The organism is Rhodoferax sp., assembly GCF_028715765.1.
Lineage (GTDB): Bacteria > Pseudomonadota > Gammaproteobacteria > Burkholderiales > Burkholderiaceae_C > Rhodoferax.
The window spans coordinates 1-40,485 of sequence record NZ_JAQURE010000031.1; the positions used below are offsets into that span (position 1 = coordinate 1).

Sequence of the window (40,485 nt, forward strand, 5' to 3'; positions counted from 1 at the left end):
TCTGACTGGCTTCGTGGGTCTATCCCCGCTCGCGCGGGGGAACCTTCCAAGTTGGTGATAGCTGCTACCCGGACGCGGGTCTATCCCCGCTCGCGCGGGGGAACCTCTCACACCTAACTTGTTGAGGCGCAAGAGAAAACAACCAAACTCATTCAAAATTTTAAAGAACGTTTGCGGACTTGCTGCGCCGGGTCAACCACATTCCGTCCATCTCAATCAATTCACGGGGCGGGGTTCCAAGATGGGCCAGGCCGATGCCACCCACCTCATTCAAATCACGCCAGACCATCACCAAGCTGCCTCTTGGTTCTTGGGCATGCCAATCGGAGACAACATCCCACGTGCGTTCACGCACGCCCTTGTTCATCCGCGGTGCGACGAACACATTGGGTGCAACCTCCAACATGACCGAAGCAAGAAAACCGTGGAACCGGTCTGCCACATCACGTGTCACTATCATCACCAGCGCCATCGACCTCCTCCATGCGTAAGACTTGCTTGATTTTGTCGATCATCAACGGGATAACTTGCTGCTTGCGAAACACCTGGGCGGCTTCACGTCGCACTAGGCGGTCTACCGTATCTTCTGCGCCTTTGCTCACCTGCTTGGCGGCGGCAAAAGCGATTTGCAGCGTGACCGCTTCACGAAACAAGTCGGCGATGTCCAGTACAAACGACTGCCCTGAGTCCTCATGAATAAAGCCCAGCGGCGGCAGCGCCGCCAACGACTGCACCGCAATCGCAGCAGCAGCCTGAACCGCCGTGGCAGCATGGTTCAGTGCCTGGTTCGGAATGTCAGCGGCCATCGGGTTGGCCCGGTCGTAGTGGCGGCCATTCCATTCGATGCCGTGCTTGTCGGCCATCAACTTGTACATGACCTTGACACGGGAGCCTTCAATGCCGCGCAATGTATCCAACTCACGGTGCGGCAGTATCTCGCCCAGGCGCAGCGCGTACATATGCCGCGCCACGCTGATGCGCCGACGCGGGTTGCCCCACAACTCGGCTTGTCGTCTGGCTACATCGGAACGATCAGGCATCAAAGGCGGCGCGGTGTAAGAGCGCACGCCATCCACACCCACTGCAGCCATCAGCGTGCCGTGGCGAGCCAGCAGGCGCAAGGCATCGTGCGTTACGCTGCTGCCTGGCCCCAGCAAAATCATGGATACCGACTGATGCGGAATTTGATCCACTTGCGGAGTCAATGAATTGGCCCCCCGCATGAAATGCAAACAACCGTCAATGACGCACAACTCGCCCCGCTCCAGCCAGAGTAGCCCATGGCGGTCTGCGTGCGGGAAGCGGGCGGTTTCTAGCCCGAGGCGGCCCTTCAGCATGTAGACATTTCGTCCATGTCAACCACGCGCAGGGCGCAACATCAGAAAACCAAATCCAAACGCTCGATGTCGCCCAAGCCCGTTGGCAAGAAGTTGTGGAAAGGCTTGTGAGTTGGTCACGCGCAGTTGCCCGGCCAGCACCGCATCAGGCCCACTGACCAGGCGGCTGTGGCGCACATCATCCGCGCTGCCTTTCTGGCTCTTGCGCGTTACCCCCAACTGCTGGTAGCGGGTCATCTTGGCGTCCACCAGTTCTGCACCACCTTGGCGCACCAGCACATCGCGCAGCCACTGCACATACACCTCGCCACGATCCAGCACACTGCCCTGTGCCTTTTCAGCCGCAGCGAGGAAGGCATCGCGCTCGCGGCCAGTTTTGCCTTCGCGGATGATGGGGCGCACGCGCACTTCAAACCCTAGCGTGTGGCCAACAGCCCAGTGCGTGGGAAAGACGCGCACATTCATACCGCCATGCTGGCGAGTCTGGCCAAGCCCCAACGCAGCGGCCACGTCAGGTTCAGCCAGGGCAACGAGTTGCGCCAATCCAGTTGCATCCAAGCGGGTGTAGGCCAACAGGCCTTGCTCGGCATCGAGGTAGCGAAACGGTTGTGGCGCTTGTTCACCAAAAGCCGCATGCAGCAGCGCATGGAGGGCATAACCCAGATCGCCTTCTTTGTCTAACAGGCGGTGGCGTGCTGCCCATGCTGCCAGTCGCTGTGGGTCTGGCTGGGTGTGCATCAAATAGAGGCTCTCTGAACTCATGACATGTTTCCTGTGGTTTGGATGAGGCCTTCTCGCACCGGTCGCCAGCCGCCATGCACACCGCTGGTCCAGTTGCGTTCGTCGCACACATCGACCAAACGGTCACCCTGCAATTGGCCTTCGCCATCCGGCCATTGGGCTCGCAGACCACGTTCGCTGTTGACCCGTGGGACAAGCTGCAGGGCTTGCAAGACCGAATCAGCCTCCACCCAACCAGCCACCAAGCGGCCAACGGGCAGACAGGGTTTGCGACCGATGAACAGAGGGCGCTGTGGACGATCCAGCGCCTGCGCCACTTCGTCCAACGTGGGGGACTCGTCGGCGGGCTCCAGTCGCAAAGCAAGCAGGGCTGTGAGGTCGGTGTAATAGTCGCGGTAACGCAAATGAGGACTGTCATAAGACGCGGCACCACCTCTTCGCTCTTCTATCGTGCCCCACGTTGTCCAGGCCTTGTCATTGGCACCCAACTGCGCGGTTTGAAAGTCCGTTAACCGAGTGCCTTGTGTCTCCAATCGAGCACCCATGCGCAGCCGCGTTTGCAGACGGTTGTGCAAGCCGTCGTCACCCCGATCCCAGCCCAAGGCGTTGGCAATCAAGCCCGTGACCATGGAGAGCGCCGGAAAGTCTCGGATGACCCCAAAGTTGTCAATGGTTTCACCCCCAAACGCGATGAGCGGGGACGATAACCTGATCAGCAAATGGCGCGGCATGTCAGGCCACCTGTGCTGGCGCTGCGCCTTGGGTGATGTAGGCCTGCACCCACGTAGCCAAATCGTTCAGGGACAGGCGCTGCGCATTGGGCACGCTCACCTTGTCCAGTGCGAGGAAGCGCCTGTCCAGCGTGGCACCGTAAGCATCGTCAAGTTTGCCTACTTCGTCCGCCAGCATCTGCACGGCAGTTTCGCGAAGAGCGGTGTGGTCGGTCGGCAAGGCGTTTTGGAAGGCACCCGCCAGGCTACGCGGCTGCCAGTCGCCCACTTCCACCAGCAAGAATTTAGCCCAGTCAAACGGCGCAGTCGATCCGCGCTTGGCACCAGGGCTGACCGTGGCAATCAGGTGCAGCAGGTGCTGCACCACGCGGCCTGCCAGCTCTCGCTTTTCGGCGGGCAATGTGGCCCAATCTTTAGCTGCCTCACCTTCCAGGTTGGCAATCAGTTGCGGCACATCCACCACCACGTAGCCGTAGTACAGGCCGGAGGCCAGTTCGGTGTCGAAGATACCGGCAGAACCCAGTTCACCGGCTTCGCGCAGCAGGTCGTCCACCACGGTGAAGTAATCGTTTTCCACTTGCGCTTCGTGTACGGTAAAGGCGTGTGCCACGTACACAGCTGCATCGCGGCTCGCCAGCACGTCGGACGTGACCATGCGCCCAAACAAGGCGGCTTCCAGCCCGCTGCCGTGTTTCAATGCTTCGATGTTTTTCTTCTCGTCTTTCAGAAACTTGGCAATGGCAGTCTTGAGTGCCTTGGCTTCGGTGTTTTCCTGCGCAAGTTCAGCACAGCGTTTGACAAGGTAATCAATCTCGGCGCTGCCCATCAACACCGCCTGCCCTGTTTCCAAAGCCTCTTTGCCCTTGGACTCTTTTCCACCTTTGTCCAACAAGCCTGCATCGCGCAACCCCTCGCCTGCCGACTGTGCCAGTTCTTCAGACAGGCCCGCCTCGATCAATTTTTTACGAATCAAATCCAGCGTCTGCCGGGAACGCACGGCCATGGGCACACCCAGGCTTGCCAGCGAAAAATGATCCTCGGCCACCCGCCAGTGTCGCTTCAAGCACTGTGACGAAATGCGCGTGCGAATGGCATCGCCATAGGGCAGGCGCTTGGCCAGACCGGCATCGTCGCGATTTAGCAATGCGCCGGGGTAGTTGTGCAGGGTGTGGATTTGGATAAAACGGGGCAGATTCATGAAAACTCCTTGGATGATGGTTTGTTATGACTTGGATTCGGCGCGGGCCAGCGTTGAAAAATAGGGGCCTGCAATTTGGAGACGTATTTCCTCAGCATCGGCTTGGCTACTGCGCAGGCTGCTACTTTCTTTGAGCACCAGTTCGCCCAGTTCACGCCAGTTGGGTGCCACGCCTTTGCTGGCCAACAGGCGCAGCACGCGCGGCAAAAGCTGCGTAAAGGCATCACCCCGTGAGGTGAGTAATTTGGTGACACGCGATTCAGACACGCCAGCGTGCGCCAACTGTCTTCCCAGCTTCTGTTTGCCGTCATGTCCAGCTAACGCCATGCCGTGTGCAATCAAAGCCCAACGCGGCCAGGTGTCCGCGTGCCATTGCTCAGGGGCCAGACCTGCCGCAGTCAAAGCTCTTGCTAACGCGGCCAACTGGTGCGGTTGCAGGGCTTCCGGCTTGAGCCGGGCCAGTGCCGCGCGGTCGCCGGTGCTGGTACGCTGGATGTAGGCGGCCAACGCCCCAAAAGGTTCGCGGTAGGCAGCGGTTTCCTCTGGTGGATCGTTTTGTTCTGACGTGGGGTCAAGCGTTGTCACGGGTTTCCTCCTGGCGTTTGATGGTTTGTTGACGGTAGTAATTGACGAGGTCGGGTATCGGGAATTTGTCACTGCGAAGCCCGCCATGAAAGCGTGACAAGGCCGCAGACTGGGCGCGGTACTTTTGGATGCCACTGCGCGGCCCCGCATTGAAGGCCGCCTTCAGGATGGCTTCAGCCCGCTCAACCACGCCCAGCAACCATTGCAGGCGTTGTTCGGCGGGGTCTGTGGCTTCTATTTCTTCATTGAGGTCGTCAAAAAAGCGTGTGTCTTCGACAAGCTCAAAGGGGGCAGAAAATTTACTGGCCTTGGCCTCATCCCCCACACTGTTGTCACGTGAATTTCCGTTTGCAAACAAAATCACCAATGAAAGCCAAAGGAGTTTGCGTACCTCGCTAATAGCAGCGATGCGCTGCCCAGCTATGCGCCCAAGTTGCGCTTTTTGGTTTGTAATCAGGAGGGAGCGAACTTTGGGTGAGATAGGCAAACGCCGCTCGTGATAGCCTTGCGTGACACTTTTGTTTCCAGTAGGACCGCCACGCGAAACACCGCACAAGACGGCGCTAGACAATTGCCCCGGCGTTGCTCCATTCAATTTCAACGCTGATGTTGGTGAATAAAAGCAGGCACGTTCTCCACTGCCGTACTCGATGCCAAACAAAAGACTTGACGACAATTTGTAGTCAAACCCTCTTGCCCGAATCTTCAAAGCCGCACCGAATGGCTTTGCCAATTCATTAACTGAGGTCCAAATATCACCGGTTACGCCTTGTCGATCCCCGCTACTGATGCGCGACGCTTTCGATGACGATGTACTGGCAAAAATATTCTGTGTCCTCGGTCGTATTGCTAGGCGAACTTGACGACAAATTTCAATATACAAGGGGTCAAGCTGCTGCATCGAAATTTGCGCACCAAGTGATCCGTCCCACGGAATCGTCCATACCAGCGAGATACCGCCCGCATGTTTATAAGAATAGTTTTCCGCAATGCGATCTCGCTCATTGAGCATGACGGCAACGTCGCACTGCCATCTTCTTCCGACATTTCCTGATGGAACAGCGCCAACGGCTGTTCGAGATCCAAAACTTCCGGCCATTCTTGTAATACCGAAGTTGTCACGCCCACCGAATCCCTCTTGCGTTTGTAGACTCACTAAAGAAAACAACCAATCGTCTGCCGACCCTCTGCGCATTCGCTCTTGTTTTAAATCGTGATTCTTTGAAGTTATCAGCATGTCAAGCGAATCTGCCGCGTTGCTAATGTCCCAGTCTTTAACCAGCCCCACAGAAACGGCCGCCTGCAACAACGCAGGCCGATCAGGTGGCGACACCAAACACCACGCAGCCCCATCGGGGTCATCAGGCGTGAGCGCCAGCAATGCATCACGCCACTCCTGAGCAGTTTCAAAACCCGCTGTTCTTTCTGCCTTATGCAGAGCTATGGCGGCCAACTGCACCAGGAAGGCGTGCCAGGGGTGGCGTTGGTGTGGACGCAATGCGGGGTAATCGCGCACTTCATCCGCGGCGAGCGCCACGAACAACTCGGGCAAGCTGGCTTTTACGGTTTCGCCATCACTCGCACGGCGGTAACGAATGATGGGCTCGGTGAGCAATGAAAACTGCAGTTCCGGGGCAATCGTCATACGGTTTCTCCCTGTGTGGGTTGGTTTTGGTCGTCGGTTTTCAGGCGCTCCAGCCCGAAGCGGCTATAGCGATAGCTTGTATCACCAAACATGAATTCAAAGCCGAAGTGGTCTGGGAATATGGCGACACCAGTAGGTCCCGCATCAAGGCTTACGCCTTCAGCTTCATACGCACGCAGGGCTAATTGCTTCACCTCCTGCTGAAATGGGCCGGGCAGGGGTGGATCGAAGGTCACTAACCTATCAGCCGCACCGATGCGAGTTGAGATTTTTTGATCACCGTCGGGGAAAAATGCGTCAGAAAAAGCATCGTCAAATTGCAACATTTGGAGATGACCTATTGCTCTAAGCGCACTTATTTCACCTTCAATCGTTTGACCATGTTTTTGCCACGTAGCCCCCAACTCTTGCTCAATTGCTTTCAGAGCTTCTGTGTGTGTAGCGAGCTCAACCAAGGCACGGTTGTCAGCGGGTATCTCGCGGCTGAATTGGGCCTGAATCAAGCGCTTGGTGACCTCGATCATGCGTAAGTCGGGGTACACACCGCCACCGTCGTGGAATCGGCCCAAGCCATGGCGAGCACGCTTGAACATGGGTGTGAGGTCATTGCCAGCAGGTGTGAGCACCCAAGCACGCGGCTGACGGTAGCCCTCCGACCGCTCTGCCTCAGGTCGGGCATGTCGGTGCAAACGACCCAGGCGCTGGAGCAACACGTCCATGGGGCACAGGTCGGTGATGAGCAAGTCGGCATCAATGTCCAGGCTTTGCTCCAGTGTTTGGGTGCCGATGATGACGCGACCCTGCGAATCTTTCCGCGTTTTGCCCAGTTGCGCTTCCACCGCCTTGTCTAGCAATGGGCGGTCTTGGCGGCTGTAGCGGCTGTGGTGGACGGTGCTGATGCCATTGACTTTGAACAGCCAGTCACCACCTTGGGCCAGAGTCAATTGCTCCAGTGCTTTGAGTGTGGCAACAGCGGCAGGAACGGTGTTGCGCACCACCAGCACGCGTGCGCCTTGTGCTGCAGCCTGGGCTGCGAGCGTGGCAATGCGCACGGGGTCATCCATGGCATCGAGCGTCTCCCAGTACACGGTTTTGTGTTGCGGGTTACCCGCCACGGGTTGCAGGTGCATACCCGATGCATTGCGAAAGCTGACCGCTGGGTAGGGCGCTGCGCAGGCATCGGCTAGCGAGGGCAGTGCCTGCTTCATTGATTGCCCAATGCTGAGGTAGCGTGTACGCGCTGATGAGCCCAAAGTGGCAGAAAGCAGCATGGCTTGGCCGCCTGTTTTGAGGTGTGCCTGAAGCAATTTCTCCAGCAGCACCGTCATGTACGCATCTGACGCATGCACCTCATCCACCACCAGCAGGCTGCGGGCCAGCAAAGCGTGGCGCATGTGGGCATGGCGCACCTTGAGTGCGCCGAGTAAGGCTTGGTCTATCGTCCCCACCGCAATGGTGGCTGCCAGAAAACGCTTGGGCGACTCCGCCACCCAGCGCTGATGCGCTTTCTCATCGGCGGGATGATCGGGCCACTGAACTTTGAAATCTGGCAGGCTGATTTTTTCTTGGTCATCTGCCGCTTCGTAGCCAGGCAAAGCTCTCACCACCACCGGTGCATCTGTAGGCCATAAGCGACTCACCAAGGCCAGCACACGCTGGTAGAGCTGTGTTGCCGCAACGCGGGTGGGTAGTGCAAAGTACAGGCTATCGATCTTGCCCGCTTCAAACAATTGAACAAAGCGCCACAGCGCGGCTTCGGTCTTGCCGCTGCCGGTTTCCGCCTCCAGCACCACGATGTTGCCCAACGACAAATCAGCAGCAGCCAATTGCATGGGGCGTGCTTCCGGCACGTCAAAAGCATCACTGAAAGTGGGTCGCTCGCCGCACAATTCATCACGCCAATTGTTCACGTCCAGACCAATGGCATGCACTGCGTATTGCGCTCCCACAGCAGCAGTGTGAGTTCGATCCTCGCCGGGGACGGTGTAGGGGAAGAAGCCTTCACGGGTGTCAGACCCCAACCAGTCGGCCAACTGAACCAACCCGGCAAAGAGATGCACGAAGGCAGGCTGGTCAGGCAAGGGTTGATGGCACTCCGAGAAGGCCAGCGGATAACTTTGTTTCACCCGCTCGCCCATGCTTGCCAAAGTCGTAGCGGGGTCGTACAGCACCGCTCCGGTTTTATCCAACACGGGCTTCCATATGCTTTCTGTTTGCTTATCAGGACTTTCACCAAGAGGTCGCCCGTGATGGCTGATGCTGGCCTGAAGCAACTCGCTAACGGCGACTTCACCCCAAGCCACGATTTCCGCAATGGGCAAGCCGACTGCATAGTGCTCGGCATTTAGCACACGCCCCGAAATCAGTTCCCAGCCTTCGGGGCCGTGCCCCAACGGCGTAGTGGGCCAGCTACCCGGTGGCCTATCAGGTAACCGCCAGCGTTGTGACTGGAAACCGGCATTGGCTTTACCCACATCGTGCAGAAAGACCAGCACAGCCAGCCGCTGCAAATCTGCCGCATCAAGGGCACGCCCTGCCGTTTTCTCCATAGAACGCCGAATGGCAGTGCATTCAGCAAGGGCCAGGAAACAAGCGGCCACGTCGGTCATGTGATCCAGCAAGGGATGCTCACTGGACACCTGCCCCGCCTTGTCCCGAGAGAGTTTCCCCCATGCGGGAAACCGTTGATGCCCCGTCCCGACCTGTCCACCCGAATGAGCTAATGCGTCTGACACGATGAAATCCCCCTCCTGAATTTTGTTGATTTGTGTGTAGCTTATCCACCCATAGGTCCACCACGTGACCCTCTGCCAACCTCCTCAAAAATATATTTCAGTCAGCCTTCCCACATGGTCCACCACCGCCCGGTGGGGCAGACCATGGTGCTGATAGTTGTTGGAGATACTATTGAATAAGTAGCGTGTTGCGCATGTTTAATCAGGGGCTAAAGGCTGTTTGATAAATCAACCGGGGCCATCAAAAAAGCCTGCGGTGTGACTGGGGTACTGACATCTGGCCAGGGGTGAAGCTGGTCTTCATACGCTTTGATGCGCCGCGCCACCAAGTCAACCAAGGAAAAAATGGGATGACTATCTTGTGCGCCAAAACGCTCGAAGCACTCTTCCACAAAATCGAGAAGTTCGGTGTAGTGCTCTTCGTCTCGTACAGGGGAAGACAAACCCAGCGCAGTATCCACCGCCGCCCATGAGGCCAAAACGCTATCGATCATGATCATTACCAATCTCCTTTGTCGTATTCCTGGGTGTTGAACAGTTGCTCGATCATCAGTGGCGCGAGCTGTGTCGCCAATGCTGCAGCTTCACGCCGTTACGCCTTGCGCGATGCCTTGACAGTCTTCACCGCCTTGACCGCAACGGGCGGCAGGTAGTTGGCCCTGGTCACCTCTGGCGTGCTGGACTGGCTCTCGAGCTGCTGGCGGGCCTGGGCGGCGATGTGGCCACCACTTTGGGCTGCAGTCTTGTTTTCTGCCATGCCAGATGCAACCACGCTTTCAGCGATTTGCCGAGTAGACAGTTCTGCCAGCGCAGCAAAAATCAACTCCTGCTCAGTCATCGGGTCGGTAGGTTTGTTACCCGGTTCCTGCCCAGTCATGCGTTGCGTGATCCACTCTTCACTGTGGCCTTGTTGCTGCCAGGCCTGACGGGCACGATCCAGCAATCGTGCTGGGTCAGCCGTTTCCTGCAAGTATTCAGCGCCCATCTGTGCCAACCAGAGCTTGTGGGCCTCGGCATCAGGATTGTCAAATTCAGGGGTAAGGGTTTTCATGGTTTGAAGTCTTTCACTCGATTGAGCTTACCCACCCACAGGTTCACCAGATGAACCTCTGCCCACCCCCTCAAAAATATTTCTCCCCCATCTTCTTCACCTCGTCGGCGACCACCCGGCGCAGCGACGGCGGCCCCAGCACTTCGCAATGCGTGCCGTGTTTCAGGATGTCCATGATCAGCTCGCGGTGGTCGGTGTAGGGCAGGCGCAGCAGGTAGCTGCCGTCGCTTTCAACCTTGCCGCTTTGCTCGGCGTGCCACTGTTCTTGCGCCACCCAGCGGGCACGCTCGGCGGAAAAACGCAGGCGGGCCAAGCGCACTGCGCCGCCTGAAAAGATGCCGTAGCCGGAGCCAAAGGTGGTGCTGAGTTGGGCGGCGCTGACTTCGCGCGCAGGTTCGTTCAGCGGCTCCAGCCGGGTGATGGCATCCAGCGCAAAGTTGCGCAGGCTTTGGCGCTGGTGACACCAGGCATCCAGATACCAGTTGTCGCGGTAGTGCACCAGGCGCTGGGGCGAGATGTCGCGCTCGGTGGTGTGGCCGTTGCCGCGTGCGGTGTAGGCGATGTGCAGGCGCTTGCGCTGTGCCAGGGCGGTGGCGACTTGCTCAAAGTGGCGCGGCATCACGCTGCGTTGCGCCAGGCGGATGATGCGCACGCGCTGGCGCAGCTCGGTGGCCTCCGGGTTGCCTTCCGGCCCCAGCAGGGCATTCAGGCGCTCCATCAGCGGGGCGATGTGCGTGGTGAGCACACCGCCGGCATCCAGCCCGGCCAGCAGTTGCTGCATGGTCAGCAGAGCGTGGATTTCGGTGGGAGAGAACCACAGGCCCGGCAGTTCGTGTGGGTGGTGGTCGGCCGAGTCAGAGGGTCCGCGCCGGTAGCCGCCCAACTCGCGGCTGTAGATGATGGGGTTGTGCAGGCGTTCGCACAGGTAGTTCAAATCGCGCTTGAGGGTGGAGCGTGACACGCCCAAGGCGGCCAGCAGGTTGGCAAAGCTGACGACCTTATTGGCGTGCAGCAACTCGTTGATTTTGTAGAGCCGTTCTGTGCGGTTCATATCTCCTCCCTTTGGACATGATCAGCATGGTAACCTGCTCAAAAAAATATATGCCAAATCACCCTCTAGTGCTTATAAATAAAGCACAAGCAGCTATTTAAAATATAGCTACTTTTTTCCCCTGCGCGGCTTAGCCGCTTTGGCTGGTCTGACCTGATCCAGGTACAGCAAGGTGTCGACGTAGGCCGTGAAGCGGCTCAAATAGGCGGGCGACAGGGCTTGCATCTGCGCCATGGACTGCAGCACCACATGCTGCGAATTGGCCGGCCCGGCGTTGGTTGGGGCTTGGGTTTGCGCCTGCGCCAGCCGCCTTTTCACGCTGAGTTGCGCCCAAGTGCTCTTGAACTGCCCCATGGCCTTGAGCTCCAGGGGCGCGGTTGCGCCCGCCGTGCTGCTGCCCTGGTCATGTGCAGCCTCGCCCGCTGCTGCGTACCGGGGCGGCGCAGGCACCTGGCTCAAGCTGCGGGTCAGCGCTTGCAGGCTGGCCAGCGTGCTCAACCCGGTCAAGCTGGGGGTGTGCAAGGATGACGGCAAGGGCGCTGTCGGTGCTGCTGACGCTGCGCCCACTTGCGCCAGCCGTGCCTCCAACGCAGCCAGCACCTGCCCCAGTTTGGCTTGCAGCAAGCGCTGCACCTGGCCGTGCTGGGTGTCGGCGCGGCGGCTTAACAGCTCTGCATAGTGCCAAGCCACCGGGTCAAGCTGTGCCGCACCGGCCAGGCGCAGCGCGTGCAACTGGGCGCTGGGCAGCGTGGGGGGTGTAGCCACGCCAGGGCTGTGGTCTGCAATGTGCGGGGGGTAAGCAGCCATTCAAGTCAAGGGGCGCGGGTGCCGCTGTTTTGCGGCACTGGCGCCAGTTCGACGCGGCGGTTTTGGGCGCGTGCGGCGTCACTCACATTGGGCGTGGCCGGCTGCTCGGCGCCAAAGGCGGCGGCAAACACCATGCTGGCGGGCATGCCAGCGTCGATCAAACTGCGGGTAACGGTCAGCGCGCGTTGGGCCGACAGCTCCCAGTTGTCGGCAAAGCGGTGGTTGCTGTTGCGAATGGAGCGGTCGTCGGTGAAGCCGCTCACCATCAGCAGCTCGCGGCGCGAAGCCAGGTAGGTGCGCAGGGGTGGCACCAGGCTGGTCAGCAGCTGCGCGCCTTCGGGTTGGAGCTGGTCAGAGTTCAGCGCAAACAGCACCCGCCCGCTGATGCCAATGCGGCCGTTGTTGAGCGTGATGCGCCCGCTGGCCAGCGGCACGGCCAGCGCTTTTTCCAGGGTGATGCGGCGCTGTTCTTCCACCTGGCGTTTTTTTATCTCGTCTTGCAAATGGGTTTGCAGCTCCAGTTGCACGCCCAGCACGCCCACCAAAATCAGCACAAATGCGCCCAGCAGCCCAGCCATCAGGTCACCAAAAACCGCCCACACCGGGGCGTTTTGCGCCATGTCGTCTACGTTGTGCATCAAGCTGCCTCCAAGGGGGTGGCCGCAGCCAGGGCAGGTGCTGTGGCTGTGGCTGACGTTGGGTTCAGGTGCGCCAGGATGTCTTTTTGTGCCATCAAACTCAGGTCAATGATCTCGCGCGCTTGCGCCACGTAGTAGGCCATTTGCTCGTCGCTGCGGTGTTGCGACTGGCTCAACGCCGCTTCGGTGCGCTGCAGCTGCGCCAGCAGTTTGTCATTGGCGGCGCTGAAGGTTTGGGTGGCAAAGCCAAAAGTTTCGCCTAGGCTGGCCACCTCGATGGCGCTGCAGGCCACTTGCGCTGCGGCATCGCCCAGCTGGGCAGACTGGTGCTGCGCCTGCGCGGCAAACTGCTGGCCGGTTTGACTGAGCGCCTGCGTGGCGCTGGCCACCAGCGTGTCGATCACCTCGCGCTGCTCTTTTGAAGCATGGTTGATGGCCGCCAGCAGGCTGTGCAGCGTGGCCATGATCTGGCTGCGCTCTTCAAGCAAGGTGTTGTCTTGCGCCAGGCTGTGGGACATGTGCTCGCGCAGCTGCGCGATCACCTCTGCCGCTGCGCGCGGTGCAGCGGCAGAGGTATCCATCAGCCGGGTCAGCTCGGCCAGCGTGGCGTGCTGGCTGGCTTGCAGGTGCTCGGTCAGGGTGTGGGCGGTGTCTGTGAGCTGGCTGCTGATGGCCAGCTGCTGTGCTTGCTGCTGGGCGCCGGTGTCTTGCCACTGGCTTTGTAGCTGGGCAGACAAGGCCTGCAGCGACGCGGCCCAGGCTTGCTGTTGCTGCAGCTCAAGGGTTTGGCGCTGCGCTGCGGCCTGTGCAAGCGCTTGGGCGGCCTGCGTCAGCAGCGCTTGGCTGTGTTGGGCAAAGTCTTGCGCCAGCGTGGCGTTGCTGCTTTGCTGCTGGGCCAGTGCCATTTGCCAGGTCTGGCTGATGTGGCTGGTGGCGGTGTTTAACTGCTCGGCCACGCCGCTCAACTGCTGCTCTGTGGCCGCTTGCAACTGCTGGTGGTGCTGGCTGGCTTGTTGCGCCAGCGCTTGCAGGGCAGTGTGCAGCAGTGGCTGCAGGCTGTCGCTGGCCGCCTGGGCGCTTTGGTTCACGGCGTGGCGCAGCGAGTGGTCGACCGACGTGGCCAGCGTGGTGTAGCTGTGCGCCACCTCGGTGTGAAAGCTGTCTTGCTGCGCCAGCAGGCGCTGGTGCAGCTGCTCGTTCATCTGCGTCATGTGGCTCATCAGCTGCTGCAACTGGGTCACCACTTGGGGCAAGGTGTGCGCTTGCTGCTGCAGCGCCTGGTCGGTTTGCTGGCGCTGGTGGGCTTGTGTGAAGGGGTGCAGATCGGTGGCAATTTTGTCGTCCAGCAGCTGCGCGGTGTGTTGGCGTGCACGCCGCACCAGCACCGACATCAGCCCCAGCATGGCTGATGAGGCCACCCCCGCCACCGAGGTGCCAAAAGCCAGCCCCAGCCCCTTGATGGGCGCGGCCAGCGCAGCGCGAATGGTGGGCAAATCGGCCTCGCCTTGCAGCGAAAACGCTGCGCCATTGAGCGTGACAACCATGCCCAAAAACGTGCCCAGCATGCCCAGCATCACCAGCAGGCTCACCAAATACGGCGTCAGCGCCGGGCCCGGCAAGCCCACGCGCTCGCCTTGCACACGCAAGCGCACAGCGTTTTGCACACTGGGTGGCAGGCCAGCCAGCCAGGGCGCCAGCGCCGCCGGGGTGGAGCCGGCCAGACTGACCAGCGCCGCGTGCAGCGACTGGGTGGCTTGCTGGTAGCGGTAAAGCTCTAGCGCGCCCACACCGTAGACGGCGGCAATCAGCAGCGTCATCAGCAAGGCCACCAGGCTGGTGCCGACAAAGCCGCTGGCCACCCAGGCCACGGCAGCAAAACCCAGCGCAAACGCGCCGGTGAAAAAGTGTTTGTTCAACCTAGATTCCTTAGTTGGTCGGGTGCGAAGCGATGTCGCCCAAATGGTGAAGTCGATCAACGCTGAAAAAGTTAATGTTCATAAGCACTTATTGGTACATGTAAGCGGTCAACTGAGGCATCTAGGTTCATGTGTGTCAGTGGTGTCAGTGGTGTCAGTGGTGTCCGTCGGGCCAAGCGTCAAGCAGCCCCAGCGTGGGTTGCAGGCGCAGGTCAAGCTCGGCCAGTAAAAAGGTTTGCAGCTCTTGGCCAAAGGCCAGTTGCCAATCAGAGTGCGCACCCGGCGCGGCTTCAGCAGCAGCCTGCTGCGCCGCCTGAAAGCGCTTTTCCAGCAGGCTGGGCAGCTGCGCCAGCAAGCGGGTTTCGCGCTCGGTCAAGATCGCCTCAAAGGCCTGATCCAGCCGCGCCAAGGGCTTGAGCTCGGCGCAGGCACTTGCCAGCGCCACGCGCACATTCGCGCGCAGTGGCAGCAGCTGGTCTTGCATGGCGCGCTGCTGGGTTTGGTAGAGCTTGAGGTAAGGCGCAAAAGAGGGTTCGTTTTCGCTCGGCGGTGTTGTCTGACCGGGGTCTTGCGCCGCAGCGTCACCTTGAAACTTGACCGGCTCAGGTTTGGCCTGCGGCACGTTTGCCACAGCCAGCGTGATGGCGGCAGTTAACCGGGCTTGCACACGCGCCACTTGCTGCTGCAAGGCTTGACGCGCAGAGGTGCTCTCGGCGCTCTCGTCGGGTCGGTGCGGGCGGTGGTGGGCGTGCGGCAGTGGGCGGCTGTTGTGCAGCGCACGCAGCGTGAAGGCGCTGGCCACGTCCACCCACTGCCCCAGGTGCTCGGCAAAAGCGGCTTGCGGCTGGGGCGCTGGCATGGCCGGCCCAGCTGCCAGCAGCTGCAGCAGGCGGGTGCTGTGAAAGTGGGCGTGCGTGGCGGGCTGCAGAGGTGGCGCAGCAGCAGCAAGAGGGCGCGGGCGGGCTCGCGTCATGGCGAAAGAGGTTCCAAATCGAAAAGGCGGTGAAAGACAGTGGCAAAGGCGAAGGGGAAAGGCGCCCGAAGGCGGGCACGGTGGTGAGGTGGCAAGTCAAGCCAGTAAGGCTTGGTGATGATTTTACCGACCCAGCCTTGAGACGCATGCAGTAGCCGCCTGCACGGGTGAGATTCAAACTGATGTGAATTTATTCCCTCTCCCTTTGGGAGAGGGAGTGAAATGCCCAGCACATCAGCTTGAATCGCATCCGCCTGCGTCAATCCGGTTTACATGCCAAACAGGGCTCTAGCGCCCGTCAATCAAGCGCTAGCAGCTCTGATTTTTAAAGCAACTTCAAGCCGACTGTTGCAGCGCTTCGTCCAGCACTTCAATCCAGTGGCGCACCGGGGTGCTGGTGCCGCTTTGCAGATGGGTGATGCAGCCGATGTTGGCAGACACAATTTCGTCAGGGGCTTGGTCGCCAAAGGTTTTGGCCAAGTTGCCCAGTTTGCGGTCGCGCAATTGGTATGACAGGGTGGGGTTGAGCACGCTGTAGGTGCCGGCCGAGCCGCAGCACAGGTGCGCCTCGCAGCCAGTGGTTTTGACGTGAAAACCCAGCTCGCCCATGTATTTCTCCACGCCGCCGCGCAGCTGCATGCCATGCTGCATGGAGCATGGCGGGTGAAACGCAATGCGGCGGGCGCTGCCTGCTACTTTTGTCTTGAGCTGGGGCACCAGGCTGGGCAGCCATTCGCTCACGTCTTTGGTCAGCTCGCTCACGCGCTGGGCTTTGGCGGCATAGGCCGGGTCGTCGCGCAGGATGTGGCCATAGTCCTTGACCGTGACACCGCAGCCCGAGGCGTTGATGACAATGCCCTCCACCCCGGCCTCAATGTGCGGCCACCAGGCGTCGATGTTGGCACGCATCTCGGCCCTGCCCCCAATCTGGTCATTCAGGTGAAACTTGACCGCGCCGCAGCAGCCCGCTTTGGCGGCGGCCACACACTCAATGCCCGCCGCATCAAACACACGGGCGGTGGCGCTGTTGATGTTGGGGCTCATGGCGGGCTGCACGCAGCCTTGCAGCACCAGCACCTTGCGGGCGTGACTGCGGCTGGGCGTGACCCCAGCGGGTTGTTTGGCAGGCACTTTGTTTTGCAGCGCGTGGGGCAGCAGCGGACGCATCAGTTGGCCCATGGCCATGGCAGGCGCAAACAGGGGCGAGGGCAGGCCCTCTTTCAGCGCCCAGCGCAGGGCGCGCTCACCCAGTGGGCGGGGCACTTGGGCATCGACCAGCTTGCGGCCAATGTCGAGCAGGTGGCCGTATTGCACGCCGCTGGGGCAGGTGCTTTCGCAGTTGCGGCAGGTCAGGCAGCGGTCTAAGTGGGCTTGGGTTTTGCGCGTGGGGGTGGTGCCTTCCAGCACTTGTTTGATCAGGTAAATGCGGCCACGCGGGCCGTCTAGCTCATCGCCCAGCAGCTGATAGGTGGGGCAGGTGGCGGTGCAAAACCCGCAGTGCACGCATTTGCGCAAAATGGCTTCGGCCGCCTGGCCGTCGGGGCTGCTTTGGTACTGGGGAGCGAGTTGGGTTTGCATGGTGTCAGAGCCCCTTGTAGGTGCGGCCAGGGTTGAAGATGCCGGCCGGGTCGAATTCGGCTTTGAGGCGCTGGTGAACTTGCCATGTGGTGGGTTTTAATGCATCAAATCGGGCTGTAGCGCATGTATCACTTGCGCAAGCAGCTCTGAATAACGTAGCGCTTCCAGCCACATTTGCCGCAGCCTGACGCAGCTGGGCGTGGGCAGACTCGGGTGCCCACAGCCAGCGCAAGCCACCATGCCACTCCACCAAGGTGGGCCAAGGCAGGTTCAAGACCGGGGCGGTTTGCGGCACGCTCAGGCGCCACAGGCACAGGTCTTGGCCTGCGGCGGGCTGGAAAAACGGCAAGGTTTGGTCGCAACAAGCGCGCCAGTCGGCCTGGGCTTGGGCGTTGTCCAGGCGTTGGCCGGGCACGTCGGCCAGCATCTGGGTGCAGGCTGACTCCACCGCCGCCAGCGCACCGCGCAGGCGCACAAACAGCAGCTCGGGAGAACCGGGCGCGGTGCTGTCTTGCACCCAGCAACTGGCGTTCAGCGGCAGCGGCTGGGCACCCCAGCGGTGCAACTGGGCCAGTGCTTGGGCTTGGTCGAGTTCAAACACCAGGGTGGCTTCACCGGGGGCAACGGGCAGCACTTTCAGAGAAATTTCGGTCAGCAGCGCCAGCGTGCCCATGCTGCCTGCCATCAGGCGCGAGACGTCGTAGCCAGCCACGTTTTTCATGACCTGGCCGCCAAAAGTGAGCTGCTCGGCACGGCCGTTGATGAATTGCACGCCCAGCACGTAGTCGCGCAAGCTGCCCACGCTGGCCCGCGCCGGGCCGTTCAAACCTGCCGCCACCATGCCCCCACAGGTGCCGCCAGCGCTGCCTTCAGCGGTTTCAAAGTGAGGGGGCTCAAACGCCAGGCACTGGCCTTTTTCGGCCAATGCGGCTTCGAGCTCGGCCACTGGCGTGCCCGCCCGCACCGTGACCACGAGTTCGGTGGGTTCGTAGCTGACGATGCCGCTGTAGGAGCGGGTGTCGAGCAGCTCGCCCTGGGTGGGGTGACCATAAAAGTCTTTGCTGCCCGCGCCGCGAATGCGCAGCGGGGTGCGTTGTGCCGCAGCGTTGCGAATCTGGTCGGTGAAGTGTTGCAAGGGGGTGTTCATTGATCAATGCCGGTGAAATGATGGGCAAGATGGTAGGGCACAAGGCACCCGCCTGGCTTGAATTTTTTGAACAACCCCTGTTCAAAAAACTTATTGGGGGGCGTGTTGTCTGGTCTTCACTTTTGAACTCGCGGGTATCAAAGTGTTGTGGTTGGAGGCGTTCAGGGTGGAACCCGGCAGGGCGACTGGGTCAGGGGCATGCGGTTTTGGGGTGAAAGCACGCGCGGGGCTGACGGCCTTGGTACGCAAATAGCTCTTTCGCGCGCATTTCACCCCAAAGCCCGGTCCCCTGACCCAATCACCCTGCCTCACGTGGTTTGGATTCGACAATTTATAAGAAATAAGCCTGTAGACTCTTTATTACATGTGTAAGCAGCTATTATTTTCATTGTAGATACCACTTGTGTAGCCTTTCACCCAGCTCAGTAACCACGCAGATAAGGCGTGGTGGTTGGGTCAGGTGACCGGGCTTTGGGGACAAAGGCGCGCGAAAAAGGTGCCAGGTGACCTGAACCATCATCCCCGCGCGTGTTTTGCCCCCAAAACCGCATGCACCTGACCCAGCCGCCGCGCCGCGCCAGAGCCACCAAAGCAGCATTGCGCCAGAGTCACCCAAACAGCAGCCGAGCCAGACAAAGTGGCCAGGACACCACCAATACAAGCCTGCTATTCTTTGCGCCTACCTTTGAGTCCACTGCGCCATGAACTACACCTTTGTATCAGCCACCATCTTGCTGATTTTGATCACCGACCCGATTGGCAACATTCCCATTTTTGCCAACGCGCTGCAGCACGTGGCACCCGAGCGACGGGCGCGGGTGATATTGCGAGAGGTGTTGATTGCCTTTTTGCTGCTGCTGACCTTCATGTTCGTCGGCGACGGATTTTTGCGGGTCATGAATTTGAGTGAGCTGTCACTGCAAATTGGCGGCGGCGTGATCTTGTTTTTGATTGCCCTGCGCATGATTTTTCCGCCCGCCAAAGTGGAAACCGATGAACCCCTGAGCGAGCCGCTGATCGTGCCGTTGGCCATTCCGGCCATTGCTGGTCCCTCAGCGCTGGCCACGGTGCTGTTGCTGGTGTCGCAAGCGCCTGAGAAACGGCTGGAATGGGTGGCGGCGCTGTGCGTGACCATGACCGTGAGCGCCGTGGTGCTGGTGCTGGCCGAGCGCATTCAGCGCGTGGCCGGTGACCGCTTTGTGGTGGCGCTGGAACGGCTGATGGGGTTGGTGCTGGTGGCGGTGTCGATTGAAATGCTGCTGCGTGGCATCAAAATCTTCATCAAACAAGTGGCCGCAGCTTGAGGATGCATGTCCACCCAGCGCACTGACCACTCCCGCCTGGCCACCCCACAGCCCATCCTGCGCTGGCTGGTGTTGGGCACGGCCGTGCTGTTGCTGCACCTGGCACTGCTGCAAAGCTTGCCCATGCAGCTGTCGTTGGCTCACCAGGACACCGCGCAAAGCACCTCGACTGCTTGGCACTTTGCCGCACGTGCTGTGCCCACCCTTGCGCCGCCACCGCCCGCTGCCCCAAGGCCAAAATCAATACCTCGACCCACTGCACTGGCGGCCCAACCCAAGCCGCCCGTCGCCGCGCCGCAAGCAGCCATCAACGCAGCGCCGAATACGGCACAAGACGCCACGCCCAACGTGACGGCGATGCTGCCGCAAAATGCAGCTTCAGCCGCGCCATCGTCCACCGAAGCGCTCCGCGTGTTGCACCTGCCAAAGACTGATCCAGTCCCCCCAGAGTCCGCCCCTACTTCGCTTACGACGCTTGCATCCCCTCAGTCACCCCCTTCGGCCACCGCGCCAGATGAGCCCAGTGCGCCAGCCACGTCAGCCCTGCCCATTGCAGAGGCCAAGCCCGAACCGCCCACCCCGCCTGAAGCTCCCGCCAACCCAGCGGCCAACGCACTGCCCGCGCTGATGGCGGTGCAGGGCGTGCCCCAGTCGGTCAAGCTGCTCTACCAGGTCAAGGCCAACAAATTTCCGTACAGCCTCAGTGGCGAACTGGTGTGGCGATTGACAGACAACACCTACCAAGCCAGCTTGAGCTTTGGCGCATTTGGCCAAACCCGCACCCAAACCAGCCGCGGCCAGGTGAACGCCATGGGGTTGGCGCCCGAGCGGTTTTCAGACAAATTCCGCAGCGAGGTGGCGGCGCACTTCAACCGCAGCTTGGGCAAAGTCACCTTCAGCGCCAACACCCCGGATGTGCCCTTGCAAGCCGGTGCCCAAGACCGCTTGAGCGTGCTGATTCAACTCGCGGCCATGGCCGCCAGCGCGCCAGACCGGTTTAAATCCGACACCACCATCACCCTCCAAACCATTGGTGCGCGCAGTGCCGACCTGTGGCTATTTACTGTAGGTGAGCGGGAAACGCTGCCACTGCCCAATGGCACGCTGGAGGGGCTCAAACTCAGCCGCAAGCCGCGCCAGCTTTACGACCAGCAAGTCGACATCTGGCTGGCGCCCCAGCTGGGCTACCTGCCGGCACGCATCCGCATACAGGAGGCCAATGGCGATTACATCGACCAGCAATGGGTAGCGTCAGAAGGCCTGTCCACACCTTGAAATGGCGCCTGGCAGACCCACCTGCCCCAAACTCGCTTTCATGGATAATTTGCCAATGCATACGCTTTACGACTCTGACACCTACTCTGTGACCCACATGCTGGCCAATGCGGTGGCTGCAGACTTGCCACCCGACACCCTGAAGGCCGGTGAGCAGCTGCTGATCGTGCCGGCACTGGCACGCCATGGGTTTGAGATTGTCGACAAGCGCACCAACAAAGAGGTTTACCTCGATGGCTCCTGGGCGGAACTGTTTCAGCAACAAATCACCGCTTGGCAGCGCAAAACCCCGACCCAGGAAGAAGTTGAAGACACCCTGGAACAATACGCCGAGCTGGCGCAAAACCCGGTGGTGATTCATTAAATTTATGAGAAATAGGGCTCTAGCGCTTATGAATTAAGCGTGAGTAGCTACTTTAAATGCAGCGCTGAAAAACTCAGTCTGCCACCCCACTGACCGCCCCTATGATGCCCGTTTACACCCTGACCCTGTCTTGCCCTGACCGCCTGGGGCTGGTACACGCCGTTTCTGGCTTTTTGCTTGAGCGCAGTGCCAACATTGAAGAAGCCGCCCAATACAACGACACCGGCACCGGCCTGTTTTTCATGCGGGTGCAGTTTGCCTGCGGCGCGCACAGCTTTGAGGCGCTCAAAACCCAACTGGGCGAATTTGCCGCGCCGCTGCAACTGCAATGGCAGCTGCATGCGCAAGCGCAGCCCATGCGCACCGTCATCATGGTCAGCAAGGAAGGCCATTGCTTGAACGACCTGCTGTTTCGCTGGAAAAGCGGCCTGCTGGCGCTGGACATTCGCGCCATTGTCAGCAACCACCGCGAGTTTTACCAACTGGCCGCCAGCTACAACGTGCCGTTTCACCACCTGCCCGTCACCGCTGCGACCAAAGCGCAGGTGGAAGCCCGGCAAATGGACATCATTGACGGCGAAGGCGCCGAGCTGGTGGTGCTGGCGCGCTATATGCAAATTTTGTCTGACGACCTGTGCCGCAAGCTCAATGGCCGCGCCATCAACATCCACCACAGTTTTTTACCCAGCTTCAAAGGTGCCAAACCCTATTACCAAGCGCATGACCGGGGTGTGAAACTGATTGGCGCCACCGCCCACTACGTCACCGCCGACCTGGATGAAGGACCGATCATTGAGCAAGACGTGGCCCGCGTCGACCACAGCAAAACGGTAGAAGACCTGACCGCCCTGGGCCGCGACACCGAGAGCCAGGTGCTGGCGCGAGCCGTGAAGTGGCACAGCGAACACCGCGTGCTGATCAACGGGCACAAGACGGTGATTTTCAAGTAGGGGCAAACATGGCTTGCAAGGTGGTCAGCGCTGACAGGGTTACCACAGCAAGTCCTGGTCGGCGGCATTGGCAAACTCAGGCCAACCCCACACATCATCCGCAGCCAGTGCAACGCGCTGACTGTCTGCCGCCCAGCCCTCGCGCGGGTGGCGTTGGAGGGGGCGAATCTCGATCACGCCATCATGAACTTGCAGGTCGGCCACATCCAGCAAACCGGTTTGCTCCAGAATCGGCTTGGGAATCAGAACACCTCTGGAATTGCCCATGGTTCGAATCGATACTTGCATTGCAATGCTCCATTTTTAGTAAGCACAATGTTGGCACGGCACATATGGATCATTGGCCGTGCAGCGCTGGGTTCGCCATCACCTCCCCCAGCCGAATCGCCCCACCTGGCTGCCATGCCGGGTTGAACTGCAACGGACTTGGGGGGAACAGCATGACCACCGTGGAGCCCAGCAGAAAGCGCCCCATTTCGTCGCCCTGGTTGAATTCAATGCACTCATTTTTATAGCGAACATCGCACACCTTGCCAGCCCTGGGGTTGTTGACCAGCCCATGCCAGGTCGTGGCCATGCTGCCCACAATGGTGGCACCCACCAGCACCAGCACAAACGCCCCCAAGCCGTTGGGGCGCTCAAACACGCACACCAGGCGCTCGTTGCGGGCAAACAGCCCCGGCACGCCGCGCGCCGTGGTCGGGTTGACTGAAAACAGGTCGCCCGGCACGTAAATCATGCGGGTCAAGCGCCCGGCGCAAGGCATGTGGATGCGGTGGTAATCGCGCGGGCTGAGGTACAGCGTGGCAAAGTGGCCGTTGTCAAACTGCGCGGCCAGCGCCGCATCGCCCCCCACCAGCGCGGTGCTGCTGTACTGGTGGCCTTTGGCCTGAAAAATCTGCTGCCCTTGGATGCGGCCAAACTGGTTGATGGCACCATCCACCGGGCAAATCAGCTCGGCTGGCGCCAGCGGGCGGGCATCGGCTTTGAGGGCGCGGGTGAAAAAGTCGTTGAAACTGGCGTAGCTGTCAATGTCGGGCTGGGCGGCCTCGGCCATGTTGACGCGGTAGCGCTGCACAAACCAGGCAATCAGCCGGGTGGTGAGTGCGCCTGCATGGGCGCGCGCCACTCGCCCGGCCAGCAAGGTCAAAGCCTGCTTGGGCAACAGATACTGAGGCAGGACGGCCAGGCGGCGGTTAAACATCACAAACTGCAACCAGCGCATCAGCCACCCATATCCACGGGAAAGCCGGCATCACGCCACTCGGGGAACCCGCCGCGAAACCAGCGTACCTGGGTATAACCCGCCTTGACGGCGACATCGCTCGCCTTGAAGCTCTTCCAGCACTCTGGGCCGTTGCATGAGAAAACCAGCGTGCTGGCCTTGTTGGCAGGCAGTTGGCCAAGGTCAAACTGGTCTGCCTTGGCAACATAGTCGGGCTCTTTGGCGCTTTTTTCCACATAGGGCACCCACTTGGCACCCGGCAGATGCCCGGCCTTGAACTCGTCTTTGTTGCGGGTGTCGATCAAATAGGTGTCCTTTTGCTTGACCAGCTTGGCCACGCCAGCGGCATCGATCAACGTAGCACCGGGCAGCGTGCGAGGTGTGAAATAGCCCAAAGTAGAGACGTATTCAAAGTCTTTAGCTGCCAGTGCCACGGTTTTGGCACCCACTGCACCAGGCACGGCGGTCATGCCATCGGTCAAGGCTGCACGCAATGCCTCTGCACCAGGGCGTGAACCGTTTTTCAGTGCCACGGTAAGTGAAGGCACAGTGCGCGTTTCCATGATGATCTTGACCGGCTCACCGGCGGCAACCCAGCGATCAAAAAGCTCACGCTCCACCGCCACCACCTCGCAACGCCTGAGCTGCAGGCACATCAACAGGGCATCCTGGTAGCGCGTCTCATACACGCCAGAGAAATGGCGCTTGATCGTCGTGTTGGCGGCATTCACTTCACCGCGCACCAAATACGTCACCACACTGTCTTGCGGCGGCAGCCCCAGGGACTTGCCTTGCGCCTGGGCGAGGTTTTGTACCGCACTGTCTTTGGATGTCACCAGCACCGCCCGCTGTGGGCGGTCAAAACCCAAGATCGGGGTGTATCCGTAGCGCGCCGCACTGCCAATGATGTGTGCGGGCGCAATCAAAACATCGGGAATGCGCGAACGTGTGGCGGCCAGGTCAGCCCGCGCGTCGGTCGACTGTGTCACGCTGACTGGCGTCACTTTTTCCTTGCGGAGCACCTGTTCAATGATGTTTTTCCAATCGTTGTAGATCAAAAACCGCGACTTCTCGCCTTGGTCACCAGGGTTGATCAACACCGAAGCAGCCGGCTGAGCCACGGCGCATGTGCCCATCAGAGCCAGCACTACTGCAACCCACTTGAGCAAGAAAAGTCTGTGGGGGAAACGCATATCAATATTCTCCTGTTGTTACCATTTTTTGGCTGCAGTCTTGAAACCGAGCCCATTCTAAAGTGACCCCTGCAGCTCAGGCCAAGCACGCTAAGTGCCACAATATTCGCTATGTCTATTGCCCGCATCCCCCCCATTCAATGCCTGCTGACGTTTGAAGCTTTGGCACGCCTGCGCAGCGTCACGCAAACCTCTGACGAGTTGTGTGTCACCCCCAGCGCCGTCAGCCACCGCGTCAAGCAGCTGGAGCAAATCATTGGCACCAAGCTGTTTGGCCGGGCCGACTTTTCGCTCACCGTAGAAGGTGTGGAGTACCTGGCGCACGTGCGCGATGGCCTGAACATGCTGCAAAAGTTTCCGGGCGCAGCCACCCAGCCGGGCAAACGCAAATTGCGCCTGGCGGTCACCCCCACCTATGCCCGCTCGGTGCTGATACCACGGCTGCGCCAGTTCACCGAGGCCTACCCTGAAATTGACCTGACGCTGCAAATCTCGATCCCGCTGCTGGACGTGGTGGCCGAAGACGCTGACCTGATGGTGCGCTTTGGCACCGGCCGTTATGCCGATGTAGAGCACATGCTGCTGCTCAAAGACGACATCACCCCGCTGGCGTCACCAGCCTACATTCGCGAACACGGCCCGTTTGAAGTGGCGCAAGACCTGGAGGGCGAACCGCTGTTGCGCAGCCCGCTGGAGCCCTGGCGCACCTGGTTTGCCGCCCGCAACCTGGACTGGCCCGAGCCCGTGGATGGCTCACAGTTCAATGACGTGGGGCTGATGTGCGATGCCGCCGCCGCCGGCATGGGCATTGGCCTGATTCGCATGAAGCTGGCGCTGCCGTGGCTGGAAAACGGCTCGCTGGTGCGGCTGGGCACCAGCGAGGCTTTTGCCACCAACGTGCCCAGCCCGCACGCGCACTACCTGTGCTGGCGCACCGGCATGATGGAGCGCTGGGAATGCGTGGCATTTGCCGAATGGCTCAAGCAGAGCACGGTCTAACCTGGCAAGGTTTGCGCCTTTCATTTATAAGAAATCGGCCTCTAGAGCTTATGAAATAAGCGTAAACAGCTATTTATTTTGTAGCGTTATTTATTTCAAGAAGCTGTTTACAAATGCTCATTCGCCATTTGGCTGGCAGCGATTAAAGTGCACCCTCATGTTTCAACCCCAGCCCCTTCACCCATGAAAGCCATCCGATGAACGCACCAGCCTCTCCCCCGGAAATTTCAGCACTTCAAAGATCAGAGCGCCAAGCGCAGGTGGTGAAAGCGCTGCAAGCTGTTTTGCCCGCACACGCCTTGCTGTGGAATGCCGAAGACACCACGCCTTACGAGTGCGACGGCCTGACCGCCTACCGCCAGCGTCCGCTGCTGGTGGCCTTGCCGGAAGACGAGGCGCAGGTGCAGGCCACGCTCAAGGCCTGTCACGCGCTGGGTGTGCCGGTGGTGGCACGCGGCGCAGGTACCGGCTTGTCGGGTGGCGCCATGCCGCACCCGGCGGGCGTGACCCTGTCTTTGGCACGCTTTAACCGCATCCTGAAGGTGGACCCGGTGGCCCGCACCGCCACCGTGCAATGCGGCGTGCGCAACCTGGCCATCAGCGAAGCCGCTGCGCCCTTGGGGCTGTACTACGCGCCCGACCCCAGCAGCCAGATCGCCTGCACCATTGGCGGCAATGTGGCGGAAAACTCAGGGGGGGTGCATTGTCTGAAATACGGCTTGACGCTGCACAACATCCTGAAAATCAAAGGCTTCACCATGGCCGGAGATGCCATCGAATGTGGCGCTGACGCGCTCGACGCCCCCGGCTACGACTTGATCAGCCTGCTGATTGGCAGCGAAGGCATGCTGGCGGTGGTGACCGAGGTCACCGTCAAGCTCATTCCCAAACCCATGCTGGCACGCTGCATCATGGCCAGCTTTGACGACATTCCCAAGGCCGGTGATGCGGTGGCTGCAGTCATTGCGGCAGGCATCATTCCGGCTGGGCTGGAGATGATGGACAAGCCCATGACCGCCGCCGTGGAAGACTATGTGCATGCCGGCTACGACCTCAACGCAGCGGCCATTTTGCTGTGCGAGTCAGATGGCACACCCCAAGAGGTTGAAGAAGAAATTGGCCGCATGACCCAGGTTCTGCTTGCTGCAGGCGCTACCAAAATTGCAGTCAGCCAGAACGAACAGGAGCGCATGACGTTTTGGAGCGGGCGCAAAAACGCGTTTCCTGCCAGCGGCCGCATCAGCCCCGACTACATGTGCATGGACAGCACCATTCCGCGCAAGCGTGTGGCCGATATTTTGTTGGCCATTTGCCAGATGGAGAAAAAATACCAGCTGCGCTGCGCCAACGTGTTCCACGCCGGCGACGGCAACCTGCACCCACTGATTTTGTTTGATGCCAACCAAGCCGACCAGCTGCACCGTGCCGAGCTGTTTGGCGCCGAGATTCTGGAAACCAGCGTGGCCATGGGCGGCACCGTGACCGGCGAGCATGGCGTGGGCGTGGAAAAGCTCAACAGCATGTGTGTGCAGTTCAGCGCCGCTGAGAATGCGCAAATGTTTGGTGTGAAGCGCGCGTTTGACCCGCAAGAGCTGCTCAACCCCGGCAAGGTCATCCCCACGCTGCAGCGCTGCGCCGAGTACGGCAAGATGCTGGTGCGCGGCGGCAAGCTGAGCCACCCCAACCTGGAACGGTTTTAACCCAATGCGCGCCAGCTCAATGGCGAAGCCACCGAGCCACTGACCATGGAAGGCTTACGCGGTTTGGCTTGGCTGCTGGCCATGCAATCGTTGGGTGAATGGCTCTCGCGCGGCTTGGGCTTGCCTTTTCCTGGCCCGGTGATTGGCATGCTGCTGCTGTTGCTGGCACTGCAGTGGCCGGTGGTGCGTGCGCCGGTGGCGGCTTGCGCGCAGTTTTTGCTCAGTCATTTGTCGCTGCTGTTTGTGCCGGTGGGCGTGGGGGTGATGACGCACATGGGCTTGCTCAGCCAATATGGCGTGCGCATGCTGCTGGCGGTGGTGCTGTCCACCTGGATCGGGCTGGCGGTGACGGTGCTTTGGCTAAAACGTAGCAAAGGCGGCAACGGGGATAAAGTTGACGAAGCCGGCAGCGGGGCGAACCATGTCTGATTTTGTAGCGCTGTGGGTTTACCTGTCTGCCACGCCCTTGTTTGGCTTGACCGCCACCTTGCTGGTGTATGTGCTGGCGCACGGGGTTTACACCCAGCTGCAGCAGGCAGCTTGGGCCAATCCGGTGCTGTGGTCGGTGCTGACCTTGGCCAGCCTGCTGTGGCTGACGGGGGTGGACTACCCCACCTATTTTTCTGGTGCGCAATTCATCCACTTTTTGCTCGGCCCGGCGGTCGTGGCGCTGGCTTGGCCGCTGTGGGAGCGCCGTGCGGCGCTTCGCCAGCATGGGCGCGCCTTGCTGGTGGCAGCCGTGCTGGGCGGCACGGCGGCCAGTGGCTCGGCCTTGCTGCTGGGTTGGCTGCTGGGCTTGCCCCACGATGTGGTGCTGTCGCTGGCACCCAAATCGGTCACCGCACCGGTGGCCATGGGCATTGCCGACAAGATAGGTGGCATTCCTGCCCTGGCGGCGGTGTTCGCGGTGGTGACCGGCATGGTGGGGGCGTTAAGCGGCAAAGCCTTGTTTGGCCTGCTCAAGGTGCCCACCCACGCGCAGGGCTGGATGGCGCGCGGCTTTGCGCTCGGCACCGCCGCCCATGGCATAGGTGCTGCGCGTGCCTTGCAGGTAAATGCCGATGCCGGTGCGTTTGCCGGATTGGCTTTGGGGCTGCAAGTGGTGCTGGCATCGCTGTTGATTCCGTTGCTGTTCAAACTTTTTTAAACTTTTTTAAGCGCTGCAGCGCCCTGCGCTTGTGAAAGATTGGCTTTCAAATCACTCGGCCCGCTGGCTCTGAACTCCGCAGCTGACAGCCCCGTCCAGCCCTTGAACGCCCGCATAAAGCTTTTCTCGCTCTGAAACCCGGCAGCTTGCGCCACCTGCTTGATGGGGCGCTGGGTGCGCAGCAGCAGGTCTGCGGCCAGGGCTTGCCGCACCTCGTCTTTCAGCGCTTGCAGCGACGCGCCTTCGTCTTTCAGCTGGCGGTGCAGGGTGCGCGGCGACATGGCCAGCAGCGCGGCCAGATCGTCCGCGCTGTGAAGGGCTTGGGGCTGGCTGGCTAATGCCTGGCGCACGCGCTGCACCAGCAGGCGGTCGCGGCGGTACTGCAGCACGGTCAAGGGCAGGGCGCGTTTGAGCATTTGTCGAAGCGCGGCCTCGTCCCGGCGCAGCGGTAAGGCCAGGTAGCTTGCATCAAATTCAATAGCTGTCTGCGCTTGATTGAATAGGGCTGGAGCCTTAAAAAGCACTGAATAAGCAGCACTGTGCGGTGGCGCAGCAAACGCAAACCTGGCACCTGTCAGCGCCATGCGCGAGTCCACCAGCCAGCAAGCCAAGCCAGAAAAGTTGCGCAGCACCGAGACCAGGCAAAACTCGCGCAGCGCAGCCGCCAACGGGCGGTTTTCAGTGACGGACAAGGTGGCGCTGTGGCCGCTGACCGTCAGGGTCAGCGTGATGTCGTCAACCAGCAGCCCATGGTGGCGGCACCAGCGTTTCAAAGCCACGCCCAGGTTGGGGGCGCTGATGCTGGCGCGTGCCAACATGCCGTAGCTGCCCCACGGCAAGCGGCGGCTGAACCAGCCCAAGGCCTCATCGTCCAGCTCTTGCATGGCGGCGCTGGACAAGGCTTCAAATTGCAAGGCGGTCACGCGCGCAGCCGGGTTGTGCAGCAGCGCTGGCGCAATTTGTGCCTGCTGTAGGGCGATTGATGCATCCATGCCACGCTGTTGATACGCTTGCACAATGCTTTTAACAAAGGCGATGGGTGTGGCGGCGGTGGTTTGCATGACGTGAGGCATGGCATAAGTTTGCTTGACTTTGGCGCAATTTGCAACCTGCGTGACACCCGCGCATAGGCTCAAAGTTCTATGCTTGGCGCGTTAAAGCGATGCGTTGGTACATGGTCTCTCTCGATCAACTGTTGCCAAGGTCTTTTCAGATTCACAGAAAGAAAGCCATGCCCGTTCTGCACACCCAGCTCAATGCCCGCTCTGCGGACTTCCAGGCCAATGCCGCCGCCATGCGCGCCTTGGTGGACGACTTGCGTGCCAAGTTCGCGCAGGTAGAGCAGGGCGGTGGCGACGCGGCACGCGCCAAACACACCGCGCGCGGCAAGCTGCTGCCGCGTGACCGCGTGCAGATGCTGCTCGACCCCGGCACACCATTTCTGGAACTGTCACCCTTGGCTGCCATGGGCATGTACCCGGACCGCGATGGCACTGACAGCGCACCCGGTGCTGGCATCGTGGCGGGCATTGGCCGCGTGAGTGGTGTGGACTGCATGATTGTCTGTAACGATGCCACCGTGAAAGGTGGCACTTATTACCCGATGACGGTCAAAAAGCACCTGCGCGCACAAGAAATTGCCCAGCAAAACTGCCTGCCCTGCATTTACCTGGTGGACTCCGGCGGCGCCAATTTGCCGAACCAGGACGAAGTGTTTCCTGACCGGGATCACTTTGGCCGCATCTTCTACAACCAGGCACAAATGAGTGCGCAGGGCATTGCGCAGATTGCTGTGGTCATGGGCAGTTGCACCGCAGGCGGCGCGTATGTGCCGGCTATGAGTGACGAGGCCATCATCGTCAAGAACCAGGGCACGATTTTTCTGGGTGGCCCACCGCTGGTGAAGGCGGCCACTGGCGAGGTGGTCACCGCTGAGGATTTGGGCGGTGGCGACGTGCACACGCGCTTGTCGGGCGTGGCTGACCACCTGGCGCAAAACGACATGCACGCGCTGGCTCTGGCCCGTACCGCTGTTAAAAATTTATATAAAAACAAGCCTCTAGCCCATACGGATCATGCGCCAGTAGCTCCTAAATATGATGCAACTGAACTGTATGGCGTGATCCCGGTCGATACCCGCAAACCCTTTGACGTGCTTGAGGTCATTGCCCGCATCGTCGATGACTCAGACTTTGACGAGTTCAAGTCGCGCTTTGGCACCACCTTGATTTGCGGCTTTGCGCGCATCGAGGGCATGGCGGTGGGCATCATTGCCAACAACGGTATTCTGTTCAGCGAGTCGGCCTTGAAGGGCACGCATTTCATCGAACTGTGTTGCCAGCGCAAGATTGCGCTGGTGTTTTTGCAGAACATCACTGGCTTCATGGTCGGGCGCAAGTACGAGAACGAGGGCATTGCCCGCAACGGCGCCAAGATGGTCACGGCCGTGGCTACCGCTGCTGTGCCCAAATTCACCATCATCATTGGCGGCAGTTTTGGCGCGGGCAACTACGGCATGTGTGGCCGGGCGTTCAGCCCGCGTTTTTTGTGGATGTGGCCGAATGCGCGCATCAGCGTCATGGGCGGCGAACAGGCAGCCAGCGTGCTGGCCACGGTGCGTCGTGACGGCATTGAACTCAAAGGCGGCGAATGGAGCATGGAGGAGGAAGAAGCCTTCAAGGCCCCGATCCGCCGCCAGTACGAAGAACAAGGCCACCCGTATTTCGCCACCGCCCGCCTGTGGGACGACGGCATCATCGACCCTGCTGACACCCGCCGGGTGCTGGCGCTGGGGCTGTCTGCCAGCCGCAACGCACCCATTGAAGACACGAAGTTTGGACTTTTCCGCATGTGATGTGTATGATTATTGAAATTCATACACATTGAAGGAGTTGGGCATGCGCACCAATATCGAGATTGACGACAAATTGATGGACTACGTGATGTCCACGGGCGATTACAAAACCAAGCGTGAGGCGGTTGAAGCGGGCTTGCAGCTCATCAAGCGTCGCAAGGTTTATGACGGCCTGTTGGCGCTTCGCGGCAAGTTGCACTGGATCGGTGATGACGAGGCCGCCTGGGCCGAGTACCGCGCAGACCAATTGGCCAAAGTGCAGGCCCAGGCCGCCGGGTTGCCGTTTGAAGGTGAAATTGATCCGGTGTTTCTGACCCAAGTGGCGCCGCCCCCATCTGCGCCGGTGTCAGCACCCATGGTGCAGGAGCCAGCAGCCGGTTATGCCAACAAGTCAGGATCTTCCAAATGATTTTGGTGGATTCGAGCGTTTGGATTGATTTTTTCAATCAGCAACAAAGTTCGGCCAATGTGAAATTGACCGAGCTACTGCAAGACGGGATAGCCACGGTTGCGACGGCCGACTTGGTGGTGTTTGAGGTGTTGCGAGGTTTCAGAAGCGACCGTGCGTTGCAGCTGGCACGGGACTTTTTACTCGACTTGCCATCGGTCGAGATAGGCGGCATCGATAACGCCGTGCAAGCTGCCGCGCATGACCGTGCCTTGCGTGCCAAGGGTTTCACCATCGCCAGCCCCATCGACGTGTTACTTGCCAGCTACTGCATCACCCACGGCCACACCTTGCTGCACCGCGATGCTGATTTTGATGTGATGCAAACCCTGCGAGGACTACAGACATGGCCGCATTGACCATCGAAAACGGCACGGTAGCCACCGTTACCCTGAACCGCCCCGAAGTGCGCAACGCCTTCAACGACGCGGTGATTGCCGAACTGACCGCCGCTTTCACCCAGCTGGGTCAAGACCCGCAGGTGCGCGCCATCGTCCTCGCCGCTTCAGGATCGGCCTTTTGCGCGGGTGCAGATCTGAACTGGATGCGCCGCATGGCCGACTACACCCCCGCTGAGAACCTGGCCGATGCCGCGCAACTGGCCGAGATGCTGCGCGTGATCTACACCTGCCCCAAGCCCACCGTGGCGCGCATTCAGGGCGACGCGGTTGCCGGCGGCATGGGTCTGGTGGCGGCGTGCGACATGGCGGTGAGCGTGGACAGCGCCAATTACTGCCTGAGCGAAGTCAAGCTGGGTCTGTACCCCGCCACCATCAGCCCGTATGTGATCCGCGCCATGGGCGCACGCGCCGCGCACCGCTACTTTTTGACGGCAGAGCGCTTTGATGCGGCCGAGGCCTTGCGCATCGGCTTTGTGCACGCCGTGGTGCCAGCTGATCAGCTTGATGCCAAAGTGACTGAACTCACCCAGGCGCTGGTCAGCGCCAGCCCCAACGCCGTCAAAGAGTGCAAAACCTTGCTGCACGATGTGGCTGGTAGAGACATCGACGCTGCACTGATTGCACGCACGGTGCAGGGCATTGCCAGCATTCGAGCCAGCGTCGAAGGCAAAGAAGGCGTGCAATCCTTTCTTAACAAACGCAAACCCAACTGGCTGGTTTGACTTGTCCTTGCAAGCCCTTCACTACCTACCCCACCGCGCGGACAAGGCATGGAACTGATCTGGCAAAACCTCTTGAACTGGCTGCAATCGGTGGGCATGCACCTGGGCCAGCGCCTGCCTTCGGACCTGGCTCCAGCCGTGACGCAGGTGGCCGACAAGCTGGACCTGCCCAGCCTGCTGGCGCTGGCGGGCGCGTTGGGCTGGGCCAGTGGTTTCAGGTTGTACGCAGTGGTGTTTCTGGTGGGTATGGCGGGCGCGTTGGGCTGGATGCCCTTGCCCGCCGGGCTGGCGGTGCTGCAACACCCCGCGTTGCTGGCGGCCAGCGGCATCATGCTGTTTGTGGAGTTTTTTGCCGACAAAATTCCGGGGCTGGACTCGGTGTGGGACATCGTCCACAGCGTGATTCGCATCCCCGCAGGCGCAGCCTTGGCGGCGGGTGCTTTGGGGGCCGACAGTGCCACCATGGCCATGGCCGCCGCATTGCTGGGTGGCACGCTGGCGGCCACCAGCCAAGCCGCCAAAACCACCACACGTGCAGCCATCAACACCTCGCCCGAGCCTTTTAGCAACGTCTTTGCCAGCCTGGTGGAAGACGGCCTGGTGGTGGGTGCCGTGTGGTTGGCCAGTATGCATCCGCTGGTGTTTTGCGTGGTGCTTGCGCTCACCGTGGTGCTGATGTGGCTGGTGACAGCGGCGCTTTTCAGATTCTTGCGTGCTTTGTTCACCCGTTTGGCCGTGGTTTTTGGCCGCCAAACCCATCGAATGTCACCGCCATGAGACGCCGTGAATGGTTTCGATATGTGGGTGCTGGTTGCGTGGCAATGGGGGTCGACGCGGCTGCGCAACCCGGCCTCGGCCTAGACAAAATTCCGCAGCAAAGCGGTCGGCGCTATGGTTTTGCCGTGCATCCAGCGTATGCCAATAAGTTGCCCGTTGCCGATTTGCTGCACCAGCATGCCGGCGTGATCACCGCTGAAAACGCCATGAAGTGGCGGCATATTCAAACGCTATGGGGTCAGCGTGACTACACCGATGCCGATCAGATCATGGCCTTGGCCAAGCGATTGAATGCTGCTGTGCGCGGTCACACCCTGGCTTGGCATCAATCCACGCCTACTTACTGGTCCATGGTCTCTTCGGCACAGTTCATTCAGGCGCAGACCGAACACTTGAACGCCATGGTGCAGCGGTATCGCGGTCGCATTCATACCTGGGACGTGCTTAACGAAGCGATTGATGTGGATGGCAACCGCAGCGATGGTTTGCGTGAATCGGTGTTATCAAAACTATGGGGGACAGACCGTTACCCCATGCTTTTTGAGTTGGCGCGTGTGGCAGACCCGCTGGCCAAATTGGCTTACAACGACTACGGCATGGAACAAGATGAGCCCTGGTGCGCGCGTCGGCGCAGCGCAGTTTTACGTCTGCTTGAAGATTGGGCCAAGCGCCAGGTACCGGTGGACGTGATGGGCTTGCAAGCGCATCTGGACGTGTCGCGCCGCTTCTCAGCAGCCCAGTTGCTGACTTTTTTTGACGACCTCAGCGCCTTCGGCTTAACCATTCAGATCACTGAGCTTGACGTGCGCGATGGCACGACAACCGGTAGCCTGGCCGAACGCGACAGCGCTGTGGCTGCTTTGTACCAAGACTTTGTGGGTGCATGCGTCAGTCACCCGGCGGTGGAAATGATCGTGATGTGGAACGTGACCGATGCCGACAGTTGGATCAACCGTTGGGGTCAGGGCCAGCGTCGCTCAGACGGACAGTCGATGCGCCCCACCTTGTTTGACGACCAAGGCCAACCCAAGCGTGCCTTTGACGCGGTAGCTACCAGTCTGCGTCAGGCCAAAGTGAAGTTTGAAAAGAAAGTTGAAAAATATGTTTAAAAAAATCCTGATTGCCAATCGCGGGGAAATCGCCTGTCGGGTTGCCGCCACTGCGCGCCGCATGGGCATCAAAACCGTGGCCGTCTATTCCGACGCGGATGCCAACGCCAAACACGTCGCGGCGTGCGATGAGGCTGTGCACATCGGTGGCAGCGCGCCGAAAGACAGCTACCTGCGTTGGGAACGCATCATTGAAGCCGCCAAAGCCACCGGCGCACAAGCCATCCACCCCGGTTACGGTTTCTTGAGCGAAAACGCCGACTTTGCCAGCGCTTGCGCAGCCGCAGGGGTGGTCTTCATCGGTCCGCCAGCAACCAGTATGCAGGCCATGGGTCTGAAGGCCGAATCCAAGCGCCTGATGGAACAAGCCGGCGTGCCGCTGGTGCCCGGTTACCACGGTGCCGACCAAGACCCGGCGCTGTTGCAGCGCGAGGCCGACCGCATAGGCTACCCCGTGCTCATCAAAGCCAGCGCGGGTGGCGGTGGCAAAGGCATGCGGGCGGTGGAACGTGCGCATGATTTTCTGGACGCACTGGCCAGTTGCAAGCGCGAGGCCATCAACAGCTTCTGCCACGACGCGGTGCTGGTAGAGAAATACGTGCAGCGCCCGCGCCACATCGAAATCCAGGTGTTTGGCGACACGCTGGGCAACTATGTGTATTTGTTTGAACGCGACTGCTCGGTGCAGCGCCGTCACCAAAAAGTGCTGGAAGAAGCCCCCGCGCCGGGCATGACGCCCGAGCTGCGCGCACGCATGGGTGCGTCCGCCGTGGCTGCCGCACGCGCCGTGGGCTACGTGGGCGCGGGCACGGTGGAATTCATTGTGGAGCAGCCGCTGGGTTGGGAACACCCAGAGGCCATGACCTTCTTCTTTATGGAGATGAACACGCGCCTGCAAGTCGAGCACCCGGTGACCGAGGCCATCACCGGCCAGGATTTGGTGGAGTGGCAATTGCGTGTGGCCGCAGGCGAGCCGCTGCCGTGCACGCAAGACCAACTGCGCATCACCGGCCACGCCATCGAGGCGCGCATCTGCGCCGAAAACCCCGACCACGACTTCTTGCCCGCCACCGGCAAGCTGGATGTGTACCGCAAGCCGCCCCATGCGGCGTTCCAGCCCCCGGTATTCCACACTCTCCCCCTGGGAGATGGCAGGGGTGATGGCACTGCACGCGCTGGCAGTGCCGTGCGCTTTGATGACGGCGTGCGCCAGTTTGATGCCATCAGCCCCTATTACGACTCGATGGTGGCCAAGCTCATCGTGCATGGTGACACCCGCGTCCAGGCGCTGGCCCGGCTGGACGCGGCGCTGGCAGCCACGCACATCGTCGGCCTGACCACCAACGTGCAGTTCTTGCGCCATGTGGTGCAGTGCGATTCGTTCGCCAGGGCGCATCTGGATACCGGCTTGATCCCGCGCGAAGCCGCTGTGTTGTTCAACCAGCAGCGCGTCGGCTTGGCGCTGGCGGCTGCTGCCGATGTGGCACAAACCCTGCTGGACGAGCGCGCCACACACACGGCAGACCCATTCAGCCAAACCGACGGCTGGCGCGCGCTGGGCATGGCCGAGCGCCGCTTTGCTTTTGAGTTTGACGGCCAGAGTGCGCAGGCCACGCTGCGCTACCTGCATGACGGCGCGCTGCACTTGAGTGTGTGCGGCAAAGCCGCGGAGGTTGCTTCCGGCGTGCTGTCATTCGCCGCAATGCCGGACGGCATTGATCTGCAATTTGCCAACCAGCGTGCGCTGGTGAACGTGTACAGAAAAGGCGAGGTAGCCCATGTCTTTACTGCGCACGGCGCTACACAAATCATTGCGGTCGACTTGCTGGCGCACGCCGGTGAGGCCCCTGCCGAAGGTGGCCGCCTGACCGCGCCCATGCCTGGCAAAGTGGTGTCGTTTGCAGTGCAAGCTGGTGACACGGTGCAAAAAGGCCAGGCGCTGGCGGTGCTGGAAGCCATGAAGATGGAGCACAACATCGCCGCACCCATGGACGGCGTGGTGGCAGAACTGCTCTACGCGCCCGGTGACCAGGTGGTTGAGGGGGCGGAGTTGCTGAAGTTGAGCGTGGCTGCAGCGTGATATCACACCAGGCTACTGAGCGCATCCAGCGGGCTGGCCGTGCCGCCTGCTGCCACCTTGAGTACATGCGTGTAAATCATCGTGGTGTTCACATCCGAGTGGCCCAGCAACTCTTGCACGGTACGAATGTCGGTGCCCGCTTGCAAAAGATGTGTGGCAAACGAATGGCGCAAGGTGTGAACTGACACTGGCTTGCAAATGCCTGCCAGCGCAACGGCCTTTTTGAGTGAGCGCTGCAAGCGTTCTTCAAACAGGTGATGCCTGCGCTCCACGCCACTGCGCGGGTCAACTGAAAACGTGGGCGACGGAAACAACCAGAACCAACCCCAGGTCTGCCCCACCTCGGGGTATTTTTGCTCCAGCGCATGCGGTGTTTCAACCCCGCCGCGCTGCGCTTGTCGATCAGCCTCCCACACCGCGCGCGCCGCCAGCAATTGCATGCGCATGAAAGGCACCAGCGAGCGCGGCAGCATCACCACGCGGTCTTTGTTGCCCTTGGCCTCGCGCACGATGATGACGTGGCGGTCAAAGTCCACATCTTTGACGCGAAGGCGAATACCCTCCATCAGGCGCATGCCGGTGCCGTACAGCAGGCGCGCCAACAAGGCAGTCACACCTTCCATCTGGGCCAGCAAACCAGCTACCTCGTCCTTGGTCAACACACTGGGTATGCGCCGCTTGGTCACCGGGCGGTTGATGCCATCCATCCACGGCAAATCCATGTTCAGAACTTCACGGTACAGAAACAGCAATGCGCTCAGTGCCTGGTTGTGCGTGGAGGTGGACACCTTGCGATCGGTGGCCAGCATGGTCAGAAAGGCCTCAATCTCAGGCGCACCCATTGTGCGTGGGTGTTTCATCTGCCCGCCACGCCCATGCCAGCGGATGAAAAAACGCACCCAGTACAGATAAACCTTCTCGGTGCTGAGGCTATAGTGCATGTAACGTATGCGCTCGCGCAGCTGATCCAGCAGGCGAGTTGATTGCAAGGGTGGAGTGCCGGGTTTCATGAAAATTTTATACCTGGTTATTTATCCAGTGTACCGGCTTGTAAGCTAGACTACAAGCCACTTTCAGGAGAATTTCATGACCAGATTAATACGCAGCGTCCAGAATATTTTGCAAGTATTGCCGTATACATTACGTTAGGCATCACGAAACACGCATATGCGCACTCGTAAGCTCCTGGTTGCCGTCATCCTTGCTCATCTTGCTCCCGTGACTGCATGGGCAGCATTCAAGCCCATTCGGGTCTTAGCTCCGGAACTGCTCGGCTTGCACTGCAGCTCGCAGGGTGTTTGCGTCGATGACCTTGCGCGCTTGGGGGAAGCAACTGCGCTGAAAGCCGAGGCCGCAGCGTTTGTCGGCATGAAGGTGGGCCGCATCTCGCACGTTCCCCGCGCCGTCTTCTGCTCCACAGCGGAATGCGCCAAGGCGTTTGGCTTCACTCACCAGGGCGCGTACAACGTCGGAACCTTCGGCCTGGCAATCTCCCCGCGCGGCTGGCATCCCCACTTCGTTCGTCACGAACTCATTCATCACCTACAGAACGAGCGCCTCGGTACTCTGAACGCTTGGTTCTTCAAACCGAACTGGCTTCTCGAGGGGATGGCGTATTCCCTGAGCGAAGATCCAAGGCGTCCGTTGCCGCAGCCTCTCGAAGGCTGGCGCTCGCGCTTCGAGCAGTGGCTCCCTTCCATTGGCAATCAAAGCATCTGGCAAGCAGCTGAGAAGGTGCAGTGATGCCTAACCCTTCGCTCGAGCGGACGGCCACCGGCAAGTCGCCTTGGCCTCGAGGTGCTGAGGTACATGTTGCACCTCGCGGCCAAGGCGCCATGCCGTTGTCCGCCGCTCAGCTCAAACGTTAGGCAGCACAAACAGCACTTTTTTGCGCGCGCTGCCCTGAAAGCAAAACCCCGTGCCACGCACGCCCCGAAAATCGAACGGATCAGCAAGATGAAACTCGGATACACAATCATCTACGTGCCCAGCGTCGCATCCTCGCTTCAGTTCTTTGGTCAAGCGTTTGGGCTAGAACAGAAGTTCCTTCACGAGTCAGGCGACTACGGTGAGCTCAAGACAGGCGAGACAACGCTCGCCTTTGCTTCACATGCGCTGGGCGCTATGAATTTCCCTCAGGGCCACGTTCATGCAAGCGACTCCAAGCAACCCCTCGGCATGGAGATCGCGCTGGTTACCGAAGACGTACATCACGCACACAGGTCTGCTCTTGATCATGGTGCCGCCGAGCTGTCCGCGCCCGCAACGAAACCCTGGGGTCAAACAGTTTCGTATGTCCGGGCGCCGGACGGAACACTTGTCGAGCTATGCACGCCAATTGGAGCGTGAGTGCTGCCTAACACCTCGTTCAACCGGACGCGCTACGGCAGGCCACCTTGGCCCGGTCGGCGGTACGCGGTATATTTTCGCCAACCGGGCCAAGGCGTCCTGCCGCAGCGCGCCGGTTAACTCGAACGTTAGCGCAACAATCCTGAGGTATTAAATGAGCATTCCAATCAAATTCTTAATGACCTTTGCGTTTCTATTTGTTGCCGTATTTTTGCCACCTAAAGCAATTTCTGGCACCCCAGGAATTGGTATTGTGGTTATGCACGGGAAAGGTGGACTGCCATCAAAGCATGTCACCAAATTAGCTAGCACCTTGGAAGAGAATGGCTATCTAGTTGCGAATCTTGAAATGCCTTGGTCTAGCAATCGTGATTACGATGTTTCCGTTAGCGTTGCCGCACAAGAAGTCGAGGCAGCTCTTTCGGCTCTGCGGGATAAAGGTGCAAAAAAGGTGTTTGTTGCTGGTCATAGCCAAGGTGGCGTCTTCAGCATCTATTTTGGTGGCCAACATATTGTTGATGGCATCATCGCCATAGCACCAGGCGGCAGTGTTGCCAGCTCGCTTTTCCGCGAAAAATTAGGCGACCAAGTGGACGAAGCGCGCAAACTCGTAGCGGAAGGCAAGGGGGACGAAAAGACAAGACTTTATGATTTTGAAGGTGCGAAGGGTAAATATCCTGTTGTAACGACACCTGCTGCCTATCTCACTTGGTTTGATCCTGACGGTGCCATGAACCTCCAACGATCCATCCGTGCGATGCGCTCACAAACACCCATACTCTGGATCGTTGCAGCGCGCGATTACCCTAAATTAGGCAAATCGAATATTCCCATGTTTGAAACACTGCCGTCCAATTTGGCTACGAAATTCTATGAGCCACAATCCGATCATCTTGGCGCTCCATCCGCCTCGATAGAGGAAATAGTTCGATGGACTACAGAAGTATCAGCGCGCTAACAGAACGCTCAACACGGACGCTGCGCGATAAAGCCGCGCAGCGCCGGTTAGCTCTACGTTAACTGTCGCCCGTCGTCTGTTTGACGCGCACGAGTCTTGAGACGAGTAAACTTATTCAATTGTCTCGTGGAGGATATTTATGTCTAATTTGCTTACTGAGTTGTCTGACCGTGCCAGCCAGCTCCCGCCTCAAGAGCGGGCACAACTTGCAGAAGGACTCCTTGAGTCGTTACAGGAATGGTCGTCGCCAGAAGTCGAGGCTGCATGGGATGTCGAGATTCTTAAACGAATCGGCGAGTACGAGCGGGGCGAGGCCGTGCTTTCGCCCGCAGCCGATGTGTTTGCTGAAGCTCGTCGTCTTACTCAATGATAAACCCAGATAGTCCATTAGGATTTTCAAAAGAAAAGTGGTGCAAACCTCCCAGTGCAGATTTCTAATGGATACCATTAGAAATTCCGTTTGAAATCATACGGTTATCCAACAGTCTGGAGGTGAG

41 protein-coding genes are annotated in these 40,485 nt (G+C 60.0%); 19 read left to right on the forward strand and 22 right to left on the reverse strand.

Going from position 1 to position 40,485, the window contains the following annotated elements; genetic code table 11:
- Positions 1 to 160 precede the first annotated feature (160 nt).
- From cas2e to glcE, 17 genes are all read right to left on the reverse strand, one after another.
- Positions 161 to 472, reverse strand: coding sequence for a type I-E CRISPR-associated endoribonuclease Cas2e (cas2e, locus tag PHT20_RS11335; protein WP_301020585.1), 312 nt, complete (start codon positions 470 to 472; stop codon positions 161 to 163).
- Positions 444 to 1,337 (reverse strand): type I-E CRISPR-associated endonuclease Cas1e, encoded by an 894-nt coding sequence (gene cas1e, locus PHT20_RS11340; RefSeq protein ID WP_301020586.1) that lies wholly within the window; start codon positions 1,335 to 1,337, stop codon positions 444 to 446. Before cas1e ends, cas2e begins: the two co-directional genes overlap by 29 nt.
- 18 nt (positions 1,338 to 1,355) lie before the next feature.
- Positions 1,356 to 2,099, reverse strand: a complete 744-nt coding sequence (cas6e, locus tag PHT20_RS11345) for a type I-E CRISPR-associated protein Cas6/Cse3/CasE (protein ID WP_301020587.1) — start codon at positions 2,097 to 2,099, stop codon at positions 1,356 to 1,358.
- The gene (cas5e, locus tag PHT20_RS11350; RefSeq protein WP_301020588.1) at positions 2,096 to 2,809 is read right to left on the reverse strand and encodes a type I-E CRISPR-associated protein Cas5/CasD; all 714 of its coding nucleotides are present in this window, start codon (positions 2,807 to 2,809) and stop codon (positions 2,096 to 2,098) included. Before cas5e ends, cas6e begins: the two co-directional genes overlap by 4 nt.
- Before the next feature lies 1 nt (position 2,810).
- Entirely contained in the window at positions 2,811 to 4,007 is a 1,197-nt protein-coding gene (gene cas7e / locus PHT20_RS11355) for a type I-E CRISPR-associated protein Cas7/Cse4/CasC (protein ID WP_301020589.1), read from the reverse strand.
- 24 nt (positions 4,008 to 4,031) lie between these two features.
- Positions 4,032 to 4,592, reverse strand: a complete 561-nt coding sequence (casB, locus tag PHT20_RS11360) for a type I-E CRISPR-associated protein Cse2/CasB (RefSeq protein ID WP_301020590.1) — start codon at positions 4,590 to 4,592, stop codon at positions 4,032 to 4,034.
- The gene (locus PHT20_RS11365; RefSeq protein ID WP_301020591.1) at positions 4,579 to 6,237 is read right to left on the reverse strand and encodes a type I-E CRISPR-associated protein Cse1/CasA; all 1,659 of its coding nucleotides are present in this window, start codon (positions 6,235 to 6,237) and stop codon (positions 4,579 to 4,581) included. Before PHT20_RS11365 ends, casB begins: the two co-directional genes overlap by 14 nt.
- Positions 6,234 to 8,972 (reverse strand): CRISPR-associated helicase Cas3', encoded by a 2,739-nt coding sequence (gene cas3, locus PHT20_RS11370; RefSeq protein WP_301020592.1) that lies wholly within the window; start codon positions 8,970 to 8,972, stop codon positions 6,234 to 6,236. Before cas3 ends, PHT20_RS11365 begins: the two co-directional genes overlap by 4 nt.
- Positions 8,973 to 9,181: 209 nt before the next feature.
- On the reverse strand, positions 9,182 to 9,472 hold the full coding sequence (locus PHT20_RS11375; RefSeq protein ID WP_301020593.1) for a hypothetical protein: 291 nt from the start codon (positions 9,470 to 9,472) through the stop codon (positions 9,182 to 9,184).
- A 92-nt stretch (positions 9,473 to 9,564) separates the two neighbouring features.
- Positions 9,565 to 10,023: a hypothetical protein gene (locus tag PHT20_RS11380; protein WP_301020594.1), complete on the reverse strand. Its 459-nt coding sequence runs from the start codon at positions 10,021 to 10,023 to the stop codon at positions 9,565 to 9,567.
- A gap of 70 nt (positions 10,024 to 10,093) precedes the next feature.
- On the reverse strand, positions 10,094 to 11,074 hold the full coding sequence (locus PHT20_RS11385) for a YafY family protein (RefSeq protein WP_301020595.1): 981 nt from the start codon (positions 11,072 to 11,074) through the stop codon (positions 10,094 to 10,096).
- Between the two features lie 108 nt (positions 11,075 to 11,182).
- Complete coding sequence (locus PHT20_RS11390; protein WP_301020596.1) at positions 11,183 to 11,881, reverse strand: DUF2894 domain-containing protein; 699 nt, start codon at positions 11,879 to 11,881, stop codon at positions 11,183 to 11,185.
- 5 nt (positions 11,882 to 11,886) lie between these two features.
- The gene (locus PHT20_RS11395) at positions 11,887 to 12,519 is read right to left on the reverse strand and encodes an OmpA family protein (RefSeq protein ID WP_301020597.1); all 633 of its coding nucleotides are present in this window, start codon (positions 12,517 to 12,519) and stop codon (positions 11,887 to 11,889) included.
- Positions 12,519 to 14,435, reverse strand: a complete 1,917-nt coding sequence (locus PHT20_RS11400) for a hypothetical protein (protein WP_301020598.1) — start codon at positions 14,433 to 14,435, stop codon at positions 12,519 to 12,521. Before PHT20_RS11400 ends, PHT20_RS11395 begins: the two co-directional genes overlap by 1 nt.
- 154 nt (positions 14,436 to 14,589) lie before the next feature.
- Complete coding sequence (locus PHT20_RS11405; protein ID WP_301020599.1) at positions 14,590 to 15,408, reverse strand: DUF3348 family protein; 819 nt, start codon at positions 15,406 to 15,408, stop codon at positions 14,590 to 14,592.
- Positions 15,409 to 15,744: 336 nt separating this feature from the next.
- Complete coding sequence (gene glcF / locus PHT20_RS11410; protein WP_301020600.1) at positions 15,745 to 16,986, reverse strand: glycolate oxidase subunit GlcF; 1,242 nt, start codon at positions 16,984 to 16,986, stop codon at positions 15,745 to 15,747.
- 4 nt (positions 16,987 to 16,990) lie between these two features.
- Positions 16,991 to 18,133: a glycolate oxidase subunit GlcE gene (glcE, locus tag PHT20_RS11415; RefSeq protein WP_301020601.1), complete on the reverse strand. Its 1,143-nt coding sequence runs from the start codon at positions 18,131 to 18,133 to the stop codon at positions 16,991 to 16,993.
- A gap of 701 nt (positions 18,134 to 18,834) precedes the next feature.
- Here glcE and PHT20_RS11420 point away from each other — a divergent pair.
- The 4 genes from PHT20_RS11420 (at position 18,835) to purU (ending at position 22,026) form a co-directional block, all read left to right on the forward strand.
- Positions 18,835 to 19,437, forward strand: coding sequence for a MarC family protein (locus tag PHT20_RS11420; RefSeq protein WP_300084403.1), 603 nt, complete (start codon positions 18,835 to 18,837; stop codon positions 19,435 to 19,437).
- Positions 19,438 to 19,443: 6 nt separating this feature from the next.
- A complete protein-coding gene (locus tag PHT20_RS11425; RefSeq protein ID WP_301020602.1) occupies positions 19,444 to 20,712 on the forward strand; it encodes a DUF3108 domain-containing protein in 1,269 nt (422 codons plus the stop codon).
- 55 nt (positions 20,713 to 20,767) lie between these two features.
- Positions 20,768 to 21,076: a DUF3567 domain-containing protein gene (locus tag PHT20_RS11430; protein ID WP_300084442.1), complete on the forward strand. Its 309-nt coding sequence runs from the start codon at positions 20,768 to 20,770 to the stop codon at positions 21,074 to 21,076.
- Positions 21,077 to 21,177: 101 nt separating this feature from the next.
- Positions 21,178 to 22,026 carry a formyltetrahydrofolate deformylase gene (purU, locus tag PHT20_RS11435; RefSeq protein WP_301020603.1) on the forward strand — a complete coding sequence of 283 codons (849 nt, stop codon included), beginning with the start codon at positions 21,178 to 21,180 and terminating at the stop codon, positions 22,024 to 22,026.
- Between the two features lie 39 nt (positions 22,027 to 22,065).
- On the opposite strand, the gene PHT20_RS11440 is transcribed toward purU, so the two are convergent.
- The 3 genes from PHT20_RS11440 to PHT20_RS11450 are packed head-to-tail and all read right to left on the reverse strand — an operon-like array spanning position 22,066 to position 24,444.
- Entirely contained in the window at positions 22,066 to 22,314 is a 249-nt protein-coding gene (locus PHT20_RS11440) for an AbrB/MazE/SpoVT family DNA-binding domain-containing protein (RefSeq protein ID WP_301020604.1), read from the reverse strand.
- 49 nt (positions 22,315 to 22,363) lie between these two features.
- Positions 22,364 to 23,230 carry an archaetidylserine decarboxylase gene (gene asd / locus PHT20_RS11445; RefSeq protein ID WP_301020605.1) on the reverse strand — a complete coding sequence of 289 codons (867 nt, stop codon included), beginning with the start codon at positions 23,228 to 23,230 and terminating at the stop codon, positions 22,364 to 22,366.
- A gap of 20 nt (positions 23,231 to 23,250) precedes the next feature.
- Positions 23,251 to 24,444 (reverse strand): rhodanese-like domain-containing protein, encoded by a 1,194-nt coding sequence (locus tag PHT20_RS11450; protein WP_301020606.1) that lies wholly within the window; start codon positions 24,442 to 24,444, stop codon positions 23,251 to 23,253.
- 111 nt (positions 24,445 to 24,555) lie between these two features.
- Here PHT20_RS11450 and PHT20_RS11455 point away from each other — a divergent pair, with 111 nt between their 5' ends.
- The 4 genes from PHT20_RS11455 (at position 24,556) to PHT20_RS11470 (ending at position 28,290) form a co-directional block, all read left to right on the forward strand.
- A complete protein-coding gene (locus PHT20_RS11455; RefSeq protein WP_300084413.1) occupies positions 24,556 to 25,443 on the forward strand; it encodes a LysR substrate-binding domain-containing protein in 888 nt (295 codons plus the stop codon).
- Between the two features lie 197 nt (positions 25,444 to 25,640).
- Positions 25,641 to 27,143: an FAD-linked oxidase C-terminal domain-containing protein gene (locus PHT20_RS11460; protein ID WP_301020607.1), complete on the forward strand. Its 1,503-nt coding sequence runs from the start codon at positions 25,641 to 25,643 to the stop codon at positions 27,141 to 27,143.
- A gap of 45 nt (positions 27,144 to 27,188) precedes the next feature.
- On the forward strand, positions 27,189 to 27,572 hold the full coding sequence (locus PHT20_RS11465; protein ID WP_301020608.1) for a CidA/LrgA family protein: 384 nt from the start codon (positions 27,189 to 27,191) through the stop codon (positions 27,570 to 27,572).
- Positions 27,565 to 28,290, forward strand: coding sequence for an LrgB family protein (locus PHT20_RS11470; RefSeq protein ID WP_301020609.1), 726 nt, complete (start codon positions 27,565 to 27,567; stop codon positions 28,288 to 28,290). Before PHT20_RS11465 ends, PHT20_RS11470 begins: the two co-directional genes overlap by 8 nt.
- Here PHT20_RS11470 and PHT20_RS11475 read toward each other — a convergent pair.
- Positions 28,287 to 29,363: an AraC family transcriptional regulator gene (locus tag PHT20_RS11475; protein ID WP_301020610.1), complete on the reverse strand. Its 1,077-nt coding sequence runs from the start codon at positions 29,361 to 29,363 to the stop codon at positions 28,287 to 28,289. The two genes, PHT20_RS11470 and PHT20_RS11475, sit on opposite strands and share 4 nt — an antisense overlap.
- 158 nt (positions 29,364 to 29,521) lie before the next feature.
- Between PHT20_RS11475 and PHT20_RS11480 the strand changes: the two genes are divergently transcribed.
- The 7 genes from PHT20_RS11480 to PHT20_RS11510 are packed head-to-tail and all read left to right on the forward strand — an operon-like array spanning position 29,522 to position 36,681.
- The gene (locus PHT20_RS11480; protein ID WP_301020611.1) at positions 29,522 to 31,144 is read left to right on the forward strand and encodes a carboxyl transferase domain-containing protein; all 1,623 of its coding nucleotides are present in this window, start codon (positions 29,522 to 29,524) and stop codon (positions 31,142 to 31,144) included.
- Positions 31,145 to 31,187: 43 nt separating this feature from the next.
- Positions 31,188 to 31,553, forward strand: a complete 366-nt coding sequence (locus PHT20_RS11485) for a type II toxin-antitoxin system VapB family antitoxin (RefSeq protein WP_301020612.1) — start codon at positions 31,188 to 31,190, stop codon at positions 31,551 to 31,553.
- A complete protein-coding gene (locus PHT20_RS11490; RefSeq protein WP_301020613.1) occupies positions 31,550 to 31,951 on the forward strand; it encodes a PIN domain-containing protein in 402 nt (133 codons plus the stop codon). The genes PHT20_RS11485 and PHT20_RS11490 overlap by 4 nt, the downstream gene beginning before the upstream one ends.
- The gene (locus PHT20_RS11495; RefSeq protein ID WP_301020614.1) at positions 31,939 to 32,715 is read left to right on the forward strand and encodes an enoyl-CoA hydratase/isomerase family protein; all 777 of its coding nucleotides are present in this window, start codon (positions 31,939 to 31,941) and stop codon (positions 32,713 to 32,715) included. The genes PHT20_RS11490 and PHT20_RS11495 overlap by 13 nt, the downstream gene beginning before the upstream one ends.
- Before the next feature lie 48 nt (positions 32,716 to 32,763).
- A complete protein-coding gene (locus PHT20_RS11500) occupies positions 32,764 to 33,492 on the forward strand; it encodes a DUF4126 domain-containing protein (protein ID WP_301020615.1) in 729 nt (242 codons plus the stop codon).
- Positions 33,489 to 34,601, forward strand: a complete 1,113-nt coding sequence (locus tag PHT20_RS11505; protein WP_301020616.1) for an endo-1,4-beta-xylanase — start codon at positions 33,489 to 33,491, stop codon at positions 34,599 to 34,601. Before PHT20_RS11500 ends, PHT20_RS11505 begins: the two co-directional genes overlap by 4 nt.
- Positions 34,594 to 36,681 (forward strand): biotin carboxylase N-terminal domain-containing protein, encoded by a 2,088-nt coding sequence (locus PHT20_RS11510; protein ID WP_301020617.1) that lies wholly within the window; start codon positions 34,594 to 34,596, stop codon positions 36,679 to 36,681. The genes PHT20_RS11505 and PHT20_RS11510 overlap by 8 nt, the downstream gene beginning before the upstream one ends.
- A 2-nt stretch (positions 36,682 to 36,683) precedes the next feature.
- Here the strand turns inward: PHT20_RS11510 and PHT20_RS11515 are convergent, their stop codons facing one another.
- Positions 36,684 to 37,691, reverse strand: a complete 1,008-nt coding sequence (locus PHT20_RS11515) for an integron integrase (protein WP_301020618.1) — start codon at positions 37,689 to 37,691, stop codon at positions 36,684 to 36,686.
- A 157-nt stretch (positions 37,692 to 37,848) separates the two neighbouring features.
- On the opposite strand from PHT20_RS11515, the gene PHT20_RS11520 reads away from it, so the two are divergent.
- From PHT20_RS11520 to PHT20_RS11535, 4 genes are all read left to right on the forward strand, one after another.
- Positions 37,849 to 38,424, forward strand: coding sequence for a hypothetical protein (locus PHT20_RS11520; RefSeq protein WP_301020619.1), 576 nt, complete (start codon positions 37,849 to 37,851; stop codon positions 38,422 to 38,424).
- A 213-nt stretch (positions 38,425 to 38,637) separates the two neighbouring features.
- Positions 38,638 to 39,030 carry a VOC family protein gene (locus tag PHT20_RS11525; protein ID WP_301020622.1) on the forward strand — a complete coding sequence of 131 codons (393 nt, stop codon included), beginning with the start codon at positions 38,638 to 38,640 and terminating at the stop codon, positions 39,028 to 39,030.
- A gap of 154 nt (positions 39,031 to 39,184) precedes the next feature.
- Positions 39,185 to 39,988 (forward strand): alpha/beta hydrolase, encoded by an 804-nt coding sequence (locus PHT20_RS11530; RefSeq protein ID WP_301020620.1) that lies wholly within the window; start codon positions 39,185 to 39,187, stop codon positions 39,986 to 39,988.
- A 139-nt stretch (positions 39,989 to 40,127) separates the two neighbouring features.
- Positions 40,128 to 40,358 carry an addiction module protein gene (locus PHT20_RS11535; protein ID WP_301020621.1) on the forward strand — a complete coding sequence of 77 codons (231 nt, stop codon included), beginning with the start codon at positions 40,128 to 40,130 and terminating at the stop codon, positions 40,356 to 40,358.
- Positions 40,359 to 40,485 lie beyond the last annotated feature (127 nt).

Coding starts and splice junctions, on each gene's coding strand:
- PHT20_RS11475 (WP_301020610.1), bottom strand. CDS start 29,363: ATGCCTCACGTCATGCAAACCACCGCCGCCACACCCATCGCCTTTGTT.
- glcE (WP_301020601.1), bottom strand. CDS start 18,133: ATGAACACCCCCTTGCAACACTTCACCGACCAGATTCGCAACGCTGCG.
- PHT20_RS11515 (WP_301020618.1), bottom strand. CDS start 37,691: ATGAAACCCGGCACTCCACCCTTGCAATCAACTCGCCTGCTGGATCAG.
- PHT20_RS11405 (WP_301020599.1), bottom strand. CDS start 15,408: ATGACGCGAGCCCGCCCGCGCCCTCTTGCTGCTGCTGCGCCACCTCTG.
- PHT20_RS11530 (WP_301020620.1), top strand. CDS start 39,185: ATGAGCATTCCAATCAAATTCTTAATGACCTTTGCGTTTCTATTTGTT.
- cas6e (WP_301020587.1), bottom strand. CDS start 2,099: ATGAGTTCAGAGAGCCTCTATTTGATGCACACCCAGCCAGACCCACAG.
- PHT20_RS11430 (WP_300084442.1), top strand. CDS start 20,768: ATGCATACGCTTTACGACTCTGACACCTACTCTGTGACCCACATGCTG.
- PHT20_RS11525 (WP_301020622.1), top strand. CDS start 38,638: ATGAAACTCGGATACACAATCATCTACGTGCCCAGCGTCGCATCCTCG.
- PHT20_RS11480 (WP_301020611.1), top strand. CDS start 29,522: ATGCCCGTTCTGCACACCCAGCTCAATGCCCGCTCTGCGGACTTCCAG.
- PHT20_RS11495 (WP_301020614.1), top strand. CDS start 31,939: ATGGCCGCATTGACCATCGAAAACGGCACGGTAGCCACCGTTACCCTG.
- PHT20_RS11450 (WP_301020606.1), bottom strand. CDS start 24,444: ATGCGTTTCCCCCACAGACTTTTCTTGCTCAAGTGGGTTGCAGTAGTG.
- asd (WP_301020605.1), bottom strand. CDS start 23,230: ATGTTTAACCGCCGCCTGGCCGTCCTGCCTCAGTATCTGTTGCCCAAG.
- PHT20_RS11470 (WP_301020609.1), top strand. CDS start 27,565: ATGTCTGATTTTGTAGCGCTGTGGGTTTACCTGTCTGCCACGCCCTTG.
- PHT20_RS11425 (WP_301020602.1), top strand. CDS start 19,444: ATGTCCACCCAGCGCACTGACCACTCCCGCCTGGCCACCCCACAGCCC.
- PHT20_RS11455 (WP_300084413.1), top strand. CDS start 24,556: ATGTCTATTGCCCGCATCCCCCCCATTCAATGCCTGCTGACGTTTGAA.
- PHT20_RS11395 (WP_301020597.1), bottom strand. CDS start 12,519: ATGCACAACGTAGACGACATGGCGCAAAACGCCCCGGTGTGGGCGGTT.
- PHT20_RS11465 (WP_301020608.1), top strand. CDS start 27,189: ATGGAAGGCTTACGCGGTTTGGCTTGGCTGCTGGCCATGCAATCGTTG.
- PHT20_RS11380 (WP_301020594.1), bottom strand. CDS start 10,023: ATGAAAACCCTTACCCCTGAATTTGACAATCCTGATGCCGAGGCCCAC.
- PHT20_RS11440 (WP_301020604.1), bottom strand. CDS start 22,314: ATGCAAGTATCGATTCGAACCATGGGCAATTCCAGAGGTGTTCTGATT.
- cas1e (WP_301020586.1), bottom strand. CDS start 1,337: ATGCTGAAGGGCCGCCTCGGGCTAGAAACCGCCCGCTTCCCGCACGCA.
- PHT20_RS11520 (WP_301020619.1), top strand. CDS start 37,849: ATGCGCACTCGTAAGCTCCTGGTTGCCGTCATCCTTGCTCATCTTGCT.
- cas7e (WP_301020589.1), bottom strand. CDS start 4,007: ATGAATCTGCCCCGTTTTATCCAAATCCACACCCTGCACAACTACCCC.
- PHT20_RS11385 (WP_301020595.1), bottom strand. CDS start 11,074: ATGAACCGCACAGAACGGCTCTACAAAATCAACGAGTTGCTGCACGCC.
- PHT20_RS11375 (WP_301020593.1), bottom strand. CDS start 9,472: ATGATCATGATCGATAGCGTTTTGGCCTCATGGGCGGCGGTGGATACT.
- PHT20_RS11505 (WP_301020616.1), top strand. CDS start 33,489: ATGAGACGCCGTGAATGGTTTCGATATGTGGGTGCTGGTTGCGTGGCA.
- glcF (WP_301020600.1), bottom strand. CDS start 16,986: ATGCAAACCCAACTCGCTCCCCAGTACCAAAGCAGCCCCGACGGCCAG.
- PHT20_RS11500 (WP_301020615.1), top strand. CDS start 32,764: ATGGAACTGATCTGGCAAAACCTCTTGAACTGGCTGCAATCGGTGGGC.
- PHT20_RS11535 (WP_301020621.1), top strand. CDS start 40,128: ATGTCTAATTTGCTTACTGAGTTGTCTGACCGTGCCAGCCAGCTCCCG.
- purU (WP_301020603.1), top strand. CDS start 21,178: ATGATGCCCGTTTACACCCTGACCCTGTCTTGCCCTGACCGCCTGGGG.
- cas2e (WP_301020585.1), bottom strand. CDS start 472: ATGGCGCTGGTGATGATAGTGACACGTGATGTGGCAGACCGGTTCCAC.
- PHT20_RS11460 (WP_301020607.1), top strand. CDS start 25,641: ATGAACGCACCAGCCTCTCCCCCGGAAATTTCAGCACTTCAAAGATCA.
- PHT20_RS11485 (WP_301020612.1), top strand. CDS start 31,188: ATGCGCACCAATATCGAGATTGACGACAAATTGATGGACTACGTGATG.
- PHT20_RS11490 (WP_301020613.1), top strand. CDS start 31,550: ATGATTTTGGTGGATTCGAGCGTTTGGATTGATTTTTTCAATCAGCAA.
- PHT20_RS11390 (WP_301020596.1), bottom strand. CDS start 11,881: ATGGCTGCTTACCCCCCGCACATTGCAGACCACAGCCCTGGCGTGGCT.
- PHT20_RS11420 (WP_300084403.1), top strand. CDS start 18,835: ATGAACTACACCTTTGTATCAGCCACCATCTTGCTGATTTTGATCACC.
- PHT20_RS11510 (WP_301020617.1), top strand. CDS start 34,594: ATGTTTAAAAAAATCCTGATTGCCAATCGCGGGGAAATCGCCTGTCGG.
- PHT20_RS11365 (WP_301020591.1), bottom strand. CDS start 6,237: ATGACGATTGCCCCGGAACTGCAGTTTTCATTGCTCACCGAGCCCATC.
- cas5e (WP_301020588.1), bottom strand. CDS start 2,809: ATGCCGCGCCATTTGCTGATCAGGTTATCGTCCCCGCTCATCGCGTTT.